This is a genomic window from Cellulomonas sp. NPDC057328 (assembly GCF_042667215.1).
In the GTDB taxonomy this organism is placed as follows: domain Bacteria; phylum Actinomycetota; class Actinomycetes; order Actinomycetales; family Cellulomonadaceae; genus Cellulomonas.
This window is the reverse complement of sequence record NZ_JBHUZW010000002.1, coordinates 57341-112327: the sequence shown is the minus strand read 5'-3', so window position 1 is coordinate 112327 and position 54987 is coordinate 57341. Positions and strand designations below refer to the sequence as shown.

General features: G+C 74.9%; 55 protein-coding genes and 1 riboswitch (2 of these 56 only partly in view). Of the genes, 23 read left to right on the top strand and 32 right to left on the bottom strand.

Going from position 1 to position 54987, the window contains the following annotated elements; translation table 11 throughout:
• On the bottom strand, positions 1-771 hold the beginning of the coding sequence (locus ACFUMH_RS01170; RefSeq protein ID WP_378199072.1) for an MATE family efflux transporter. The gene continues 786 nt to the left of window position 1, outside the view; the window shows 771 of its 1557 coding nt (coding positions 1-771); its start codon is at positions 769-771; its stop codon lies off the left edge, out of view.
• A 240-nt stretch (positions 772-1011) separates the two neighbouring features.
• On the opposite strand from ACFUMH_RS01170, the gene ACFUMH_RS01165 reads away from it, so the two are divergent.
• Together ACFUMH_RS01165 and ACFUMH_RS01160 are read left to right on the top strand one after the other, a co-directional pair.
• Positions 1012-1566: a GNAT family N-acetyltransferase gene (locus ACFUMH_RS01165; RefSeq protein WP_378199069.1), complete on the top strand. Its 555-nt coding sequence runs from the start codon at positions 1012-1014 to the stop codon at positions 1564-1566.
• On the top strand, positions 1563-2447 hold the full coding sequence (locus ACFUMH_RS01160; RefSeq protein ID WP_378199065.1) for a phosphotransferase: 885 nt from the start codon (positions 1563-1565) through the stop codon (positions 2445-2447). The genes ACFUMH_RS01165 and ACFUMH_RS01160 overlap by 4 nt, the downstream gene beginning before the upstream one ends.
• A gap of 320 nt (positions 2448-2767) precedes the next feature.
• Here ACFUMH_RS01160 and ACFUMH_RS01155 read toward each other — a convergent pair whose 3' ends face one another.
• From ACFUMH_RS01155 to ACFUMH_RS01140, 4 genes are all read right to left on the bottom strand, one after another.
• The gene (locus ACFUMH_RS01155) at positions 2768-3226 is read right to left on the bottom strand and encodes a hypothetical protein (RefSeq protein ID WP_378199062.1); all 459 of its coding nucleotides are present in this window, start codon (positions 3224-3226) and stop codon (positions 2768-2770) included.
• A 235-nt stretch (positions 3227-3461) separates the two neighbouring features.
• Positions 3462-3656 (bottom strand): hypothetical protein, encoded by a 195-nt coding sequence (locus tag ACFUMH_RS01150; protein WP_378199059.1) that lies wholly within the window; start codon positions 3654-3656, stop codon positions 3462-3464.
• Between the two features lie 224 nt (positions 3657-3880).
• Positions 3881-6448, bottom strand: a complete 2568-nt coding sequence (locus tag ACFUMH_RS01145; protein WP_378199056.1) for a cutinase family protein — start codon at positions 6446-6448, stop codon at positions 3881-3883.
• 105 nt (positions 6449-6553) lie between these two features.
• Positions 6554-7006 (bottom strand): hypothetical protein, encoded by a 453-nt coding sequence (locus ACFUMH_RS01140; protein ID WP_378199053.1) that lies wholly within the window; start codon positions 7004-7006, stop codon positions 6554-6556.
• A gap of 151 nt (positions 7007-7157) precedes the next feature.
• On the opposite strand from ACFUMH_RS01140, the gene ACFUMH_RS01135 reads away from it, so the two are divergent.
• Together ACFUMH_RS01135 and ACFUMH_RS01130 are read left to right on the top strand one after the other, a co-directional pair.
• Positions 7158-7670, top strand: a complete 513-nt coding sequence (locus ACFUMH_RS01135; protein WP_378199050.1) for a hypothetical protein — start codon at positions 7158-7160, stop codon at positions 7668-7670.
• Positions 7671-7778: 108 nt separating this feature from the next.
• The gene (locus ACFUMH_RS01130; protein ID WP_378199047.1) at positions 7779-9011 is read left to right on the top strand and encodes a Fic family protein; all 1233 of its coding nucleotides are present in this window, start codon (positions 7779-7781) and stop codon (positions 9009-9011) included.
• Positions 9012-9104: 93 nt separating this feature from the next.
• Here the strand turns inward: ACFUMH_RS01130 and ACFUMH_RS01125 are convergent, their stop codons facing one another.
• Together ACFUMH_RS01125 and ACFUMH_RS01120 are read right to left on the bottom strand one after the other, a co-directional pair.
• Positions 9105-9986 carry a hypothetical protein gene (locus ACFUMH_RS01125; protein ID WP_378199045.1) on the bottom strand — a complete coding sequence of 294 codons (882 nt, stop codon included), beginning with the start codon at positions 9984-9986 and terminating at the stop codon, positions 9105-9107.
• The gene (locus ACFUMH_RS01120; protein WP_378199042.1) at positions 9983-10585 is read right to left on the bottom strand and encodes a DUF6318 family protein; all 603 of its coding nucleotides are present in this window, start codon (positions 10583-10585) and stop codon (positions 9983-9985) included. Before ACFUMH_RS01120 ends, ACFUMH_RS01125 begins: the two co-directional genes overlap by 4 nt.
• A 125-nt stretch (positions 10586-10710) precedes the next feature.
• Here ACFUMH_RS01120 and ACFUMH_RS01115 point away from each other — a divergent pair, with 125 nt between their 5' ends.
• On the top strand, positions 10711-11505 hold the full coding sequence (locus ACFUMH_RS01115) for a nuclease-related domain-containing protein (RefSeq protein WP_378199039.1): 795 nt from the start codon (positions 10711-10713) through the stop codon (positions 11503-11505).
• A gap of 207 nt (positions 11506-11712) precedes the next feature.
• Here the strand turns inward: ACFUMH_RS01115 and ACFUMH_RS01110 are convergent, their stop codons facing one another.
• The 4 genes from ACFUMH_RS01110 to ACFUMH_RS01095 form a co-directional block, all read right to left on the bottom strand.
• On the bottom strand, positions 11713-12024 hold the full coding sequence (locus ACFUMH_RS01110) for a very short patch repair endonuclease (protein WP_378199081.1): 312 nt from the start codon (positions 12022-12024) through the stop codon (positions 11713-11715).
• A gap of 128 nt (positions 12025-12152) precedes the next feature.
• Positions 12153-12710, bottom strand: coding sequence for a hypothetical protein (locus ACFUMH_RS01105; RefSeq protein ID WP_378199036.1), 558 nt, complete (start codon positions 12708-12710; stop codon positions 12153-12155).
• 66 nt (positions 12711-12776) lie between these two features.
• The gene (locus ACFUMH_RS01100; RefSeq protein ID WP_378199033.1) at positions 12777-13745 is read right to left on the bottom strand and encodes an HNH endonuclease; all 969 of its coding nucleotides are present in this window, start codon (positions 13743-13745) and stop codon (positions 12777-12779) included.
• Positions 13746-13815: 70 nt separating this feature from the next.
• Positions 13816-15693: a DNA/RNA helicase domain-containing protein gene (locus tag ACFUMH_RS01095; protein WP_378199030.1), complete on the bottom strand. Its 1878-nt coding sequence runs from the start codon at positions 15691-15693 to the stop codon at positions 13816-13818.
• Between the two features lie 198 nt (positions 15694-15891).
• Here ACFUMH_RS01095 and ACFUMH_RS01090 point away from each other — a divergent pair, with 198 nt between their 5' ends.
• From ACFUMH_RS01090 to ACFUMH_RS01075, 4 genes are all read left to right on the top strand, one after another.
• Positions 15892-16164 carry a type II toxin-antitoxin system Phd/YefM family antitoxin gene (locus tag ACFUMH_RS01090; RefSeq protein ID WP_378199027.1) on the top strand — a complete coding sequence of 91 codons (273 nt, stop codon included), beginning with the start codon at positions 15892-15894 and terminating at the stop codon, positions 16162-16164.
• Positions 16161-16553, top strand: a complete 393-nt coding sequence (locus tag ACFUMH_RS01085) for a PIN domain-containing protein (RefSeq protein WP_378199024.1) — start codon at positions 16161-16163, stop codon at positions 16551-16553. The genes ACFUMH_RS01090 and ACFUMH_RS01085 overlap by 4 nt, the downstream gene beginning before the upstream one ends.
• A 70-nt stretch (positions 16554-16623) precedes the next feature.
• Positions 16624-17514 (top strand): DUF4241 domain-containing protein, encoded by an 891-nt coding sequence (locus tag ACFUMH_RS01080; protein WP_378199021.1) that lies wholly within the window; start codon positions 16624-16626, stop codon positions 17512-17514.
• A gap of 110 nt (positions 17515-17624) precedes the next feature.
• Positions 17625-17867 (top strand): hypothetical protein, encoded by a 243-nt coding sequence (locus ACFUMH_RS01075; RefSeq protein ID WP_378199018.1) that lies wholly within the window; start codon positions 17625-17627, stop codon positions 17865-17867.
• 196 nt (positions 17868-18063) lie between these two features.
• Here the strand turns inward: ACFUMH_RS01075 and ACFUMH_RS01070 are convergent, their stop codons facing one another.
• Both ACFUMH_RS01070 and ACFUMH_RS01065 read right to left on the bottom strand, forming a co-directional pair.
• Positions 18064-18456: a type II toxin-antitoxin system VapC family toxin gene (locus tag ACFUMH_RS01070; RefSeq protein WP_378199016.1), complete on the bottom strand. Its 393-nt coding sequence runs from the start codon at positions 18454-18456 to the stop codon at positions 18064-18066.
• Positions 18457-18459: 3 nt separating this feature from the next.
• On the bottom strand, positions 18460-18732 hold the full coding sequence (locus ACFUMH_RS01065) for a type II toxin-antitoxin system Phd/YefM family antitoxin (RefSeq protein WP_378199013.1): 273 nt from the start codon (positions 18730-18732) through the stop codon (positions 18460-18462).
• A 218-nt stretch (positions 18733-18950) separates the two neighbouring features.
• Here ACFUMH_RS01065 and ACFUMH_RS01060 point away from each other — a divergent pair, with 218 nt between their 5' ends.
• Positions 18951-19655, top strand: coding sequence for an excalibur calcium-binding domain-containing protein (locus ACFUMH_RS01060; protein WP_378199010.1), 705 nt, complete (start codon positions 18951-18953; stop codon positions 19653-19655).
• Positions 19656-19733: 78 nt separating this feature from the next.
• Here the strand turns inward: ACFUMH_RS01060 and ACFUMH_RS01055 are convergent, their stop codons facing one another.
• The 8 genes from ACFUMH_RS01055 to ACFUMH_RS01020 form a co-directional block, all read right to left on the bottom strand.
• Positions 19734-20390 carry a hypothetical protein gene (locus tag ACFUMH_RS01055; protein ID WP_378199007.1) on the bottom strand — a complete coding sequence of 219 codons (657 nt, stop codon included), beginning with the start codon at positions 20388-20390 and terminating at the stop codon, positions 19734-19736.
• 116 nt (positions 20391-20506) lie between these two features.
• The gene (locus tag ACFUMH_RS01050; RefSeq protein ID WP_378199004.1) at positions 20507-23152 is read right to left on the bottom strand and encodes a hypothetical protein; all 2646 of its coding nucleotides are present in this window, start codon (positions 23150-23152) and stop codon (positions 20507-20509) included.
• Positions 23153-23365: 213 nt separating this feature from the next.
• Complete coding sequence (locus tag ACFUMH_RS01045; protein WP_378199001.1) at positions 23366-24214, bottom strand: hypothetical protein; 849 nt, start codon at positions 24212-24214, stop codon at positions 23366-23368.
• A complete protein-coding gene (locus tag ACFUMH_RS01040) occupies positions 24211-24933 on the bottom strand; it encodes a hypothetical protein (RefSeq protein WP_378198998.1) in 723 nt (240 codons plus the stop codon). Before ACFUMH_RS01040 ends, ACFUMH_RS01045 begins: the two co-directional genes overlap by 4 nt.
• Complete coding sequence (locus ACFUMH_RS01035) at positions 24930-26318, bottom strand: hypothetical protein (protein WP_378198995.1); 1389 nt, start codon at positions 26316-26318, stop codon at positions 24930-24932. Before ACFUMH_RS01035 ends, ACFUMH_RS01040 begins: the two co-directional genes overlap by 4 nt.
• The gene (locus ACFUMH_RS01030; protein WP_378198992.1) at positions 26315-26611 is read right to left on the bottom strand and encodes a hypothetical protein; all 297 of its coding nucleotides are present in this window, start codon (positions 26609-26611) and stop codon (positions 26315-26317) included. The genes ACFUMH_RS01035 and ACFUMH_RS01030 overlap by 4 nt, the downstream gene beginning before the upstream one ends.
• Before the next feature lie 139 nt (positions 26612-26750).
• Positions 26751-27032 carry an isoamylase early set domain-containing protein gene (locus ACFUMH_RS01025; protein WP_378198989.1) on the bottom strand — a complete coding sequence of 94 codons (282 nt, stop codon included), beginning with the start codon at positions 27030-27032 and terminating at the stop codon, positions 26751-26753.
• 272 nt (positions 27033-27304) lie between these two features.
• Positions 27305-29263, bottom strand: coding sequence for a glycosyl hydrolase family 28-related protein (locus ACFUMH_RS01020; protein ID WP_378198986.1), 1959 nt, complete (start codon positions 29261-29263; stop codon positions 27305-27307).
• A gap of 175 nt (positions 29264-29438) precedes the next feature.
• Between ACFUMH_RS01020 and ACFUMH_RS01015 the strand changes: the two genes are divergently transcribed.
• Together ACFUMH_RS01015 and ACFUMH_RS01010 are read left to right on the top strand one after the other, a co-directional pair.
• Entirely contained in the window at positions 29439-30200 is a 762-nt protein-coding gene (locus ACFUMH_RS01015) for a deoxyribonuclease IV (RefSeq protein ID WP_378198983.1), read from the top strand.
• Between the two features lie 44 nt (positions 30201-30244).
• Complete coding sequence (locus ACFUMH_RS01010; RefSeq protein WP_378198980.1) at positions 30245-30727, top strand: hemerythrin domain-containing protein; 483 nt, start codon at positions 30245-30247, stop codon at positions 30725-30727.
• 91 nt (positions 30728-30818) lie between these two features.
• On the opposite strand, the gene ACFUMH_RS01005 is transcribed toward ACFUMH_RS01010, so the two are convergent.
• Positions 30819-31622: a hypothetical protein gene (locus ACFUMH_RS01005; RefSeq protein ID WP_378198977.1), complete on the bottom strand. Its 804-nt coding sequence runs from the start codon at positions 31620-31622 to the stop codon at positions 30819-30821.
• 19 nt (positions 31623-31641) lie between these two features.
• Positions 31642-31752: riboswitch (SAM riboswitch) on the bottom strand.
• 105 nt (positions 31753-31857) lie between these two features.
• On the opposite strand from ACFUMH_RS01005, the gene ACFUMH_RS01000 reads away from it, so the two are divergent.
• Positions 31858-32457, top strand: coding sequence for a DUF6318 family protein (locus tag ACFUMH_RS01000; protein WP_378198974.1), 600 nt, complete (start codon positions 31858-31860; stop codon positions 32455-32457).
• A gap of 466 nt (positions 32458-32923) precedes the next feature.
• On the top strand, positions 32924-33340 hold the full coding sequence (locus ACFUMH_RS00995; protein WP_378198971.1) for a hypothetical protein: 417 nt from the start codon (positions 32924-32926) through the stop codon (positions 33338-33340).
• Positions 33341-33554: 214 nt separating this feature from the next.
• Here the strand turns inward: ACFUMH_RS00995 and ACFUMH_RS00990 are convergent, their stop codons facing one another.
• The 3 genes from ACFUMH_RS00990 to ACFUMH_RS00980 all read right to left on the bottom strand — a co-directional run bounded on the left by ACFUMH_RS00990 (position 33555) and on the right by ACFUMH_RS00980 (position 38175).
• Entirely contained in the window at positions 33555-35930 is a 2376-nt protein-coding gene (locus tag ACFUMH_RS00990; RefSeq protein ID WP_378198968.1) for a UvrD-helicase domain-containing protein, read from the bottom strand.
• A 127-nt stretch (positions 35931-36057) separates the two neighbouring features.
• The gene (locus tag ACFUMH_RS00985; RefSeq protein WP_378198965.1) at positions 36058-37380 is read right to left on the bottom strand and encodes an MFS transporter; all 1323 of its coding nucleotides are present in this window, start codon (positions 37378-37380) and stop codon (positions 36058-36060) included.
• Positions 37381-37458: 78 nt separating this feature from the next.
• A complete protein-coding gene (locus ACFUMH_RS00980) occupies positions 37459-38175 on the bottom strand; it encodes an alpha/beta fold hydrolase (protein WP_378198962.1) in 717 nt (238 codons plus the stop codon).
• A 195-nt stretch (positions 38176-38370) separates the two neighbouring features.
• Between ACFUMH_RS00980 and ACFUMH_RS00975 the strand changes: the two genes are divergently transcribed.
• The gene (locus tag ACFUMH_RS00975) at positions 38371-39207 is read left to right on the top strand and encodes an NERD domain-containing protein (RefSeq protein ID WP_378198959.1); all 837 of its coding nucleotides are present in this window, start codon (positions 38371-38373) and stop codon (positions 39205-39207) included.
• 28 nt (positions 39208-39235) lie between these two features.
• On the opposite strand, the gene ACFUMH_RS00970 is transcribed toward ACFUMH_RS00975, so the two are convergent.
• Entirely contained in the window at positions 39236-39778 is a 543-nt protein-coding gene (locus ACFUMH_RS00970; RefSeq protein WP_378198956.1) for a hypothetical protein, read from the bottom strand.
• 71 nt (positions 39779-39849) lie between these two features.
• On the opposite strand from ACFUMH_RS00970, the gene ACFUMH_RS00965 reads away from it, so the two are divergent.
• From ACFUMH_RS00965 to ACFUMH_RS00950, 4 genes are all read left to right on the top strand, one after another.
• Complete coding sequence (locus ACFUMH_RS00965; protein WP_378198953.1) at positions 39850-40338, top strand: VOC family protein; 489 nt, start codon at positions 39850-39852, stop codon at positions 40336-40338.
• 138 nt (positions 40339-40476) lie between these two features.
• Complete coding sequence (locus ACFUMH_RS00960; protein ID WP_378198950.1) at positions 40477-41400, top strand: ABC transporter ATP-binding protein; 924 nt, start codon at positions 40477-40479, stop codon at positions 41398-41400.
• Positions 41397-42275 carry an ABC transporter permease gene (locus tag ACFUMH_RS00955; RefSeq protein WP_378198947.1) on the top strand — a complete coding sequence of 293 codons (879 nt, stop codon included), beginning with the start codon at positions 41397-41399 and terminating at the stop codon, positions 42273-42275. Before ACFUMH_RS00960 ends, ACFUMH_RS00955 begins: the two co-directional genes overlap by 4 nt.
• Positions 42276-42277: 2 nt before the next feature.
• Complete coding sequence (locus ACFUMH_RS00950) at positions 42278-42535, top strand: helix-turn-helix transcriptional regulator (RefSeq protein WP_378198944.1); 258 nt, start codon at positions 42278-42280, stop codon at positions 42533-42535.
• 172 nt (positions 42536-42707) lie between these two features.
• Here ACFUMH_RS00950 and ACFUMH_RS00945 read toward each other — a convergent pair whose 3' ends face one another.
• Complete coding sequence (locus tag ACFUMH_RS00945) at positions 42708-44240, bottom strand: M20/M25/M40 family metallo-hydrolase (RefSeq protein WP_378198941.1); 1533 nt, start codon at positions 44238-44240, stop codon at positions 42708-42710.
• Between the two features lie 221 nt (positions 44241-44461).
• Here ACFUMH_RS00945 and ACFUMH_RS00940 point away from each other — a divergent pair, with 221 nt between their 5' ends.
• The 3 genes from ACFUMH_RS00940 to ACFUMH_RS00930 all read left to right on the top strand — a co-directional run bounded on the left by ACFUMH_RS00940 (position 44462) and on the right by ACFUMH_RS00930 (position 46527).
• Positions 44462-45658: a cobalamin-independent methionine synthase II family protein gene (locus tag ACFUMH_RS00940; RefSeq protein ID WP_378198938.1), complete on the top strand. Its 1197-nt coding sequence runs from the start codon at positions 44462-44464 to the stop codon at positions 45656-45658.
• Positions 45659-45900: 242 nt separating this feature from the next.
• Positions 45901-46326: a class Ib ribonucleoside-diphosphate reductase assembly flavoprotein NrdI gene (gene nrdI / locus ACFUMH_RS00935; protein WP_378198935.1), complete on the top strand. Its 426-nt coding sequence runs from the start codon at positions 45901-45903 to the stop codon at positions 46324-46326.
• 69 nt (positions 46327-46395) lie between these two features.
• A complete protein-coding gene (locus ACFUMH_RS00930) occupies positions 46396-46527 on the top strand; it encodes a hypothetical protein (protein WP_378198932.1) in 132 nt (43 codons plus the stop codon).
• Between the two features lie 62 nt (positions 46528-46589).
• Here the strand turns inward: ACFUMH_RS00930 and ACFUMH_RS00925 are convergent, their stop codons facing one another.
• From ACFUMH_RS00925 to ACFUMH_RS00910, 4 genes are all read right to left on the bottom strand, one after another.
• The gene (locus ACFUMH_RS00925) at positions 46590-48275 is read right to left on the bottom strand and encodes an OmpA family protein (protein WP_378198929.1); all 1686 of its coding nucleotides are present in this window, start codon (positions 48273-48275) and stop codon (positions 46590-46592) included.
• Between the two features lie 133 nt (positions 48276-48408).
• Positions 48409-49686 carry an alpha/beta fold hydrolase gene (locus ACFUMH_RS00920; RefSeq protein WP_378199078.1) on the bottom strand — a complete coding sequence of 426 codons (1278 nt, stop codon included), beginning with the start codon at positions 49684-49686 and terminating at the stop codon, positions 48409-48411.
• A 218-nt stretch (positions 49687-49904) separates the two neighbouring features.
• Complete coding sequence (locus tag ACFUMH_RS00915) at positions 49905-50177, bottom strand: hypothetical protein (RefSeq protein WP_378198926.1); 273 nt, start codon at positions 50175-50177, stop codon at positions 49905-49907.
• A 368-nt stretch (positions 50178-50545) separates the two neighbouring features.
• Positions 50546-52984, bottom strand: coding sequence for a TIM-barrel domain-containing protein (locus ACFUMH_RS00910; RefSeq protein ID WP_378198922.1), 2439 nt, complete (start codon positions 52982-52984; stop codon positions 50546-50548).
• 100 nt (positions 52985-53084) lie between these two features.
• Here ACFUMH_RS00910 and ACFUMH_RS00905 point away from each other — a divergent pair, with 100 nt between their 5' ends.
• Positions 53085-53522, top strand: coding sequence for a nitroreductase family deazaflavin-dependent oxidoreductase (locus ACFUMH_RS00905; RefSeq protein ID WP_378198918.1), 438 nt, complete (start codon positions 53085-53087; stop codon positions 53520-53522).
• An 87-nt stretch (positions 53523-53609) separates the two neighbouring features.
• Here ACFUMH_RS00905 and ACFUMH_RS00900 read toward each other — a convergent pair whose 3' ends face one another.
• Positions 53610-54987 carry the 3' portion of an SPFH domain-containing protein gene (locus ACFUMH_RS00900; protein WP_378198915.1) on the bottom strand. The gene runs 92 nt beyond the window's last position, so the window shows 1378 of its 1470 coding nt (coding positions 93-1470); its start codon lies off the right edge, out of view; the stop codon is at positions 53610-53612.

Sequence of the window (54987 nt, the reverse complement as noted above, 5' to 3'; positions counted from 1 at the left end):
CACGGCGAGCGTGCCGATCGCGATGATCGACATCTGGAACCCCATCGGCACGCCGATGCGCAGGTGCCGCCACAGGTCGTCGCGCGTGACGTTCCAGTCCTCGCGGCGCACGTGCAGCACGGGCACGCGGCGGCGCACGTACTCGAGGCACAGCGCGACGGAGACGCCCTGGCTGATGACGGTCGCGAGCGCGGCGCCCCCGACGCCCATGCCGACGACCGGCACGAGCAGCAGCACGAGCGCGATGTTCAGCACGCAGCTGATCGTCAGGAAGACGAGCGGCGTGCGGGAGTCGCCGATCGCGCGGATCACGGCCGACAGGTAGTTGAAGAACATGAGCGTCGAGCCGCCGAGGAAGCAGACGACGGTGAAGGTCGTCGCCTCGTCGAGGAGCGGCTCGGGCGTCTGCATGAGCCGCAGCGCGGGCTCCGCGACGAACGGCGCGCCGGCGGTGAGGACGAGGCTGCCGATCGCGCTGAGGATCGTCCCGGACGTCACCGAGCGGCGCACCGCCGCGGCGTCGCCCGCGCCGAACGCCTGTGCCGTCGGGATGGCGAAGCCGCTGGTCATGCCCCACGTGAAGCCGAGCAGCAGGAACGTCAGCGCGCCGGTGGCGCCGACCGCCGCGAGGGCGTCGACGCCGAGCACGCGGCCCACGACCACGGCGTCGGCGACGTGGTAGAGCTGCTGGACGACGTTGCCGACGAGGAGCGGGACGGCGAACAGGAGGATGACGCGCCAGGGGCGGCCGGCGGTCAGGACCTTGGGCATGACGGGGAGCTCCGGAATCGGAGGGACGGGATGGGGGCGTGCGGTCGGTCGTTCTCGCCGGTCGCTCTCGCCAGTGAATCGTATCGATACGATCCCGGCGCGTCTGTAGCCCTTTTCGGGAACGGTGGGTGTCCGTCCGGTCACACCCGGGACGATCGGTGTGCGGCGAGCCGGGACGAGGGGGACGAGAACGGGCAAAGGCATGGGCCGTCCACTCCCGCGCGGCCTACGGTGCCGACCGTGACCGACCTCCTGCGGCCGTGGCGCGCCGCCGACCTGCCGGCGCTCCTCGATGCCGTCCGCGCCGGCGACGACCTTCCCCGCCAGCTCGACCTGCCGCCTGCCCCCGACGACGACGCCGTCGCCGCACGCCTGCGCTCGCACCTCCTCCGCTGGGAGCGGACGGCCTACGTGCTCGCCGTGACGGCGGACGACCGCCCGGTCGGCTCGGTCGCGCTCACGCAGGTCGAGCGCACGCACGGCACGGCGTGGGTGTCGTACTGGACGGCGCCGGCGGCGCGCGGCCGCGGCCTGACGACGGCGGCGGTGGCGACCGCGGCGCGCTGGGCGCTCGACGTCCTCGGGCTGGAGCGGCTCGAGCTCGGGCACCGCGTCAACAACCCCGCCTCGTGCCGGGTCGCGACGCGGGCCGGGTTCGTGGCGGAGGGCGTCGAGCGCGCGAAGCTCCGGTACGACGGCGTGCGGTACGACGTCGAGACGCACGCCCGGCTCGCGACCGACCCCGTCCCGGAGCTCCCGACGCTGCTCGTCGAGGCGCCGGCGGCGACACCGTGACCGGGCCGCCCGTCGACGAGGTGCCGATCAGCACCGACGTCGTCACCGCCCTCCTGGCCGAGCAGCACCCCGACCTCGCGGTGCTGCCGGTCGGGCGCCGGTACTCCGGCTACGACATGGCGATGTTCCGGCTCGGTGACGACCTGGCCGTGCGGCTGCCGCGGCGCGCCGCATCCGTGGCATCGATCGGGGCGGAGATCCGCTGGGTGCGCGCGCTCGGCGCGGGGTGGACGTTCCCGACGCAGCACGTGGTGCGCGTCGGCCGGCCGGGCGCGGCGTACCCGTGGCCGTGGGCCGTCGTCGAGTGGCTGCCCGGCGTGCCCGCGACGGAGCGCCCGTTCGACGCGGCGGCGGGCGCGGCGCTGGGGCGGGCGCTCGCGCAGGTGCACGTGCCGGCGCCGCCGGACGCGCCGCACAACTCCGAGCAGTCGGTCGCGCTCGCCGAGCGCGGGCCGAAGCTGCTGGCCGCGCTGGCCGAGGTGGAGGCCGCCGCGCCGGAGCGCGGGCTGCGGCTCGACCGCGCGCTCGCCGACCGGACGTGGGCGGACGCGCTCGCCGCGCCGGTCGACCTGCCGCGGTCGTGGATCCACGCCGACCTGCACCCGTTCAACCTGCTCAGCGACGAGGGGCGGCTCGGCGGCATCATCGACTGGGCCGACATCGCCGGCGGCGACCCCGCGACCGACCTCGGGTTCCTCTGGCTCTCGCTGCCGGTCGAGGGCGTGGCGCTGGCGTACGACGTCTACGGGGCGACGGCGGCCACGCGGGCCCGAGCGCGCGGGACGGCGCTCGCGCTGGCCGCCGCGTGGGCGACGTGGCACGGCGAGGACGCCGTGGGGTTCGGATGGCGGGCGCTGGGGGAGCTCGGCGTCGTGGGCTGACGGGCCACCCGGGGGTGCCCGACGCGTCGGCGGGGGCACCCGCGGACGGTCAGAGCCCGGCGCTCCCGGTGCGGCCCGCTGCCGGTCTGGGCGCCCTGCATGCCGTTGGCGGTGATCGGCGGGTGCGGCAGCCCGTCGCCGCCGTCGTACGGCTCGTTCTCGGGGGCGCTGTCGCGGACGGGGTCGGGCGCGGCGTCGGTGGGGGCGGCCTGCTCGGTCTGCGGCGTGGTGGTCGGGTCGGACAACGTCGGCCTCCTGACGTGGGGTCCGTCCTGTCTCCTGCGGGCGATGACGGGCGCAGGGGGAGACGCGAGCCGCCGTCAGCGCGCTGGGTCCGGGACGTCGGCGGGCGCCGGCGGGGTGGGGACGGCGAGACGTCCGTAGGTGCGCAGCGCGACCGCTGCGGGTGCGGCCGCGACGACGGCGCAGACGCCGAGGTTGTAGGCGACATCCTGCATGTCCGTCGACGTGAAGGGCAGCACGGCCATCGTCGCCGCGGCGAGCGCGCCGAACAGCGTCAGCGCGGCGGCGACAGGCCGACGCCGGGAGCCGAGCGCGCCACGGGCGACCCAGCGGCGGAGCGGCAGGTCGACGAGCCCCACCAGCAGTCCGGCGACCGCGCTCGGCGGGACGAGCACCAGCAGGGAGAACAGCAGGACGCCGAGCGCATCGGCGCCGCCGTACGGTCCACGCGCCACGGCGGCAGGCAGGAAGAAGACGGCCAGCCACGCGGCGGCGACGGCGGCGCCGGCGAGGGCCCAGCGTAGGACGGAGCGCACGTCCGGATGCTACGGCGCGGCCGCGTGCGGACCGCCTGTCCCACGCGCGCGACGCTGGCCGGACCCACGACCTGGGAAGACTGTCGATGCCACCGCCGTCCGCCTCAGCCGCTCCGCCGCCCTCTCCGACGTCGCGGAGTACGCGGACGCCACGACTGCTCCGGCCGACGCGCGCCGTGCGAGCCGGTGACGTGCCGCATGCGTCCGACGCGACGGCGCGGGCAGCCGCGGACGGTCAGAGTCCGGCGCCCCCGGTGCCGCCCGCGCTGCCGGTCTGGGCGCCCTGCATGCCGTTGGCGGTGATCGGCGGGTTCGGCAGCCCGTCGCCGCCGTCGTACGGCTCGTTCTCGGGGGCACTGTCGCGGACGGGGTCGGGCGCGGCGTCGGTGGGGGCCTGCTCGGTCGGCGGCGTGGTGGTCGGGTCGGACATCGTCGGCCTCCTGACGTGGGGTCCGTCCTGTCTACCAGCGGGTCGGTCGGGCCGCAGGCGGGCCAGGCGCAGCGACGGAGGTCGATGCGCCGCCGCAGGGATGGACGACGACGCGCGTTGTCCATCCCTATGAGGCTAAGGATGGACAACGCGCGCCCGCGACGCCGTCCCGCGCCGCACGCCGACGGCCGGGAGCCCACGCGGGACACCCGGCCGCCGGTCGGTCAGGCCCGGCGCACCGCCGCGCGCCGGACGCCCACGAGCAGGCCGCCCGCGGCGAGCGCGAGCAGGCCGACGGCGATCCACGGGCCGGGCGTCGCGCCGGTCGCGGCGAGCGCAGCGCCGTCGGCGCGCAGCACGGTGACCTGCGCGGACACGTCACCCGCCGACGTGCGCACCACCACGGTGTGGACCCCGGGCCGCGTCGAGCGCGGCACGGTGACGCGCGTCTGCAGCGTGCCGGCCGAGGTCGTCGTGCGGGCGGCGAGCAGCACCGGGTCGGAGTGCAGCTCGATGCGGGCCGGGGCCGCCGCCGGGAGGCCCGACGCGGTCACGTCGAGCTCGCCGCCGGCGCGCACGCGCGTGGCGGAGAGCGTCAGCGTGGGCGCCGGGGAGGCGGGCGTGGCCGGCGTCGACGGCGTGCCGGGGGCGGGCGGGGCGGGCGTCGTCGGCGCGGGGTCGGTCGGCGCGGGGGCCGTCGGGTCCGGCGTGGGGGCCGGGGTGCCCGGGTCGGTCGGCTCCGGGGTGGGGGTCGGCGTGGGCGTCGGCGTCGGGTCCGGCTCGACGGCCGCCGGCACGTACGCCGACCGGCCCTGGCCGAGCTGCCCGGCCGCGTCGAGCCCGTGCACGGTGACCTCGACGTCCTCGGCGCGCTCGACGCCCGTCAGCACGATCGACCGGTCGCCGGCCGGGCGGTAGGCGACGCCGATGCCGTTGACGGCGATGCCCCAGCGGTCCGCGCGGTCGTCGCCGGGCGTCCACGTGACCGTGACGTCGGAGACGCCGTCGACCGGGTCGGTCGCGGAGACCTCGACGGTCGCGGGTGCGGCGGGCCGGCCGTCGTCCGGCGCCGTCGCGGAGACGAGCACCGGCGCCGACATCGAGCCGACCGTGCCGTTGGCGGCCGTGGCGCGCACCTGCATGAGCCCGTCGAACTCGCCCGGGTAGGTGTGCGTGAGGACCGGCTCGGTGGTGGTGCGGTCGAACGTGCCGTCGCCGTCGACGTCCCACGCGTACTCGGTGATCTCCGAGCCGATGACGTACGACGCGGAGGCGTCGAACGTGATGGCCTCGCCGAGCGGCGCGGCGTACCGCAGGACGGGCAGCAGGACGACGGGCCGGTTCTTCAGCTCGGTGAGCGTGCTGGTCAGCGCGGCCTCGGTGTCGCCGCCGTCGACGACGACCTTGCCGGCCGTCTGCGACGCGAGCGCCTCGTACGACGCGGCGGCCCACTCCGGCACGACGGGGTACAGGTTCACGGGGTCGATCTCGAGCGAGCGGCGCACGACGTCGGCCGTCGTCCACCCGGTCGCGATGTCGGGGTCGTGGTACGTCTCGTCGGTCAGGATGATCGCCGCCTTGGTGGCGCCGTTGCGCCACTCGAGGGTGTTGAAGCCCTCCATGAGCGCGGCGAGCAGCGCCTCGGGACTGTCGCCGCCGCCGTCGGCGACGATCGGGTCGAGCGCCGCCTGGAACGCGGCGACGTCGCTGGTCAGGCCGATGCGGGTGACGGCGACGAACTCGTCGCCGGCGTCGCGGTACTCGACGAGCGCGATGCGCCCGCGGGCGGCCGCGATGGTGCCGGCCATGGACGCGGCGAAGCGCTTGGCGGCGTCGATCTGGCCGCTCATCGAGCCGGTGGAGTCGAGCACGAACATGACGTCCAGGCCGGTCGTGCCCGCGCCGATCAGGTGGATGCCGGCGTCGAACGTGGGCGCGCGGTCGGGCAGGCGCGTCTTGAGGCGCTCCGCGATCTCGCGCGCGGCGTCCTCGATGGCGCCGCCGTCGTCGCCGTAGACCATGTGGCCCGAGGTCGTCCACGGGGCCTTCGCCGAGCCGCAGACGAAGTCGTCGTCCTCGCACCACAGGCCGGACGAGCTGGTCCAGCCAGCGGGCAGGTACGGCTTGCGCGCGCCGAGGGAACCGTTGTCGGTGCGGCAGTCCGGGACGTCACGACGCCACTCGGAGTTCGAGCCGGTGCCGCGGCACGCCGCCGGCCAGATGCCCTCACCCTCGGGCAGGTACAGCTTCGGGTCGCCGAACAGCGCGTTGAAGACGATCCGCTCGCGGAACGGGTCGGTCAGGTACTGGTACGTCTGACCGATCACCTGCGCGCCCTGCGAGTACCCGCCGAGCACGAAGACGGTCTCGCTGCACCGCACCATGCGGTCGCCGAGGTAGGCGACGAGCTCGTGGGCGCCCTCCCACACGCTGTTGCCGTACTCGAACGCCAGGCCCGAGCCGGCGCTCGCGCCGATCGTGTTGCTGATCTGGTCCCACCCGCCCGTGCCGACGGCGACCGCCGGGTACCGGTGGCCGTCCTGCGCCTCGGTGCCGAGCTCGTAGACGTCGAACGTCGTCGGCGCGGCGATGCGGTCCGTGAGCTCGTCGCGGAACTTCGTGAACTCGCGCCCGTCCAGGCCCTGGCCCGAGCCGCGGGCCCACACAGCCTCGACGTCGGTGCAGGCGCGGTCGACCTCCGCCGCGGTCGCGGCGGGGACGGGGAGGGTGAGGGCGCCGACCGCGACGGCGGCTCCGGCGAGCAGGGCGCAGGCGCGCCGCAGACGAGACATGGGGTGAGGGCCTTCCGGTGGGGGTGGGGCGCCTCAAGGTATGGGTCCGGTCTGCGCCGAAGTGTCGGGTTTGGCGGCGTTCATCCGGACGCCGCCGATACGTCGCTAGTTCGGCCGAACGTCGAGCTGGACCGAGGCGCCGTCGGTGGTGGTGGAGGTGACGACGCGGAGCTCGACGGAGAAGCCGTCGACGGTGGCGGTGGCGCGGCAGACGGTGCGGGCGGTGGGGTGCTCGGGGGTGCAGGGGCCGTCGAGGGTGGCGTCCCAGCCGGCGGCTTCGGTGAGGGTCTGGAGGTCGTCGGCGGTGGGTTGGTCGGGCGTGCGCCAGGCGCGCTGGACCGAGGGGCACGGCTGGCCGCCGAGGCAGATCAGGGAGGGGGCGGTGACGACGTCGGTGACGAGGGTCCAGGTGGGGGGAGGGGTGAGGCGGTCCGCGACGGGGGTGGCCGGGGGGCCGGCGAGGCGGGGGAGGAGGAGGGCGGCGGCTGCGGCGAGAGCGACGACGGTGGCGATCGCGATGGTCCAGGCGCGGCGGCGGGCGGGCGTTCTCGCGGGCATGACGGGCCGTGCCTTCCGCTGGGGGGGTGGGGCGGATGCTAGCGAGGGTGCGGTGGCGGTGGCGGGGGTTCACCCGTGCGGTGGCGGGTGGGGGTGCGCGCCTGTGGAGGACGCGCCGCGGCCCGGCGACCGCGCACCTACAGTGCCGCGGGTGAGCGACTACCCGGCCTGGTCCTTCCGCGTGCCGCTGCGCCGCGACGTCGAGCCCGCCGCGCTCCGGGCGCTGGCGGCCGTCGCGCGTGACGTCCCGCCGGATCGCGAGGACCTCGACGCCCTGCACCCCGTCGTCGCGCACTACCTCGAGGACTGGACGCGCATGCTGCATTACGAGCCCAGGCCCTACGTCGGCTCGCCGGTGCGCCTGTCCGGGATCGGCACACACGAGCCGTCGCTCACGATCGAGTTCAGCCAGCACGACGACGAGCACGCCGACGTCGGGTACGTCCTGTGGCTGTGGGTGCTGACGCTGGCCGCGCGCCCGCAGCGCGAACCGTGGCTCATCGGGCACCACGTGGCCACGCGCCGGTACGAGCGCGAGTGGAAGGCCATCACCGTCGACCCCGCCGGCATCGATCTGCACGGGGACCCGATGAGCTGGGCGGAGCTGGACGCCGCGTGGGCGGAGCTGGTCGCCGACCCGTACTGGGCGACCTGGCGGCGGTGACGACCGCACCTTGTCGCAGTGGCGCCTCGCGCCCGCGCTGCTGCGTAGCGGCGTGCGACATGACGACTTATCCATCCCTATGGCGTGAGGGATGGATAGTGTGACGGTATGTCGATCCCTATCGGCCCCGGGACTGGGGCGGAGGCGCAGCCAGCGTGGCCTGCCCTGGCGTGGGAGGAACGCCCGTGGCGGTCGACCCTGCCCCCCGAGCTGCTGTCGCGGTCGGCTCGCGAGGAGCTCGCGCGTCCCTACCGCGCCGCGGTCACGCCGACGATCGCGGACATCGACGTGCGCCTGCCGCGCCAGACGGCCACGGCTGCGGAGGACGCGTCGGCCGTCATCCGCGACTTCGACGCCGAGGCCGCCGGCGACGTCGCTCCCTTCGCCGCGATCCTGCTGCGCTCGGAGTCGGCATCGAGCTCCCAGATCGAGAACCTGACGTCCGGCGCGAAGCAGATCGCGCTCGCGGAGCTCGGCGAGGAGTCGCGCCGGAATGCGACGCAGATCGTCGGGAACGTCCACGCCATGCAGGCGGCGCTCGCGCTGTCCGAGTCGATCGACGCCGACGCGCTCCTCGCCATGCACCGGGCGCTCCTGCAGGACACCGAGCCCGGGCTGGCCGGCCGGTGGCGGCAGGAGCAGGTGTGGATCGGGGGAGGCGGCTACTCGCCGCACCGGGCCACCTTCGTGGCGCCGCACCCGGACCGCGTCCCGGCAGCCATCGACGACCTCGTCGCCTTCACGCGCCGCGACGACGTGCCGCCGTTGATTCACGCGGGCCTCGCGCACGCGCAGTTCGAGACCATCCACCCGTTCCCCGACGGCAACGGCCGCACCGGCCGCGCCCTGATCCACGCGCTCCTGCGCCGCCGCCGGCTCACGCGCTCGCTGACGGTGCCCGTGTCCGCCGGCCTGCTGGTCGACACCGGCGCGTACTTCGACGCCCTCACCGCCTACCGGGCCGGCGACCCGGCGCCGATCGTCGACGCACTCGCTGCGGCGACGCACGACGCCGTCGTCAACGGGCGCGTGCTGCTCGCTGACCTGCGTGCGATCCGTGCGGAGTGGACGTCGGACCTCAAGGCGCGTGCGGACTCCTCGGCGTGGCCGCTGCTCGACCTCGTGCTGCGCCAGCCGGTCGTCCACACGGCGCTGGTGCAGCGGGAGCTCGGGATCTCGCACACGAACGCGATGCGGGCGATCGAGCGTCTGGTTGCGGCGGGCGCGTTGGGCGAGGTGGGGGGCCGGCGGCGGTCGGTGCTGTGGCAGTCGACGCAGGTGCTGAGCGCGCTGGACCGGTTCGCAGCGCGGGCGGGGCGGCGGGCGTTGGGAGAGGTGTGAGGCCCGGGTAGGTGCAGGTGCGGCGCCGGCTTCGCGCGAAGCGTTGCGGACACGTAGTGACCACAACCCTTCACGCGAGCGCGGGGGGACGGCTCAGCGGCAGTCGGCGGGGGTGGGCACGGCGGTGCAGAGCTCGGCGACGAGCTTGCTGCTGCGCTCGACGACCTCGAACGGGGTGCTGGTGGCGGTGGTCTGGGCGGTGCCGTCGACGTCCCGCCAGACCGGTGAGCCGGCGACCTGATAGCGCCCGGACCACTCCGTGGTCAGCGTGATGGTGCGGGTGCCGAGGGATCGGTAGACGTGGAACGTCTCGAACGCCGGGTACGGCGCGCCGGGGTCGGTGGTGACCAGCGGACGGCCGCCGTCGCCGAAGTCGTACGTGAACCGGATCGGCGTCGCCTCGACCGTCACCTGGTAGCCGAGCAGGTCCGTCGTCAGCGTCACCGGGGACGGGTCGGTGTAGACGATCGTCTCCTTGTTGACCAGCACCCAGTCGGCCGCGGGCTGCACGTTCAGCGCCGGTGCCGGGATAGGCAGCCGCCGGAAGTCCTCGGCAGTCAGGACAGGCAGTGCGTCGACGCCGCACCCGCCGTTGTCGATCTGTCGCCACTGGCCCCACGGCGACGCCGGCGTCTCGCGCTCTCGCACCCACATCGGCAGGAGGACGCTGTCCTCCCCGCAGTCCGCCATGCCCGCCGTGTCCGCGCCTGCGCCACAAGAGCCGTCGTCGTTCGCCATCACCCATGCAGCCGCTGCCTCCCGGCACGCGACGGCGCGGCGATAGTCGACCAGCTGTTCTTCCGGGGCGACCGCTGCGTTGCTATCGGCGAGCATCTGGGCGCGCCACGCAGTCATCTCGAAGTGCCCGTCATCGCCCGCGCTCCCACCGAAGCCCTGACCAGGTTTGGCCGGACCACTCCCGGTGACGAGCGCCATGGTGGTGAGGACGACTAACGCCACGGCCGCGTGGCTCATCCCTCCTCCACGGGGACGATGCCCACCGAGTCGATGCGCCACCCGTCCACCCAGGACATCGCGAAGTCGAAGTCGAAGACACCGACCGGGTTACTCGAAACCACCGCACCAGAAGAATCGACCTCGGATCCCTCCGCCTGTCGCACGCGGAGCTTCGCGGAATACCACTCGTCGCTGAGCTTGATACCCGAGGAGCTCAGGATCTCGATGGGCGCTCCCGTCGTTCGATTGCCTGCGTTCAGCATGCGCTCCACGTCGGCACGCGATTCCGAGCAGAACTCGCACTCGGGAGCGGACAAGGCGTCCCACTCGGAGAAGTCACCGGTCGCATAGATGTACGGGTAGAGGGAGATGAAGTAGGACGCCGCTGCTGCCGCGCCCTCGTCGCCGGGCGTCGTCATCGCCTCCGGTCGAGCCGGTGGGACGTTCAGGTCCGCCGTGGGCGTCGCTGTCGGAGTCGGACTCGGCGACGGCGTCGTCGTCGAAGGAGCACTCGTCGTCGTGGGCGTCGAGGGCGTGTCGTCCGAGCAACTTGCGACCAGGAGAGCTGCCAACGCCACTGCCGTCGTACCTGCTACACCGCGTCGTCTCCCCTGCATGCCCGGAAAGTACCGGTTCTGTGCTTCGGGTTGGCCAGCGCCGCCCACCCTGTGGATACCAACGTGCGCCGGGCGAGCTTCGGAAACCCCGCGATCGTGCCGAAGACAGTCGTCATGGAGCACCGATGACCGCCGCCGGCTACGGGGCCGAGGAGCAGGCCAGCCGGCGCGCCCGGAAGGTCGCGCGTCTGCGCGAGGAGGTGGCGCGCGGTGGTGCCGTCGACGCCGAGGTCCTCCGGCGTGCGCAGCAGCAGCAGCGCAACTGGTCGGTAGGCGCGGAGGGTGAGCGGCTGGTCGCCGCGAGCCTCGCCTACCTCGAGCGGTACGGCTGGACGACGCTGCACGACGTGCGGTGGCCCGGTCGCAAGCAGGCGAACATCGACCACATCGCGATCGGTCCGGGTGGGATCGTCGTCATCGACGCGAAGAACTGGTCGGGCCACGTCGCGGTGACCGACGGGGCATTACGCCAGAACGGGTACAGCCGCGCGTCCTCGGCCGACGGCGCTGCCCGCGCCGCTGCCGATGTCGCGGCGATCCTCGGGCCGGAGCACCGCACCGCGGTCCGCGCCGTGCTCTGCCTCGCGGCGCAGGACCAGGCGCCGACCCCGGTGCAGGGCGTCGATGTGCTCGGCCGGTGGCAGCTGCCGGAGCACCTCCTGACCCTGCCGCAGCGGCTCTCGGTATTCGACGTCGCGGACGTGGCCCGGCACCTGCACGAGGAGCTGGTCGTGGCGAAGGTCTCCGCGCCGAGGAACGCTCGGCGCCGGCGACAGAGCGCGCCTCGCTCGTCCGCGCCGCGATCACGACGGCGTGGCTCCGCCCTCCTGCCGTTCCTCGTGACGCTCGCGGGGGGATGGCTGATCATCCAGATCGTCCTGCGCACGCTCGAGGGTGTCGCCGCGGGCGTCGGGGGTTGAGGCGCCCGCCCTCCGAGCGTCGAGGTCCCGACAACGACGGTACGTCGGCCCGTCACCCTTCCAGGGCCCACCGTGCCGCCGACTGACGCGCACGCGACGCCGTCGCTGCCTAGGTCGAGCGCCGTGCGGTAGCCGGGCGGACCGGCGAGCATCGGAGCGGCACCCGCAGCCCGCGCGCGGAGCAGACGGAGGCCGCGTCCTCGTGCTCTAGAAGCGCATCACCGTCCACCCCCTTCGCTGAGCCGAGCGTTCCTGTCCCGCATCCCGCGCCTGATTGGTCTCGATCTTTCGACGCCACCACTCGGCACTGGCCTTGGGGGACGTGCCGTGCTGCGGGCACCCGCGCCAGAAGCACCCGTCGATGAACACGGCGAGGCGCCTGCGTGTGAAGGCGACCTCGATGGTCCGGCGACGCTGCCCCGGGATCGGCCACACGACCCGGTAGCGGCGGCCGCGGGCGTGGAGCAGGGATCTCACCGCGAGCTCCGGCGCGTTGTCACGCCGGCGTAGCCTGCTCATGCGGGCGGAGACGCCAGCCGAGGACGAATCCGGGTGCGGCCCCGGATCGAAGCCGGGACGTCCGCCGGCGGTCATCGTCGCCTCACCAGAGCCATGGTGCCGCGTCCTCGATGTCGGCGTGGTCTCGGTCAGCTCGCCGTCGGCTCGTCGCTCCCGTAGCCGAACACGTGCGCGCTCAGCACGTCGACCTCTCGGCGCGGGTCGCCGAAGAACGCGGCGAGCCGGTGTGCGACCCGAGCGAACGGCCTCTCCCGCGCCCGGCCTGCCTCGTTCCAGTTCGCGGCCGGGACGATGAGGAACAGGTGCTGCGCGTCCTGCGCGATGTGGACCTTCCAGAAGTCCTTGAGGTCGTGGTTGTTCGTCGTCGTGCCGCCGCGCTCCACCTCGGCGATGATCCCTCGGCCGTCCGCGAGCGCGTAGACGAAGTCGGGCCGGGCGCGCGTGACGAATCCGTCCTGCGGCGTGAGCATGACCTCTTCGTCGAAGCCGATCTCCCGCAGGAGCTCGCTGACTACAGCCTGGACGGCCGAGCTGGACGCCCGGTGGACATGCACGCGGTCGATCTCGCCCCGCCGCTCATCCAGGTGTTCCCGGAGCCTTACCGCCAGCTCGTCCACGACGGCCACCTCGTCGGCCTCCGAGCCCGTCAGCGCGCTGCGCACGAAGCGCGCGTGACGGTCGGGCATGCACCCGAGCTTCTGCGTAACCGGGCCGAGAAGCTAGCTCCGTTCGAGGGATCCCGGGGCGACCGGTCACGCGCGGAAGATGCGCTCCCGGTGCCAGTCGAGGTAGGCGGGCCGCGGAGTGTACCCACCGGGCAGCGCGCCGATGCGCTCGCGCAGCAGGGGAGCGTCGAACATGAGTCGCACTGCTGTGTTGGTGGAGGAGGTGATCCGCGTCGACGGGACGATCTCGAGGTCATCGCCCAGGGTGAGATCTCCGGCGTCGAACGCGGCGTCGTGCGTCGGGCACGCGGCCACCCCGTTCCCGGGATCGCGGCGCTCCCGGTCGTTGCTGGATCGCCACGGCTTGATGTGACTCGCCCGCAGGAGGGTCGGCGTCGACCTCCCCATCAACCCGAATCCGCAGAAGACGCACTCCCATCCGCAGTTGACGAGCACCGCCTTCGCGAACCGGTGCTGGTCGATGCGTACCCGAGCGACGACCTGGCGCTCCGAGGGGCGCTCCGAGCCGTCGTCGGCCTGCTCGTCGAGGGCCCGCCGCAGCGCCGCCTCGACGGCTGTCTCGCCGATCTCGTCCTGGCCGAGCAGCTCGAACTCGTCGGAGTGCTCGAGGCCAAGGAAGTCGGGAAGCACGTCGGGGTCCACACCGGCCTGTCGAGCGGCCGCGAGGATGAGCCGATACAGGTCGAAGAGCCGACCGTGGTCGTCGCGCAGCACCTCCCACAGGCGTTGGTCGCTCTTGCCACCGCGGCTACGACCGCCGTCCAGGTTCGCCATCTTGGACGTGATGCTGGTGGGACGACGTCGGAAGACGTCCGCGAGCTGGGGGATCGGCGTCTGGTGCTTCGCCGCCAAGCCGCTCCCGTAGCTGACGCTCCCGAGCTCCACCATCGCGGCGGCGCACAGAAGTGTCTCCAGGGGCACGTAGTCGACCTGGTTCTGACCTGGGCCGACCACCGCGCGCGCGAGGATCGATCGCCACTGCGCTCGGGCGTCGGCGAGCGTCAGGTCCAGGTACTGCGAGATGTCGTAGGGCATCGGCGAACCTCCCGAGACGGGATCGGCAGCCCGGGTGCTCCTCTCGACCGTCGTCACCCACTTGCGATGGTCAGGCGTTCACCAGGGACCTCAGGTACTCCCTCGTCTCGTCATCGACGGAGTAGAGGACCGTCCCCACCATCCCGCGCGTCAGCAGCACTTTGTAGACGTGCCGCACGAGCCGGTCGAACGTCGCGTCGTCCACCGTCTTCCGCGAGCGGAAGTCCGGGTCCCGGTTGTGCTCGCGCCGTGAGACCCACCTGTCGCCCCGCCACACCAGGTCTGGCCCGAGGATGACGCCGTTCCAGGAGTACTCGAAGCCCTGCGCCGTGTAGACGCACCCGACCTGTCCGAACCCGCCTTCGCCCGTGGCCCACAGGGCGGAGGGCGGCGCGCCGCCCACGGAGCGGTCGCCCCTCAGGTTCCAGGGTCGGCGCCATGCATCGACGATGACGTCCTCCACGAGCGTGCCGTCCGGCCGCGGGTCGCTCCACGGCCAGCAGTAGCCCGCGGTCATGCGCGCGTTGAACCCCTTGTCGATCTGCGCCTGCAGGTGCTCCTCCAGCTCCTCGGGCGAGTCGACGACGTCCACGCTGAAGCGGTCCTCATCGTGCCAGGGGACGGGGCCGTCACCACGAAGCCCGAGCAGTCGGAGAACCCAGTCCAGGTAGGCGTCGCTGCCGCCGGCGCGGAACTGGGCGTTCAGGTCGACGTGGCGCACCTCGAGCCCGCGCGCAGCGGCGTGCTCCTCGATCTCCGGGACGGAACCCATCTCGCCGGGACGCACCACCTGGAACTGGTCGAGCAGGAAGACCGGGACCCGAGCGGCGTCGAAGAGCTCCTCGATCTGGGGGCGAGCCGCCGCGCGGATCTCCTTGCGCGTGTACCGGTTGACCGAGGTGACACGCAGACGATGGGCCTCGTCGAGCACGAGGACGTCGAGGCCGTTCTTCTCCGCACCCATGAAGCTGTTGAAGTACGCGAAGAGGTTGCGCGTGCGGGGCGAGCCCTTGCCTGCGACCTGGCGGAGCGTCTGCGTGAAGGACCGCGACCCGGTCGCGTGCATGACGGTGCGGCCCTGGCGGGCGAGCTCACCGAGGAGGGACAGCGCGATGACGCTCTTGCCACTCCCGGGACCTCCGGCGATCACGACCGCCGTCTTGTGGTCGGCCTCCCGTGCTCGTCGCACCGCCGCGAGGACCAGCTCGTAGGCGACGCGCTGCTCGTCGAGGAGCACGAAGTGCTCTCGCTCCCGCACCTCCTGGGCCGCGACGGACAGGAGCTGCCTCGAGGGGGCGACCTGCGAGGACAGGAGGTCGTCCGCCGCCTCCGCTCCCGAGGCGCTCGACAGACGGGAGCGGAGCCAGTCGTGGAACGCGCCTCGGCGGTCGCCTGTGAAGACCGGAGACCGGGCGCCTGAGTCGGCGTGCCGGAGATCCATCACACCCACTTCAGATGCGTTGTGCAGATACGCGGCGCCCCGTACCGACTCGGCGTCCTCGGCCAGGACACGGACGAAGTCCCGCAGGTAGTCGACGTACGCGTCGACCTGCAGCGCGGGGTGGAGCACCGGCCGGTAGGGCGCGCCTGGGACGTCCACGAGAGTGGCGCTCTCCGGCCAGCGTCGTGCGCCCGACCACTGCTTGAGCTCGAGCACGACGTACGAAGGGCGGCCGGTGCGCGGATGAACGCCTGCAAGGACGACGTCCGCCCGCTTGCTCGTGAGCGGCAGGCGCGCCTCGAGAAGGACGTGCACGCCGTCGAGGCCGGCCTCCCGCAAATCGTTGGCGAGGACGGGCAGCGAGGAACGCCAGGAGCGCCGCTCACCCTCGCCCACGGCTCCCACGCCCTCGTGGTGCAGGAAGCGCGCGAGGTGCTCCTCGATGATCGACGGACCGGCGTCGGTCTCTGCGACGAGCTCGACGGCACTGCGGCGCAGCGCTTGCACGTGGACGTCCCCCAGGCAGCACGAATGAACGTGCGGGGGGACATGTCTCCTGCACTGCCGAGAAGTCCGTCGATCCGCTGACGTAAGAACCGTAGTGGTCGCTCGCGATCCGTGATTGAGCCGCGCGAGCGAGGCCGGGCCGAGCCCGGAGGACCGGGTGGTGTAGACGGACGTCTACACCACCCGTACCCTCGACCCATGTCCACCGTCGGCACGCGCGAGCTCAAGCAGAACCCCCAGGCCGTCGTCCGCCGCGTCCTCGAGTCCGGCGAGGCCGCCGAGGTGACGGTGCACGGCCACCCGACGGGTGTGCGCCTCGTCCCGGACGAGCCGTCCCGCCGTGCCTGGGTCCGGGGCGCCGACCTCGCCCCCATAGCCCCCATGGACCGCGGCCAGGCCGAGCGCTGGCGCGAGGACCTCACCGGCGTCGACGACGACGAGCTCCGTGACCCGTGGAGCCGTCCGGCGTGATCGTCCTCGACACGAACGTCCTCATCGACCTCGACCTGTACGCGCTGGACCCCGACGAGCTGTACGCGGCGAGCATCCTGTCGCGCGCCGAGCTGGAGTTCGGCGTCCGAGCCGCACGCACCGCCGCTGACACCGCCGCCCGCACGCGTCGGTTGAACGACCTCGACCGCTACTTCGACTGGCTCCCGCTCGACGTCGAGAGCACACGTTCCTACGGGCTCGTCGCCGCGACAGCACGTGCGACCGGGGCGAAGGTCCGCAGCAAGGACGCGCTGATCGCCGCGCAGGCGCACCGGCACGGCGCCGCGGTGATGACCGCAAACCTCGACGACTTTCGTCCGTTCGACCACCTGGTCGAGGTCGTAGCACCGCGTCGCCGCGAGGCCTGACCCGCGGCACCCGGGTGACCTCTCGCCGAGCCCGTTGACCGTGCGCACACCGAGCCGCTGCGATGGCTTCGTGACCCGCCGTCTCCTTCTCCCGGCGGCGCTCGCGGCCGTCGCCCTCACCTCCGGCTGCGCCGGAACCCCCGGCGGGGACGGCGCCACCTACGCCATCACGGCCACCGTGGACTACTCCGACCTCGAACCACAGACGGTCCCGGAGCCCGTCGACGCCGGCGCGCCCGTCGCGGACCAGTACCGCGACACGTCAGCCCCGCGCCCCACGTTCACGCCCTGCGGTCGACGTCCCGCCGACCCCGCCCGCACGAACCTCCGGCCGCGGACGCTCACGGCCGCCGATGCGGTCGTCGCTCTCGACCGTTACGGCACCATCCCCGTCGACGGCCCTCTCACCGTCGAGGCCGGCGGCTACCTCGTGCTCGTCGACGGCACCATCGACGCCGGCAACGGGTACGAGGCGGCCTACGGCCTGACGATCGAGCCGGACGTGGCCGTCGCGGCGGGCACGGTCACGGCGCCGGTCAGCCTCTCCGTGCTCGACAGTGAGGAGTCCGGCCGGCGGGTCGCGTTCGTCGAGGTGCGGGTCGCGGCGGCGGACCCCGTGACGTGGGAGGAGTCGCCGGACCTCGTCTTCGGCACGGACGGCGGCGACGGCGGGTTCCTCGCGACCGGCGCGCTGCCCGAAGGCGTCGAGGTCGACGGCTGGGACTACGTCGAGGCGTTCTTCCCCGAGGGTGACGAGTCGTCCAACGTTTGCGTGGAGCGCCGGACCACGCCCGACGGCCCGATGGACGGCATCCTGTTCAGCATCGGCTGGGGCGACGGCGGCTATCCCGTCTACCTCGGTCGCGCCGCGGACGGCAGCGTCGTCAGCGTCGTCTGCTGGTCCGGCATCACGCCGTGGGAGTGGAGCGGCCTGCCCGGCACACCGCCGGAAGACGCATGACACGCCCCGACGTACTCGGCGAGCCGGCTCCACACCGCGCGGACCGGTCCGCCGGTCCGACTCCACCCCGCTACGGGTCCCTGGCCGCCGCGTGCGTCCTCGCCCTCCTGGTGGCAGGCGTCGCCGGCTTCGTGGGACTCGTGGCCGGTGGCCCGTTCGGCGCCACGCAGCCCTCGCCGGCTGCCGCCTGGTCCGGCTGGGCCGTGGCCGGCGCGGCGCTCGGTGCACCGGTCGCAGGCCTGCCGGCGCTCGGTTTCCGCGTCCGGCCAGCGGCGGCCGTCCCCATCGCCGTCGGCATCGCCCTGGCAGTCGCGGTCGCCGGCTACCTTGTCACGATGCGGCACGTCGTCTGACGGCGCCCGCGCTCCCTGCGCGACCGCACACCGGTTCCCGGCGCTGAGGCGCCCGCAGCAGCGACCCGCCAGCGCGGCGCACCGGCTCCAGCACCAGGCGGTTGCCACGTGCGGTCACGACGGCCAGGGCCGCGGCCGCGGTCCCGCACCAGGCCGTTCGGCGTCGACGATGGCCCGTGCGCACCGCACCGTCGCCTCACGCTGGCGCGATCACCGTGATCCCGTACGCGGCCGCCGCCTCTGCGAGGCGGTCGTCGTACGTCACCATCCCCTCGAGGTCGTCGCCCAGGTCGAGCGCCGCCGCGAGGTGGATCGCGTCGAGCGACCGCAGCGTCGTCGGCTCGAGCCGCCCGGCGGCATCGCACACCCGCGTCGTCAGCTGCATCAGCACGAGGGCGTCGAGCACCGCGTGCGCCTGCACGGCTGCGTCCGGCGTCGCCCGGCGGACGGCACGCATGAGCTCGGTGCGCACGAGGTCGCACGCCACCGGCGTCGTGCCGTGCTCCCGCCACCACGTCCGCAGCGCGGTCGTCTCCGGCGCCTCCACGACGAGCTTCACGAGCGCGGAGGTGTCGAGGTAGTGCGCCACGGCTCAGCGCTCGTCGTCGCGGAGCTCGGCGAGCGCCGCGGAGATGCTCGGACGCCCTTCCGTGGCGGGACGGGGCTCCGGCAGGTCGGCCAGGTCGGCGCCGGCAGGGCGGGCCGCCCCGGACGCCAGCAGGCCCGCGAGCGGGGACGACGGAAGCGGCGCCAGCTGGGCGGCGGGGCGCCCGCGGTCCGTCACGGTCAGCGTCTCGCCCGCTGCCGCTCGGGCGACGGCGGCCGAGGCGTTCTGCTTCAGGTCACGGATGCCGATGGTCGCCATGTGCTACAAGGTAGCTCTTCGGTGCGGCCGTGGGTATGCCTCCACGACGTCCGTCGCCGCCCACGGCCCGACCCGCGGAGGGCGTCGGCCGCGCCCGGCGCCGACCCGTGCGTCGCGCCGTCGATCTCACCCGCGTCCTCACCCGCGGCGCCCCTGTCGCTGGACGCGCGTCCGGACCACAGTGGAGCCCCAGCCTCTCGACGACGAGGACGGCAACCATGGATCAGACCTTCAACCCACCGCCGGGATGGGCGCCCGCCCCGGCGGGATGGACGCCGCCCGAGGGATGGCGTCCCGACCCGGGCTGGCCCGAGCCGCCGCCGGGTTGGCAGCTGTGGACCGACGCCCCGGCGCCACGTCGTCGGTGGCCCGTACCCGCCGCAGCGCTCGTCGGTCTGCTGGTCGGCGTACTGGTCGGGGTCGGGGGCGGCGCCGGGAGCAGCAGCGTCGCGCTGCAGGAGGCGACGACCACGGCCGACGAGCTGCAGGCGGAGATCGACCGGATCGAGGACGACAACGTCGGCCTCCGCGACGAGCTGGCGGGTCTCGAGTCGGCACGCACGGGCCTCGACGCGGAGCTGGCGGCCGCCGAGGCTGAGGTCGCCCGCCTGACCGGCGAGGCCGCCGCGGTGGCGAGCCAGGCGCAGGACCTGACCACGCGGGAGGCGACGCTGGCCGCGCAGCAGGCGGCCCTCGACGCCGCGGTCGCAGCCGTCGCGGCGCGCGAGTCCGCCGTCACGCAGGCCGAGCAGCGACCCGCTCCACAGGTGGCCGTCGCGCCCCCGGCGAGCGGCGGCTCGTCGACGGGGGCGTACGAGAACTGCACGGCAGCCCGTGCGGCCGGCGCCGCCCCGGTGCGCCGCGGCGAGCCCGGGTACGGGCCGCACCTCGACCGTGACGACGACGGCATCGGCTGCGAGTAGAGGGTCCTCGGGCCGCACGCCACGTCGGTCCTGCGTCACCCGGCCTGCGTCGCATTCGCCGTCGCAGTCGGGGACGGGCTAGCGGCGTCGGCGCCGAAGACCTGCCTCTGCCCGTGCGGTCTCCGCAGCGGCGCCCGTGGCGCGCGCGGCCTCGAGCGTCCCGACGAGATCGCGCACGTCGTTCTCCCGCGCCCTCAGCGGCGACCCGTCCGCGCGTCGCGCCGGCTCGAGCACCAGGCGGTTGCCACGAGCGGTCACGACGACGAGGGCCGTGGTCGACCGTCCGGAGACGAGCTCGAACGCCTCCACAGCCGACCACCGCAGCGACAGGACGAGCGACGGAGCGCCGCCGCCTGCCCACAGCTCCACGCCTTCGGAGCTCACCGCCAGCGAGAGCGGCGTCCGCCGACGCGAGTACACAGGTGCGCGCAGCGCCTTCTCGCCCGCGAGCGCCTCGCGGAGCCCGACGGCTCCCAGCACCTCGATGACGTCGGCCTTGCGCCGCAGCGTCTGGACGGCGACGTGCCGGTGCCGGGTGGTCCGCAGCGACGTCGCGACCGCGACGGCGGAACCGACCGCGACGACCGTCGCGAGGATCAGCGTGACTCGCAGGACCGGCCCGCCTGAGACGGCTCCGGCGACCGCCGTCGCGAGCAGGGCGCCCGCGACGACGACGACCGCGGTCCGCCGGTACGACCGGCCGCGATCGGCACGAGGGGTCGAGGACGCAGACATCGCGACCAGTGTCCCGCGCCGGGACGACCACCTGCGAACTCCCGCGAGGGTGTCTGCGACCAACGACGCAGGCCAAGCCGACCTGTCAGTCGTTGTTCTCACAGGCGCCCGCCCCCTCACAAGTACCGCAACGGCACCCCCGGGTCGATCACCCTCCGGTCCCGCACCACCCCGTGCGGCACCCCGTTCCGCGCAGCGGCGTCCACCCGCACCGCCTCGCACGTCGCGTCCACCCGCGCCCAGAACGCCGGGTCCACCCAGTACCCGGTGTGGCTGAGCACGGGCGGCAGCGGCTGGTCGACGACGTGCTGGTCGGTCGGCGGGTCGAGGAGCTCGTGGTCGACGCCGCCGGGGACGACGGAGTCGGCGGTGCAGATCGGCCCGCCGACGTAGTCGGTCGCGTAGTAGACGTTGGTCCACTCGACCGGGCCGATCCCCGGCCGGCCCTGCGCGATCCCGTCGAGGAAGCCGTCCGTGAACAGCGCCGGGAACGCCCACCGGTACAGCTTGCCGAGCGGCGAGCCGACGGTGACGAGCCCGATCGTCGGCTCGTCCGGCCGCGACGACCGTCGGCCCACGACCGCCGCCGCGAGCACGCTGCCCTGCGAGTGCGCGGTCAGCACGACCCGGCCGCCGTTGTCGTGCAGCCGCCAGATGCGGCGCGTCAGCTCGGGCACGGCGCGCTCGGCGTACGACGGCGGCGCGAACGGGTGGAACGACCGCGGGAAGAACGTCCCGACGTCGAACACCGAGGCGAGCGTCTTGCGCCACCGCTCGCGTCGCCACATGAGCAGCAGCAGGCCGACGTACGCGGGCGGCAGCAGGACCGCGAGGGTGATGCCGAGCTCGGGCAGGACGATCGGCGTGCCGCGGCGCAGCAGCCACACGTGGACGAGGAACGCGACGGCGCCGAGCACGCCCGCGACCGTCACGCCGACCAGCAGCCACGCCACGTCGCGTGAGTGCGCCGCCGCGTACCGCATGCGCGCGACCTTCCGCACCCACCCGTTCGGGCGGCCTGGCCGCGGCACGGCCTGCGCCTCGAACGCCGGCCCGTCGAGCGCGGAGTGCCACCACCGGTCGTCGGGGCGCACCAGCGTCGCCGTCACCGGACGGCGGTGCGCGCGGTACGCGGCGCGCAGGTCGTTCTCGACGTCGGTGGTCCAGACCGACCGCACGCGCAGGTAGCGCAGCGCCATCACCAGCGCGAACAGCACGCCGGCCGCGACCAGGCCCAGCGACAGCACCGACGCGATCGTGCCGATCGCGGCGGGCAGGTGGATCGCCGTGGGCGTCGCCGTCGGGTCGTCCGGCGCGAAGCCCCACTCCGTCGGCGCGAGCGCCCGCGCCACCCACACGATCACCGACAGCAGCACGGCGTTCGCCAGGATGAGCGAGACCGCGCTCAGGACGAACGGCGCCGCCCACGGGAACAGCTCGAGCCGCCGCGCCGGGATGCCGGCCCGCGCCGCGGCGCGCTCCTTGCGCCGCCGCGTGACCCACGCGCCGACCTGCTGCCCGGCCAGCGGCACGAGCAGCCCGAGCGCGACGCCCCACGCCAGGTTCACGGCCGTCCGCGCGCCCGGTGCCATGCCCGCGGGGCCGGGTCCCGCGGGCAGCGCCAGGGCAGCCGCTGCGGCGAGGACCAGACCGGCCGTCGTCCCGGCGAGCAGGGCCGCCGACGCGCGCAGCGCCGCACGGTCCCGCGCGAGCAGCCCGAGGACGGTGAGCACCGACGCCGCCGCGACGGCCACCGCGACGCGGCCCAGCGTGCCCGGGACCGTGCCCGCCCCGAGCTCCGCGACGACGCCGCCCAGGTACAGCGTCACGACCGCCAGGCACGCCGCGAGGTGCACCTGCGAGAGGAACTGGTGCCACACCCGGCCCGACCAGAAGTGCGGGTCGCGGAGCCCGCCCTCGCGCGCCGCGGCGCACGTGCCGGACGGCGTCCGGTCGGTGCTGCGGACGTCCGGTCGCGCTCCGGCGTCGCCCGGCGCGCCCGCCGAGGTGCCCGTCGCCGTGCTGCCCGCCGGGTCCGCCGACGCACCGGCCGCCGCCGTCGCCGACGCACCGCCCACCGTGCCCGTCGACGTACCGCCCGCCGACAGCCCACGCGCCGCACGGGCGCCGTTCGCCGTCGGCGGCTCGACGCTCTCGTACGCCCGCCGCGTGCGCCCCGCCAGCAGGAAGATCCCGACCGCGAGCAGCGTCGACACGGCCGTCCCGAGCACCACGCGCCGGCCGGGCTCGTCCGGCCCCGCCCAGCGCGTGAGCCCCGTCCACCAGCCCTCGCCACCGCACCCGGCGATCGCGCCGCACTGGTAGGCGACGACGTCGACGAACAGCAGTACCGACATCGCCGTCGCGGCCAGCGTCAGCGACAGCGCCGACAGCCGCGCGAACCACCGGAACAGCCACATGGTCGGCTTCTGCGCGACCTCGTCCTCGCCGGCGGTGATCCACCGCCGCGCAGTCCAGCCGGCCATGTTCGAGAACATCGCCGGCACGAGGAACATCCACAGCGCCCGCACCGGGCTGTGCGAGGTCATCCCGCCCCACGAGTACGCCTCGCGGTGCCGCCCGGCCGCGTCGGTCGTCCGGTAGAAGCCGGCGATGCGGTCCCCGGCGACGCGCGTCGGCGCCAGGTCGCCGAGCAGCGACTCCGGGCCCGTGCCGCCGACGCCGTGCACGCGGATCTCCGTGAGGCCGTCGAGCGGCGTGCCGTCCGGCACGAGCCCCGCGGACCGGTGACGACCTGCCATGGCTCCCCCTCGGGGCAGGGCCGCACCGTCGCGACCGCTCGGTGAGTAGGACGCGGACGCCGCCCGCGAGATACGTCACCCGGGCGGCGTGCCGGCGGGGGCCCGGCCCCGCGCCGGCACGTCGGCGGCTCCGCGCATCAGCCGCGAGCATCGGCTCCGCGCGAGCACCACGCGAAGGCGGCTCTGCTCGTGACGCTGCGCGCGCGGCCTCCGTCACGCAGGCGTGGCCACGCGCATGCCCTCCAGCCGCCCGACCAGCCGCCGCACCTCCGCGCCCGACGCGGTGCGGATCGAGCCCGTCGACGTCCGCGCCGGCAGCAGCACCAGCTCGTTGCCCGCGTGCGTCAGCACGACGGCGGCCGGCTTCGGGCCGTCGCCGGCGATCGTGCCGGTGCCGTCGACGACGCCCTCGACGTCGGCCCAACGCACCGTGTGCAGCAGCCGGGCGTCGTCGCGGCCCGACCACAGCTCCAGCCCCGCCCGCGTGAGGGCGAGGGTCAGCGCCGTGCCCTGCGTCCGGCGCACCGGGGCGTCCGCGACCCCCTCGGCGCGCAGTGCGTCGCGCAGGCCGACCGCGCCCCACACCTCGAGGACCTCCGCGCCGGGCCGCTGCGCCCGCACCGCGGCGTGCCGCCGTGCCGTGGCGGTGACCATCCGGCGGACCCAGACGCCCACGCCGGCACCGACGAGCGCGACCATCATCAGCGCGACCGCCCCGCCGGCGTCGCCGTCGGTCAGCGCCCGCGAGCCGAATAGGAGCACGCCCACCACGCCGGCCGCGATCGAGAACCACCGGCGGCGACGCTGCCCCCGCTCGGCGGCGGCGACGGGCGCCGCGCCGGGTGCGGGCGCGTCGGGTCGACCGGCGACGGGCGCGGCGGCCCCGGGCCGTGCCGGCCCGGTCCACGTGGTGCCGAGCGTGCCGGCGTCACGGGCGGTGGCCTCAGCGGCGGGGGCTGCGGCGCCGGGCCGCGCGGGCCCGGCCCACGTGGTGCCGACCGCGCCGGCGTCACGGGCGGCGGCCTTACCGGCGGCGGTGTCACGGGCGGAGGTGTCGGTCATGCGGGTGCTCCTTCGGTGTCGTCGTGCAGGTCGTCGTACGCGTCGTCGTCAAGGTCGTCGTCGTGCGGAGAGGTCGGCTCGTCGAGCCGGTGGAGAGTCGCGGCGACGGCGTCGAACAGCTCGAGCCAGCCGTCGCGCAGGTCGGGCAGCGGCGTGGAGAACGCGAGACGCACGAGGCCGCGGTCGTCGCCGGGGTCGGACCAGTAGTCGCAGAGGAGGACGGGCACCCCGCCGGCGCCGGGCACGTCGCCGACGCGCTCGCGGACGGAGCGCAGCACCAGGCCGGACGGCCCGTCGGCGGCGTCCACGTGCCCGCCGGACCGCGACGCGTGCGCGGTGAGCGACGCCTGCAGGGCGTCGACCTCTGCGTCCGTCGCGAACGACCCGGGGGCGCGGAAGGCGGTGAGCGTCGCGGGCACCGGCACGTCGGCGACGCGCGTCAGCATGAAACCCATCAGCCACCCGCCGGCCGCGGCCGCGCGCCGCGCGGACGCCGACACGCTGACCCGCAGCTCGCGTCGCAGCGCGGCGAGGTTGTCGTCCCGGCCGAGGCGCTCCTCGACCATCGCGGCGACGGTGCGGCGCGTGGCATCGGCGTCGGTGAGCCGCAGCACCCACCAGTCGGCAGGGACGACGAGCCCGAGGCCGGCGTCCGTCGGGGTCGGCGGACGCGTCGTCGACGTCGCGGCCCCCGAGGAGGCCGGGCCCTGCCCGCTCATCGGCGCACCGCCTCGATACCGCCCGAGACGGTGAGGCCCACGTCGCCCACGTGCCGCGCCACGGTGAACCCGACCCGCACCTTGTAGCCGCCGCCGTTCTGCGCCAGGTACGCCACGTCTCGTGCGGCGTCCTCGTTGCCGACCGCCCGCAGCGCGCCCGCCCAGCGGTTCTGCTTCCATGCCGCCTTGATCGCGTTGCCGCCCTCGAGGACGGGGTTCCGCAGCGCCCCCGTACCGGTGGCGTGGGCGCCCGCGGCCGCCGGGCCGCGCGTCGCCGCCGCCACCGCGCTGGCGCCGTCGCGCACGTCCGACGCCAGGTCGCGCACCATGGCCCGCGGATTCAGCGCCGACCCCAACCCCGCGCCGCCCGCCGGCCGGACCGACGGCCGCACGCGCTGCGCCGCCGTCGCCGCCGCACGCCCGGTCGACGATGCGGCGTTGTGCGCCGCCGATCCCACGGTCGTCGCGGTCGCGGCACGCGCGCCCTGCGCCGCCCGGTTCACGTTCGTCGCCGTGCGCAGGCCCTGCCCGAGCACCCGCCCGGCCCCGAAGCTGACCAGTCCGGCGGCACCGAGGACGACGTCCTTCACCGAACCGTTCCCCTGCGCCAGCAGGATCACGTCCCGCGCCAGCACGGCCGCCCCGGCAACGGTCGCCACCGCGGCCACCGCGGCGTTCACCCCCGGCACCCAGCACAGCGCGAGCGCCGCGACGCTCAGCCCCGTCGCGAACTCGTCCATCCCGTTCCACACGGCGAGCCCGGACTCCTCCACGCCGCCGCGCACGTCCTGCCAGAACGTGTCGTGCAGGTCGTCGGCGCGCACGGCGGCGGCGATGATCGCCCGGGCGGTCTCCGCGGCCTCGTCGCGGACCGCACGCGCCTGGGCGAGCAGGTCGCGGGCGTCGTCGAGCTGCCGGTCGGCGCGGGCCATCGCGGCCCGCGACTGGTCGACCTGCGCCGCCATGAGCGCGGCGACCTCCGGCTCGTCCTGCGACTCCTCCTCGCGCACCCGGAAGTACCGGAGGTCGTCGGCCGCCGTGCCCGACGCCGCCATCGCGGCCGTCGCCTGGTCGTGGGCCTGCAGCGACAGCGCCTGCGCGCGCTCCAGCCCGTCGGCGTACGCGACGAGCGCGCGTCCCGCGGCGGCGTACCGGGCGTGCGCGCGCTCGATCGTGTCGGCGAGCGCGCCGGCCCGTGTCGCGACCTCGTCGACGGCCTGGGACGTCACGGTGATGCCGCCCGCGATCGCCCGCAGCTCGTCGGCGGCGGTGGCGATCTGCGCCGCGACGCGCTCGTGCTCGTGGCCGGCCGCGCGCACCGCGGCGGGGTCGCCGGGCACCGGGTCGGCGTGGTGCAGCGGGTACCAGGTGAACGGGCGGCTCACGCGGTACCCCGCAGCTGGGCCGCGAAGACCATGTCGAGCTCGGCGAACGTCGTCCCGACCCGCGTGCACGCCTCGGCGAGCGCGCCGACGTCCGCGACGACGCCCACCCGGATGTCGTCCCACCCGATCGCGAACTCGCCGAGCACGTCCGCGAGCCCGTCGTGCCCGACGTCCGCCCGCAGGTCGCGCGCCGTGACGTTCGCGGCGGAGAACGTCTGCGCGAGGTCGGCGAGACGCGCCCCGGCGGCCTGGAGCAGGTCGGTGTCGACGACCAGCTTCCCGGCGCTCGACACGGCATGGGAAGACACAGCGCAGCCCCCTGACGTCAGCGGTCCTGCGCCCGCCTCTCGAGCGCAGGGCCGCGACGCTACCGGGACGAAAGGGGCAGATCGCCGTCGTCCACAGGCCCGGTTCGCCGGGCCTGGCCGGTCGTCAGACCGTGACGACCGACCCGTCCACGGTCACGCGGTCCGCGTCGATGTCGTCGAACCACTTGCCGCCGTCCCCGAGGTACCGGAACGTCAGGGTGGTCCCCAGCGGCACGGTCACGGACGCGCTCGACATGCCGTTCGACCGCTTGCGGAGCACGTGGGTGCCGGGCACCCAGTCGTTGAACGTGCCGACCACGCTCACCGGCCCGTCGAGGCTCGGCGTCGGCAGGGCGAAGGTCAGGGTGCAGGTGCCGGACTTGGCGGCGCGGGACTTCTTCAGCACGGTGCCATCCACTCTGTTGCTACGGGCGCGGGTGTCGCGGGGTTCGCAGACGAAGGGTGGCGTGGCCGTGTTTCGGGGGAGGGCGAGCGCGGTGACCCGCGTGTGACGAGTCGGTGGCGCGCCGTCTGCCCCTCCGGCGCACGCCCTCGTCCTCGAGCGACGGCGTCACCCTAGAGGACGACGGCGGAGGGCCGCAGGTGGCGTCCACCAACGGCCCTCCGTGTCGCGACGGGGTGGTCGGCGGCCGGTCACGTCGGCCACCGACCCGCCCGTCACGGGTACTGCGTGATGAACGACGGCGTGCCGGTGTTCGAGTTGTCCACCTGCCCGCCGACGCCGTTCACGACGTGCCGGATCGTCCCGGCGCTGAGGTTGACGGTCATGACGTGCGTGAGCCGCACGCCCGGCCGCTGGGGCACCTCGAACCCGTTCTCCGTGATGATCGACGGGTTGTTCTGGTTGAACACGTAGACGCCGCCGCCCCACAGCTGGTGCTCGCGCACCTTGTCGCCGACCTTGTAGCCGGCCCAGCCGAGCGTGCCGTCGGGCTCCGTCCAGTCCGCCTGCGTGGGCGGGTCGTACGGGAGCTCGTTCTGGTAGAGCACGACGCGTCCGCGCTCGCCCTCCCACACGGTGTTGTGCCGCTGGAAGTGCTCGACGAACAGGCCGGTCGCCGTGACGTCGTCGCCCGTGACGACCACGCCCGTGCGGCCGATGTTCGTGCGCCACCGCTCGGTGTCGCCGTTGACGCCCTCCGTGAAGCCCTCGACGCCGTGGTCGGCGCGCCACACCCACGTGTGGTCGACGAGGACGTCGTCGGCGTCGATCCGCAGCGCCACGTCCGTGGAGCCGCGGTGCGGGCCGCCGACGCGGAAGTAGACGTCGCTCAGCGTGATCGGGTCGAGGCCGCGGCCCTTGTCGTGGCCGCGCCCGCGGTGGTCCGCCTCCTGCCCGGACGGCCCGTGACCGCCGCCGCGCGGCGCCTTGCCCACCTGCAGCAGCACCGGCGACTCCTGCGGGCCCGCGTCGATCGTCACGCCCGCGATGATCGCGCCCCGGACGTCCGCGACGCGCAGCGGCACCGCCCCGTCGACCGACGTCAGCGTCGCGTGGCCCATGCCGAGCACGACCGTGCCGGCACGCTTGACCTCGATGCTGCGCGCGACGTCGTACACGCCAGGCGTGAGCAGCAGGTGCTTGCCGCGCGCGAGCTGGCTGTTGATCGTCTGGACCTTGTCGCCCGGCTTGGCGACGTGGAAGTCGCGCAGCGGGACCGACCGGCCCGGCGTCATGCCGTCGGCCCACGTGATGCCGCGGGTGCCCTCGCGCGCCTCCGGCACGCGGACGTGCCAGCGGCCGCGCTCGTCGACGTAGAGGTACGGCTTCTCGCGGCTCAGCGGGTTCTGGTCGAGCGTCGTGTAGGGCGGGTCGGGGAACGTCGCGTCGTCCGGCGCGCCCTCGACGCCCGCGAACACCTGGTTCCACACGGCGTTCGACCAGCTGCGGACCTCGCTGTTGCGCGTCAGCCACTGCTGCTGCGACCCGTTCGTCACGTCCCCGAACCGGGAGTCCGCGATGAAGCCGCCGCTGGCGAACTGCGGGCCGGCCGTGCAGTAGTCCATGAGCGAGAAGCCGGGGTCGCCCTCGTCGGCGAGGACGTTGACCCGGCGCAGCGAGACGGCCTGCGAGACCGCCCAGAAGTTGGCGGTGCGGCGGCAGTCGTCCTGCCCCGTGCCGTTGATGTCGATCGTGAGGTTCGACAGCGTGCGCCAGAAGTTGACCAGCGCGATGCAGTTGGGGTTCTCGGGGTCGGGGGACAGGCAGCGGTTGTACGTCTCGATCTTGCCGTGGACCGTGACGTCGGTCGGGGAGGCGCCGAGGCCGGCGACCTCGGTGTAGTAGCCGACCTTCATCTGCAGCGGCTGCTCGGTGGTGCCGTACTCGCCGGGCAGAAAGAGCAGGCTGTACCGGGCCGTGCCCATCTCGGCGTCGACCTGCTGCGCGTGGATCTGGTCCACGCGGGCCTGGATGTCGGCGACGGGCATCGACGGGTCGAAGACGACGACGTTCGGGCCGAGGTCGGGGGCGGTCGGCGCGGCGGGGCCGCGGGGCGGGCCGGCGGTGGCCGCGGGGGCGAGGGTGGTGGCGGCGGCCGTGAGGGCCGCGACCGCGAGCAGGGTGGCGCGACGACGTCGTCGTGACCTCGTCGCGGGCGTGCGGGGGTGGTCCATGCGTGTGCCTCTCCGTCGAGTTCCGGCATCGGACGCTTCGGAGCAAACCACACTTACCGACGTGTAAGTAAGGGTCTCGCGCGGCGACGATCGCGCCGCGTCGCGATAACACGTCCGGTGGGTGATGTCAGCGGGACGGGCTAGCGTGGCGCGGACTCGAGGGAAGGGGACCGACGTGGTGCTGATCGGCGCGCACGTGCGTGGCGACGACCCGGTGGCGGCCGCGACGGAGGTCGACGCGCAGGCCGTGCAGATCTTCCTGGCCGACCCGCAGGGCTGGAAGAAGCCCGTGCGGCGGCCGGACGCCGACGCGCTCATCGACTCGGGCCTCGGGATCTACGCGCACGCGCCGTACCTGGTCAACGTCGCGTCGACGAACAACCGGATCCGCATCCCGAGCCGCAACATGATCGCCCAGCACGCCGCCGCGGCCGCCGACCTGGGCGCCCGCGGGCTGATCGTGCACGGCGGCCACGTCGGCGAGGGCGACGACATCGCCGTCGGCATCGACAACTGGCGCAAGACGTTCGCGCGCGCCGAGTACCCCCTGCGCGTGCTCGTCGAGAACACCGCCGGCGGCGAGAACGCCTGCGCGCGCACCCTCGACCGCTGGGCGATGCTGTGGGACGCGATCGGCGAGTACGAGGTCGGCGTCTGCCTCGACACCTGCCACGCGTGGGCCGCCGGCGAGGACCTCGAGACGATCGTCGAGCGCCTCACCGCGATCACCGGCCGCATCGACCTCGTGCACGCCAACAGCTCCCGCGACGAGCACGGGTCGAGCCGCGACCGGCACGCCAACTTCGCCACCGGGACGATCCCCGCGGAGCTCATCGCGCACGTCGTGCGGGAGGCCGGGTGCGACGTGGTCGTCGAGACGCCGGGGGAGCGGCAGGCCGAGGACGTGGCGTTCCTCAAGGCGGCGCTCGCGGGCTGAGGGGCTTCCGGGGCCCGCTGCCGAGGGCCTAGCGTCGGGGGCACATGCCTACCGACCCTTCCGCACGCATCGTCGCGTGGGACCGTCAGCTCCGCGACGTCCACGCCCGCCTCCGTGACAGCCTGCAGATCGCGCGCGACGCGATCGACGACGCGGCCGCCGAGCCGACGTCCCCCCGGCTCGCCGCCGACCTCCGCCTCTTCTGCACCGGCTTCTGCGCGGCCCTCGACGGGCACCACCGCGGCGAGGACGCGGTGATGTTCCCCGAGCTCGTCGCGCGCGACCCGTCGCTCGCCGAGGTCGTGTCGCAGCTGACGCGGGACCACAGCGTCCTGTCGCAGCTGCTCGGCTCGCTGCAGCGCGCCGTGGACGCGGGGGCGGGCGGCGACGACCTGCACCGTCACCTCGACGGCATCGAGGCGATCATGGAGACGCACTTCCGGTACGAGGAGAAGCGCCTGCTGGAGCCGCTGTCACGGCTGGGGACGGACCAGTCGCCGCGGGAGGTGCTCGGGCCGTTGGGATGAGGCGGGGCCTCGGGGGGTGTGCAGCGTTCGTCGCGCCTGGCGTGACGAACGCTGCACGGTGTGCCGCGTGACGGACGCTGCACGGGTCCCGTCAGAGCGGCGGGAGGACGACCTCGTAGCCCGCGCGCTGCAGCGCCTCGACGTGGTCGGTGCCGCCCTCGTACGAGCCGGGCAGGTCGCCCGCGCGCATCCGCGCGTCCGGGTCGGCCCCGAAGATCTGCGTCCAGCCGCCGCCCTCGCCGTGCTGCGCGAGCACGACGACGTGCTCGACCGGGCCGCCGCGCGTCCGCATCGGCGGGTCGAGCCGGTACAGCGACGCGGTGTGCGGCCGCACCGCCACGAGCGTCGGGTCGAGCGGCAGCGTCCGCTCGAGGAACGCGTACCGGGCACCCGTCGGCCGGACCACGCCCTCCACGCACGGCGTCGCGGCGCCGTCCGTGGCGACGCTCCGGTACCGCGCGCCCACGCGCACGACGCCGCCGTCGTGCAGGCGGACCGTCGGGTCGGCGCTGCGCGCGTGCTCCTCGAACGGCGCCGTGTCGTGCACCCACCAGTGCGCCGGGGCGCCGTCGTGGCGGGTTGCGAGGACGACGCCGGCGCGACCGGTGAGGGAGGTGGGGCTCGTGCTGCCGGTGCTGCCGGTGCTGCCGGCGTCGTCGGCGTCGGCGGTGCTCGTGGTGCTGTCGGTGGTGATCACGCTGCTGTCGGTGCTGTCGGCGCGGTTCGGACCGTCGCCGGCGGCGTCGCGCTCGACGCCCGTGACGCGGTACGTCTCACCCGCCGCCGAGACCGCGACGCGCACACGCGATGACGCCGGCACGTGCCCCCGCTCCTCGGCGACGCAGCCGAGACGTGGCGTGCCCAGCGGTGCGTCGATGTCGAACGGTGCAGCCATGTGTCCTCCTGGGAGGCTCGAGCGTCTTCCCGCACCGGGCGGCGCGGGCGGATCTTCCTCCGGGGGCACCGTGCGCTCCGCGCGGTTGCCAGTCGGCCGGCCGGAGGGCTTGAGGCCGAGCTTCGTGATCGGTGGCGACTGTAGCGGGACGCACCGACACCGCTCCGACGCGCCCTCCATCCACAGGGTGGGCGCCGTTGGCGTCGACAAAGGCGGGAACCGGTACTTTCCGGGCATGCGATGGCGTGGGCGGGGGGCGGCGGTGGCCGCGACGGTGCTCGTGGGGCTCATGACGGCGGGGTGCACGGGGGACGCGACGCCGACGGGGCCGACGGGCACGCACTCGCCGTCGGCATCGGCGGACGCACCGAGCGCCACCCCAACCGCGAGCCCGGCGCCGGACGTGAGCGTCCCGCCGGCGCGGCCGGACGCGATGGCGACACCGAGCGCGGACGGCGCGGCAGCGGCGGCGTCGTACTTCCTGCAGCTCTACCCGTACGCGTACGCCAGTGGTGATCTGAGCGAGTGGGACTCGATGTCCGACCCCGCCTGCGGCTTCTGCACGAATGTCCGCTCGAACGTCACGCGGTTGCAGGAGACGGGGCACCGCGACGACGAGTCGACGGTGACCGTCGTGAGCCAGAGCGCCGCAGAGATCGTTGCAGGAGAGTCGTACTCAGCTCTCGTCGTCGTCGACCAGACGCCCAGTCGTGAGCTCGCGCCGGACGGAACGGTCGTATCGTCGGACGAGGGCGGTCGCTTCGAGATGACGTTCGCGCTCTCCTGGAAGGACGGCTGGCGGGTCGCTGAGGTGGATGTCGCTCGTGTCTCGTAGAACGCTTGCCGCCACAGCGTGGGTCTGCGCAGTGGCTGCCCTCATGTGGTCGGCGCCCGCCGCCTACGGCGCAGAGCTCGAGTCCAACGCGTCGATCGACTCGAGTCGGACCGCCGCAATCGTCAACGTCCGTGAAGGCGAACGCGCTCGACGTCTGCACGAGGTGGCGACCGGGCCTGAGGCCGAGCTGCGTCAGTACCGGCGCGAGCTGATGTGCCGGGACGCGGCAGGGCAGTGGGTGATGCTCGCGGACATCGCCTGCCCCAGCGGGGAGGATGTCGCTGGTCAACGCGACTGCGGTACGGACACCGTTCTGCTTCCGCTTTGGATGCGACAGCGAGCGTCTGCAGCAGACCCGTTCGGTCCTTGGGTGCTGGTCGATCAGGGGGGCTGTGGTGCAGACGCCCTGCCGACGCTCTCCGCAGACGACTTCCGACGCCTGCCCATCCCCGCCCCGGTGCTCAACGTGCAACCTGCCGCTGACTGGGTGCTGGTCAACAAGGAGACGATCGTCTACACCGATCCAACCCCGGTGACGCTGACGACCGACCTGCTCGGCTACCAGGTGACCGTCGAGGCGACGCCGATCCGGTTCACGTACGACTTCGGCGACGGCGGCCGTCCGCTGGTCACCACCGACCCCGGCGCCCCGTACCCGGCGTTCGAGACGTTCCACGTCTACCGCGCCCTCGGCACCCGCACGATCACGTTGACCACCGAGTGGTCCGGGCGCTACCAGGTCGCCGGCTCACCGGTCTGGCGGGACGTCGACGGCACCGCCCAGACCACCGCCACCAGCACCCCGTTCGAGGTCGTCGAGCGCACCAGCAAGCTCGTCGCCGAGCTCTGCACCGCCGTCCCCACCCCCGACGACTGCCGCTGACCCGCCGGATCGCGCCCCGGCGTGAAGCGTTGTGGTCACCCCGCGTCCACAACTCTTCACGCCCGGCGAAGTGAGCACGGGCCCGCACGCCGTGACGCCGGCTCGTGCCCGGGCCTGCAGCGTCGTGGTCACCCGGTGTTCGTGATCCTCCACGCGCAGTCGCTGCCCGCGGCGCGCCCGCCAGGCCGACGCCAGAGTCAGGCTGATGCCACCGTCAGACCGACGCCACCCACAGGCCGTCGCGGGCGCGGGTCATGGCGACGTACATCTCCCGGAGGCGGTACTCGCGCCGCTCGCGCTCCACCTCGTCGAGCTGCTCGGGCTTCTGCGTGAACCACGACGCCCGCACGTCGACGACCAGCACGTGCTTGAACTCCAGGCCCTTCGCGCGCTTGATCGTGCCGACCTTGACCGCGTCGACGGGCACGCCGTCGTAGCGCTCGAGGTTCACGACGGGGATGCCGGCGGCCTTCAGCGCCTCGGTGGCCTCGTCGACGCCGCGGCGCGACAGGGACAGCACGCCGACGTCGCCGTACCCGGTGCCGACCTGCCGCACGGCCTCCTGGACGCGCGCGACCATGCGGCGGGACCGGTCGGCGGGGTTCGAGCACCGGACGTAGACGGGCTTCGGGCCGCGACGGGGCACCTGCGTCGGGCGGTCGCCGCGGGCGGTGACGCCCTCGATGTCGGCGAACTCGTCGTCGGCGACCAGCATCGACGCGAACTGCAGGATCTCCGCCGTGTTGCGGTAGTTGACGTCGAGGACGGTGCCGCGGCCGGCCACGGACACGCCCGCCTCGGCGAGCGTGAAGCCGCCGGGGTAGATCGTCTGCTGGCCGTCGCCGACGAGCGTGAGCCCGTCGGGCGCGTCGCCGACGAGGGCGTGCAGCATGCGGATCATCACGCACGAGAGGTCCTGCGCCTCGTCGACGACGACGGCGGTGTACGGCTCGGCGGGCGGCTGCCGGCGCAGCTCGGCCTCGGCGAGCGCGATCTGGTCGGCGAAGTCGTGCACCCCCCGCACGCGCAGCTCGGCGTCGTACGCCTGGTACAGGTCCCACACGACGCGTCGCTGCTGCGGCCCGAGCCGGTGCCGGCGGCCGAGCCGCGGCAGGTCCGCGTACTGCTCCCACCGGGTCAGGCCGCGGCCCTTGATGACGTGGATGACCTCGTCGTGCCAGTAGTCCTGCTCGTGGCGGTCGGTGTCGATGATGCTGCCGCCCGCGACGCGTCCCCAGGCCGTCGTCCAGGCCGAGGCGATCTGCTTGCCGTCGATCCGGCACGGCACGCCGCGCTCGTCGAGGATCCGCTTGGCGGTCTCGTGCACGCCCGCGAACTCGACGCGGTCGACGACGTCCGGCGCGAGCCGCGTCAGCGACTGGCGCAGCACGTCCGGCAGCGTGCGGATGTAGGTCGTGACGAGCACCCGGCCGGCGCGCGTGCGCGCCAGGTACGCGGCGCGGTGCAGCCCGACGACCGTCTTGCCGGTGCCCGCGGCGCCGCGGATGCGCGACGGGCCGTTGAACGAACGCCGCACGATGCGCGCCTGCGCGGGGTGCAGGAACGCCATCCACTCCTCGACGGGCGCGGCCATGAGTCCCTCGAGGAGGGCGGCCTGGACCGTCGCCTCGTCGAGCAGGGGCTCGACGGTGAACGTCGACGGGTCGTCGGGGACGGGCGGGCCGGCCGGGACGGAGGCAACCGGTGTGACGTCGGCCGGTGGGGAGTCGGCCGGCGCGGCCTCGGGTGCCGTGCGCGGCGCCGGGACGACCGCGGCCGGAGCCGGCACGTCGAGGAAGCGCCCGTCGGGACCGAGCGGTGCGTCGAGCGCCGTGAGGGGTGCATCCAGCGCGGTCCGGGGCACGTCGAGAGCCGTGAGCGGCGCGTCGAGCGCGGTGAGAGGTGCGTCGAGGGCGGTGAGCGGCGCGTCCAGGGCCGTGAGCGGTGCGTCGAGCGGCGTCGCGGGAAGCACCGGCTCGGGCAGCGTCGTGCTGACCGGCGCCGGCGCGCCGACCTGCCGGAACCAGGCGAGCGCGCGCGTCAGCACGGCGTCGACCTGCACCGGCGTCAGGCGGTGCCCGTGCCGGGCGATCAGCTGCAGCGCGTCCCGCTCGCCGACGACGCGCACGGGCCCGACGCGCTCGTCGACGCCCGCGCGCCCGGCCAGCACCGCGACGGCGTGCACCTCGCCGGGGGCGAGGCCGACCTCGGCGAGCTCGCCCTCGGTGCGGTACGCGAGGTCCGCGAGGGCCATGAGGTCGTCCGTGACGTCGGCGTCGCCGCGGTGGATGCGGTCGCCGACGATCGACACGTCGGCCCACGCCTTGGTGTCGACGACGAACACGCCGCCCGGCCCGATGACGACCATGTCCACCTGCGCGCGGCGGCTGCCCGGCCACTGCCGGTCCGCGAGGAGGTGGTAGCCGGCGGCCGCCAGCGGTGCCAGTGCGCGCGCCGTGCGCTGCTCGGTGGCCGACGCGAGGCCGTAGCTCGCGGCCGTGCGGCGTGCGTCGGCGGCTGCCTTCTCGTGCGCGGTGGCCAGCAGCAGCTGACGCTGCGCCTCGCTCGCCGCGGAGTCCCCTGCGGGCATGTGGACGTCCCTCCCTGCTCGCCCTCCTATCGGCCGGCGGGGGGCCGACCATGAGGGCGACGGGCGGGGACCACCCGATCACCGCCGCGCCGGCACGGTCCCGGTGCGCGCACCGGGCGGGGGGCCGTCAGTCCGCGTCGCTCGACGTCGGCGGCGTGTCCGCGGCCGACGACGCCGGGGTGCTGGGCGGTGCGACGGACCCCGCCGCCGCACCGGCCTCGCCGGCCGGGCCGGTCGCGGGGGCGCCGCCGAACCGCGGCGACAGCGCGACCGCCGGCAGGAGCAGGAGCGCCGGGATGAGGAACGCCGGGCCGAGGCCCGGGCCCTCCGACAGCAGGCCGAGCGCGACGGCGCCGAGCAGCGCGCCGACGTAGTTGAACAGGTTGATCCGCTGGATGACCTCGTCGAGACGCTCGGGCGCGAGCTCGCCGGCCACCGAGAACGCCTGCGGCACGAGCGCGCCGACGCCGATGCCGGTGAGCGCGAAGCCGACGACCGCCGCGCCCGTCGACGGCACCAGCGCGACGAGCCCGAGGCCCGCGACGGCGAGCAGCACCGTGACGCCGACGACCTTGCCGCGGCCGAAGCGCCGCACGAGCGGGTCGCCCGCCAGGCGCGAGACGAGCACGGCGCCCTGGTAGGCGGCGTAGCCGAGCGGCGCGACGGTGGCGGGGGCGTCGAGGCCGTCCGCCAGGTACACGGCGCTCCAGCTGCTCACGGCCGAGTCGGCGACGAACGCGACGGCGACCATCGAGCCGAACAGCCAGATGCCGGCGCGCGGCAAGGGCGTGCGCGCCGTGGTGCCCGTGCCGTCCGCACCCGCCGTGGCCGCGCGTGCCGCCACGGCGGCCGCCGCGGCCTCGTCCGCGACGGCCCGCGGGATGAGCGAGCCGCGGATGCCGAGCGCGATCGCCGCCGCCACGGCGGCCGCCGTCAGCAGCGCGACGACGGCGCCGGTGGTGGTCCCGAGGTTGGCCAGCACCGCCTGCGCCAGCGCCGCGAGGATCGCCGCGGCCGTGAGGCACGCGAACAGCGTCGACATGATCGAGCGCCCCGCGAACCGCTGCAGCAGGACGCCCTGCATGTTGATCGACGCGTCGACCATGCCGAGCCCGACTGCGAAGATCGCGAACGCGCCGACGAGCGGCGGCACCGAGGTCGCCGTCGTGACGAGCGCGAGCCCGACGGCCTGCGTCAGGAGGCCGGCGACGAGCGCCGTGCGGCTGGACCGGCGCGTGGCGACCTTCTCCGCCGTCACGGAGCCCGCGGCCGCCAGCAGGCAGCCGAGCAGCAGGACGAACGAGATCGCCATGTCGTCGATGCCCGTGCGGGCCTTCAGCCCCGGCAGCGACGTCACGACCGTGGCGTACCCGAACCCCTGCGCGGCGTACGCCGCGCCCACGGCGGCACGCGTCCGCCATGGCGCGGACGTCGTCGTGGTGACCGACATGTGGTGCTCCCCCTGCTCGTCGCCGCTGCGTGCGGCGCCCAGGGGAGGGTACGGGCTGGCGCGCGCGAGCGGGAGGGGTCAGGCCGCCGTGCGGTCCACCTCCGCCAGCAGCACCGCGCCCAGGTCGTCCGGGCGCGAGAGCTGCGGCCAGTGCCCGGTCGGCAGGTCGACGTAGGTGACGTCCTCGACGGTGGCGAGCTCGGCGAGCCACGGCAGGCCGCCCTCGAGCAGGCGCCGCACCTCGGTGGCGGGGAACTCGCACGTCACGACCGTGACCGGCACGCGGTAGCGCGCCGGCGAGCCGGAGAGCTGCTGCGGGTCCGTCGCGACGCGCGCGGGCACGGGCCGGGCGACGGCGCGGAACCGCTCGCGCAGCGCGTCGTCGAGGCCGACGAGGTCCCGCTCCTCGAAGAACTCCCACGGCGGCAGCGGGATCGAGTCGCCCTCGACCGGCAGCTCGTCGTTGATGACGCTGTCCTGCCCGGTCGGCCAGCTGTCGACGTAGACGGCCCGCGCCACGCGGTCCGGCCGCGCGTCCACCGCGGCGTGCACGACCGCGCCGCCGCCCGAGTGGCCGACCAGCACGACGGGCGCGTCGACCGCGTCGACGAGCGCGACGACGGCGTCGACCCAGTCACGCAGCCCGAGCGACGCGTGCCGGGCGACCTCCGAGCCGTCCTCGAGGCCCGGCGGCGTCACGGGGTGCACGCGGTGCCCCGCGGCGACGAGGGGCGGCGTGACCGCGTCCCACGACGACGCGTCGAGCCAGAAACCGGGAACCAGGATGACGTCCATGGGGCGGACGTTACGGGCGGGCACCGACACGCAGGGCGGGGTCTGCACAGCCCCGCTGCCGAGCCGACCACAGCCCCGTCCGGCCGTGCCGTCCTCCACCGAGCGGGACCGGTACCCGGTATGCGGTTGCAGCGAGGCGTGACGATGGGCACCCTCACGAGGGACAGCCCTTCGTCCGATGAAGAGGTCATGGGCATGACGACCACGGGTGGCGCCGAGCGCGGGACGCACGGACGCGCGACGACCGGAGCCTCGACGTGCGCGGAGGCGCACCGGCCGACCGCCGTCGTGCCGCCGCCCACGCGGCGGCACCACGTCGAGCAGCAGCCGTGGCTCGCGCAGGTGCCCGCCGAGCGGCTCGTCGCCGCCACGCTGCGCGGCATGGAGCCGGAGGGGTGGACGTCGGTGCACGACGTGCACTGGCCTGGCCGGCCGCTCGCCAACATCGACCACCTCGTGGTCGGCCCGGGCGGCGTCGTCGTGGTGCACACCGAGTCGTGGGCCGGCGACCTCGTGGTGACCGACGGCGAGGTGCGCGTCGGCGAGCAGGTGCGCACGCACCAGGTCGCGCGCGCGTCCGAGGCGGCGGCCGCCGTCACGGCGCTGCTCGCGCCGCGGCACCGCACCGCCGTCCGCGCGGCGCTGTGCCTGGGCGACCGGTCCGACGCGGCCGTGAGCGCAGCCGGTGCGACCGTCGTCGGCCGCACCGCCCTGCCCGGCCACCTGCGCGGCCTGCCGCCGCGGCTCACGCCCGCCGAGGTGACGGGGCTCGTGCAGCTCCTCGGCGTGCGGCTCGGCGGCACCCAGAGCCCGCAGATGCTCACGACGGCGGCGCTGCAGCCCGCCACGCGCGCGGCGCGCCGGCGGGCGGTCCGCGCGCGTGCCGACGTCGCGACGCCGACCGTCATGCACCCGGAGGCCGGGCGGCGTCCCGCGTCCCGGGCGCGCGGCCTGCTGCTGCGCGCGCTCGTCGTCGTGACGACCGCCGGCGCGGGCGCGCTCGCGTTCACCGCACCCATCCCGGGGTTCTGACACCCCGGTCGGGCACACCCGCGAGCCCTCAGCGCGGCTCGGCACCCCCGCGTCCCCGCCCCGGTCGCCGCAGCGGACCCGCCGGCAGCGACAGCCGGCGCCCGTGCACCTGCGGCATCGTCCGCCCCGGCACGGCGTCGCCCGCCGGGCCGCCGTCGGCGCCCGGGCCGATCAGCGCGTCGAACACCTCCGCGGCGAGCGCGTCCGCCTCGGCGGACACCCGCACGAGCATGTCGCGCCGCACGGTCCCGCTGCGCACGAGCGCCAGGTCGAGCGCCTGGCGCAGGTGGTCGGCGCGGCCGTCCCACGCCTCGGCCTGCACGGGGTCGTCCGGGTGGCGGTCGGCCGCGAGCCGCGTCACCAGCTCGATCGTCGCCGCGACCTTGCCCTCGGGGGAGCGTCGCTTCTGCGCGGCGACCACCGCGTCGCTCCACGTCTCGACCCGGCGCCGCACGGGCCCGGCGACCTCCGGGTGCGCCTTGAGGTAGGCGGTGACCTGCCCCGACGCGGCCACCACCATCGGTCCGTACCGCCGCACCATCGCCCACAGCTGCTTGCCGTCGGTGGCCACGTGCACCTCCCGGGTCGTCCGTCGTGGTCCGTCGTCCTGCGAGATCCGTGCACCACCCTGCCGCGCCCCCGATGACTTCGCGCGTCGTCGGACGTCTGCCCGGGTACGCGCGCACGCCGGGTGCGCGCCGACCTCCGGAGGACCCCATGGCCGTCGTGCTCAACCCCTACCTCGGATTCCGCGGCCAGGCGCGGGAGGCCCTCGAGTTCTACGCGTCCGTGCTCGGCGGCACGCCGACCATCTCGACGTACGGCGAGAGCGGGATGGAGGGCGACGGCGTCATGCACGGGCAGCTCGACGTCCCGGGCGGCCTGACGCTCATGGCGTCGGACGCCCCGCCGGACATGGAGGTGCCCTCGGAGTCGTCGGTGGCGATCTCGTTGAGCGGCGGCGCCGAGGACGGCGACACGCTGCGGCGCTGGTACGAGGGCCTGTCGGCCGGCGGGTCGAACGTGCTGCCGCTCGACCAGGCGCCGTGGGGCGACTGGTTCGGCATGTTCACGGACCGGTTCGGCACCAACTGGATGGTGAACATCGCCGGCGCCCCGCAGGAGGGCTGAGCGCGGGCGGCGAGCGGCGCGGCTGGTTCGTCGACCCGTTCGGGCACCGCTGGGCGGTCGAGCAGCGGGTGGCCGCGCGCGGACCCAGCGCACCGGAAGGGGTAGCGGACCTACAACGGCATGTAGTAGACCTACTACATGCCGCCCGTCACCGACCCCGCGATCCACGTCGACGGCCTGCGCATGGCATACGGCCGGCGCACGGTCCTCGACGACGTCTCGTTCGACGTCGACGGTGGCGTCGTGGCCCTGCTCGGGCCCAACGGCGCCGGCAAGACCACGACCGTCGAGATCCTCGAGGGGTTCCGCCACCGGGACGCGGGCACGGTCCGCGTCCTCGGCGCGGACCCGCAGCGCGCCGACGAGACGTGGCGCGCCCGCGTCGGCGTCGTGCTGCAGTCCTGGCGCGACCACAAGCGGTGGCGCGTGCGCGAGCTGCTCGACCAGCTCGCCGCCGCCTACGCGCCGTACGCCGCCGCACGCGGGCGGGGTGCGCACCCCACCGACCGGCTGCTCGCCCGCGTCGGGCTGACCGACGCGGCGGCGCAGCGCGTCGGGACGCTGTCCGGCGGGCAGCGCCGCCGCCTCGACGTCGCCGTCGGGCTGGTCGGCCGCCCGGACCTGCTCGTCCTCGACGAGCCGACCGCCGGCCTCGACCCCGCGGCCCGGCGCGAGTTCCACGAGCTCCTGCACGAGGTCGTCGACGACGACGGCACGCTCGTCCTGCTCACGACGCACGACCTCACGGAGGCCGAGGTCGTCGCCGACCGCATCCTGCTGCTCGCCGGCGGGCGCATCGTCGCCGACGGCAGCCCCGACGCCCTCGCGCGCGCCGTCGCCGGGCCCAGCGAGGTGCGCTGGTCGGCCGGCGGGGCGCGGCACGTGCACAGCACCGACGACCCGGTGGGCTTCAGCCGCGCGCTGCTCACCGGCCCCGAGCCGGTCGACGACCTCGAGGTGCACCACGCGCGCCTCGAGGACGCCTACCTCGAGATCGTCCGCCGCCACGAGGCGGAGGACGCGCCCGCCGCCGCCGCGACCGCCACGGGAGCCGTCCGATGAGCACGCCGACCGTCACCGCCGGCCCCCGCGCGTGGGCCGTCCGCCTGGGCCTGCGCCGCGGCGTCACCGAGTTCGGGCACATGCTCCGCACCGCCGAGGAGGTCGGCTGGAACGTCGTCATCGGCGTCGCGGTGCTCGTCTACCTGTGGACGCAGCGCGACACGCCCGTCCCGGGGGCCGACGGCCTCACGCTGCCGGAGCTCGCGCTCCCGGGGATCCTCGCGGCCACCATCATGTTCGGCATGACCATGGGACCGGCGTTCGCGCTCGCCACCGAGGTCGAGGACGGCACCGTGCTGCGCCTGCGCGCGGTGCCGCGCGGCACGACCACGTACTCGGTCGGCATGCTGACGGCGCAGGTGCTGGGCACGCTGCCGATGCTGGCGGTGCTGCTCGTGCCGTGGCCGTTCCTGCTCGGCGACCCGATGCACCAGGGGGCCGGCGGCTGGGCGGCCCTGGTCGGGTGGCTGCTGCTCGGGACGCTCGCGATGCTGCCGGTCGGCGTCGTGGCCGGTGCGCTGTGCGGCCGGCCCGCGCGGGTCGTGCCGTTCGTCGTCGCGCCGATCGTCGTGCTCGCGTTCGTGTCCGGCGTGTTCGGGCCGCCGACCGGGCTGCCCGGGTGGGCGCAGGGCGCCGTGCAGGCGTTCCCGCTGTACTGGCTGGCGCACGGCCTGCGGTCGACGACGCTGCCGGCGGGCGCCGAGGCCCTCGAGCTCGGCGGCGCGTGGCACCCGGGCCTCGCCGTGGCGGTGCTCGCCGCGTGGGCGGTCGTCGGCGCACTCGTCGCGCCACTGCTGCTGCGCCGCGTGACGTCCCGCCAGACCGCCGGTGCGATGGCGGCCCGCCTCCAGGCGCACCTGCAGCGGGCGGCCTGAGCATGGCGCAGCCGGGCGGGGAGGCCGTCCACAACCGCATCGCCGTGCTGCGCGCCGAGCGGGGCGTCAGCCGGCGGGAGCTGGCCGACGCGCTCGGCGTCCACTACCAGACCGTCGGGTACCTCGAGCGCGGCGAGTACGCGCCGTCGCTGCACCTCGCGCTGCGGCTCGCCGCGTTCTTCGACGTGCCGGTCGAGGTGCTGTTCTCCCTGACGCCGTTCCCGCGGATCGGCGCGCCGGCGACCGCGTCCGAGGGCTGAGCCGCCGCGGTCCCGCGACGGGACGGGACGGGACGCGACCCGGCCCGGGCCGCCGTGGTGGCGGACCCGGGCCGGGCCTCCTCGTGCGAGCCGCGGTGCGGCCCCCTGCGTGCGACGTGCTCCGCCCGGTGCGTCCCCCGGACGGCGTGCGCCGCCGCGAGTCAGGCGGACGTCACGCCGCGTCGTCCAGCGAGCGGACGTCGTCGTGCCGGCCCTTGCCCGGCCACCACGGCTTCCACGGCTTGCCCTGGTCGCCGGGGCCCGAGACGCCGTTGATCGCGGAGGTGTCCCGTGCGAGCGAGGCCGTGGCGAAGGCGATGGCCTTCGTCATGATCCGCAGCGCCTCGGGGTTCACGTTCGTGATGTCGTCGGCGGGGGAGTGGTAGTTCGGGTCGTGCGGGATGCCCGCCGTGCCGCCGAACAGCGCGACCTCCTCCTCCGTCTTGATGTCGTCGGCCCCCGTGAACAGGCCGGACGCGGGCACGCCGTTCTCGATGAACGCCTGGTAGTCGGACCGGCCGCTGAACTCGGTGTCGACCCACGGCTGCCCGATCGCGTCGAACCAGCCGGTGAGCACGTCCTCGGTCTCGGGCGACCCGGCGGGCACCTCGACGGGCGCCGGGTACGTCGACTGGTCCGCGTCGTAGACGCCGATGACGTAGTTGGGCGAGCCGACCATGTCGAAGTTGAGGTACGTCGCGAGGCGGTCGAGCTCGCCCTCCTGCGTGGCCAGCTCCTCCACGTAGGCGGTGGAGCCGATCAGGCCGAGCTCCTCGGCGCCCCACCACGCGAAGCGCACGGTGTTGTTCAGGCGCTTCTCGCGGCCGAGCTGCACCGCGACCTCGAGGATCGCCGCCGACCCGGTGCCGTTGTCGTTGATGCCCGCGCCCTCCTCGACGCCGTCGAGGTGCGCGCCCAGCATGACGACGTTGTCGTCGCGGCCCGCGCGCGTCTCCGCGAGCACGTTGAAGCTCTCGACCTCCTCGGGGTGCACGCGCGCGTCGAGCGTCACCTCGACCGGGCCGGCCGCCGCGGCGGCGACGAGCGCCTGGCCGTCGGCCAGCGAGACGCCCACCACGGGCACCGTGACGAGCCCCTCCTGGCCGAGCGTCCCGGCGAAGATGCCCTCGACGTTGTTGTGCACGACGACCGCGACGGCGCCGAGCGCCTCGGCGGCCGTGGCCTTCGCGGAGAACGGGCAGTCACCGCCACGGCTGACGACGGCGACGGCGCCGGCCGGGTCGGCGTCCCCCCACGCCTCGACGGTGCAGCCGAACGGGTCGTCGGGGACGGCGACCGGGGAGGTCAGCCCGCCCTCGGGGGTGCTGACCGAGAACTCCATCTGGTCGACGTCGTACGTCGCGCCGCCCGTGACCGTGAGGGTGGCCGCGTCGACGACCTCGCGGTCGAACGTGAACGGGTCGCGCCACGTGCGGTAGCCGGCCCGGCGCAGCGTCCGCTCGACGTACTGCGCACTCTCCTCGTAGCCCGGGGTGAGGGCGGCGCGGTTGCCGTCGTTGCGGTCCGCGATGCGCTGGAACGCGTCCAGGTGCCGCATGACGGCGCGCGAGCTGACCTGCTGCGCGAAGCGCTCGGGGCTGCCGCCCCTGCCGTGCGCCGCCGCGGGTGGTGCCAGGAGTGCCGTCACCCCGAGCGTCAGCGCGACCGCGCCGGCGAGGGTGGTGGTGGGACGTCGAGCAGACACGAGGTGCCCCCTTCTCCACGGTGAGAGGCGTCGGCCGGGCGGCCGGGCGCCGATGGTCACGTCGCCCGCCCAACGTAGGCGCCGGGTGCCGGAGAAGTCACGACATCGGATGACTTTCCTGTTACTTCTGTGTGACGCGTGTGCGGCGGCGCGACGGGGACACGTGCCGCCGGGCGGACCGGGGACGGACGGGTCCCGCGGCCGACGTAGCATCGCGAGACGTGACCACCCCCATCGCCACGACGCACGCCGGCTCGCTGCCGCGCACCCCCGAGCTCATCGCCGCCAACGCCGCCCGCGCCGCCGGCGAGCGGCGCGACGACTGGGACGAGTTCCTCCGCGACCAGGTCGTCGCGCTCGTGCAGCGCCAGGTCGACCTCGGCATCACGGTGCCCGGCGACGGCGAGTACGGGAAGTCGATGAGCAGCACGCTCGACTTCGGCGCGTGGTGGTCGTACTCGTTCCAGCGCACCGGCGGGCTCGAGCTCGACACGTCGATGGCGTGGGCGGCGGAGAAGCGGCTGTCCGCGCCCGGCGACCTGCGGACCACCGGGTTCCTGCACCGGCGCGACCAGCAGCGCTTCACCGAGGCGTACCGCGACCCCTCGTCCGGCGTCATGTCCGGCGAGGCGCCGACGACGTTCGTCAAGGCAACCGGACCGCTGACGTACACGGGGCAGGAGGCGATCGCGGCGGACGTCGCGCACCTGCGTGCCGCGCTCGACGCGACCGGCGCGTCCACCGGCTTCATCACGTCCATCGCACCGGGGTCCGCCGCGCGGCTCGCGAACGAGCACTACGCGACCGACCGCGAGTACCTGTTCGCGTGGGCCGACGTGCTGCGGGAGGAGTACCGCGCGATCCTCGACGCCGGCCTCGTGCTGCAGGTCGACGACCCGTCGATCGCGGAGAACTGGGACCAGATCGAGCCCGAGCCGTCCGTCGACGACTACCTCGCCTTCACCGCGCTGCGCGTCGAGGCGCTCAACCACGCGCTGCGCGACCTGCCGAAGGACCGCATCCGCTTCCACCTGTGCTGGGGCTCCTGGCACGGCCCGCACACGACCGACCTGCCGATGGCCGACATCGTGGGGACGATGCTCGAGGTGCACGCCGGCGCGTTCTCGTTCGAGGCCGCCAACGTGCGGCACGAGCACGAGTACCGCGTCTGGGACGACGTCACGCTGCCCGCCGGCGCCGTGATCCTGCCCGGCGTGGTGTCGCACGTGACCAACGTCGTCGAGCACCCCGAGCTCGTGGCGGAGCGGATCGAGCGGTTCGCGACGCGCGTCGGGCCGGAGAACGTCGTCGCGTCGACCGACTGCGGCCTGGGCGGGCGCGTCCACCCGCAGATCGCGTGGGCGAAGCTCGAGTCGCTGACGGAGGGCGCCCGGATCGCGTCGGCCCGCCTGACCTGACGCCGGCCACCCGCGCCGCCGTCCCGCCGCCCTCCGCCGCGCCCGCCCGCCGGCCCGCCCGCCCGCCCCAGCCTCCCGTCGACTGCGGTACATGCGCAACGAGTGCGGGTGTGGCAACACCCGCACTCGTGACGCATCTACCGCAGTCGGGGCGGGTGTGGCGGGGGGGCGGGGGCGGGCGCGGGGGCGCGGTGGGACCGAGGTCCGGGGCCGGCGGCCCGGCGGCGGGGTGGGATGGGCGTGTGCGTGCGACGCCCGTGTACTACTACTCGTCCGCGAGCGGGCTCGTCCGCGCGTTCGCGGAGCGCCTTGACCGGCCGGTGCTCAACCTCGCGGTGCGTGAGCACCGGCGCAGCGAGGTCGACGGGCCGTGGGTGCTGCTGACGCCGTCGTACACGACCGGCAACGAGGCCAACGACACGATCCCCGAGGGCGTGCGGCGCTTCCTGCGGTCGGCGCACAACCGGCGGCTGCTCGTCGGCGTGATGGGGTCGGGCAACCGGAACTTCGGGCGGTACTACCAGCACGCGGCGCGCGAGGTCGCGGCCCGGTCGGGGCGGCCGGTGCTGTTCGAGTTCGAGCTGGCGGGCACGCCGTGGGACGTCGCGGAGGCCCGCCGCCTGCTCGCCGCCCTGGACGCGGCGCTCGCGACCCGGCACGCGTCCTGACGCCGTCCGGCGCGCAGCGGGTGCGCGCCCGGCTGCCCGCGCGCAGGGTGGAGGCATGACGGGGACGACGTGAGGGGCGGGCACCACGAGCCGTGGGGCGACGAGCGGCGGACGCGTCAGCTCGCGCGCGTGCTGACGTGGCTGGGGGTCGTCGTCGTGCTGGGGGCCGTGTTCGGGATCGTGTACGTGCTGGCCGCCTGACCGGGCGGCGCGCCGACGCCGGGCGCCGTCTCGGAACGCGACCGTGTCGGTCCGCGACCGTGTCAGTCCGCGACCGGCGACGGCGTGACCGACTCCGGCGCGACCGGCACGTCGAGGAGCCGGAAGTCGTCCCCGGACGAGATGCCCGTGCCGACCTGGAAGACGACCGCGTCGGCGTCCAGCCGCGGGTAGACGAACGAGTAGGTGCGCGTCTGGCCGCCGTCGATCCAGGCGCCGGCGTCGAGGTCGGAGGCGGTGAACCACTCGCCGTCCGGCCACGTCTCGTCCGCGCCGACCATGTAGTCGAGCGGGAAGAGCCGCGACGCGCCCTGCAGCACCGTGCCGCGGGCGGTGATGTCGTGGGGCGTGACGGTGTCGCCGCCGCGGTGCGAGGAGAAGCCGCGCAGGAAGCTCACGGCCCAGCCGAGCCCGTCCTCCTCGTCGGCGGCGTGCACGGTGAGGTCCACGACGACGTGCCCGTGCACGCGGCGCGCGGACGCGTCGACCTCCCACGCGCGCGCCCAGTTCTCGACCCGCAGCGGTGTGCCGGCCGTGCCGACGTGCGCGTCGAACGGCGGCAGCTCGCCGGCGGTCGTGACGTCGGTGCGGGTGACGACCGTCGACGTCAGCGACACGGTGACGCGGCGGTTGAGCGCGCGGTCCTCCTCGGTGACGTTCTCGGCGACGGGCTCCTGCTCGCCGCGCCCCTCCACGCGCATGGGGTACGCCGACGCGTCGACGTGCGCGGCCAGCGCGTCCGCCACGGCCTGCGCGCGCCGCTGCGAGAGGTCGAGGTTGTAGCCGTCGTCCGCCTGGTCGTCGGTGTGGCCGACGACCTGGACGGTGCCGGGCTCCCGCTCGGCGAGGCGCTGCGCGACGAGCGCGACGGCGTCCGCGGCCTCCGGCGTGAGGTCGGCCGAGTCGAACGCGAACAGCACGTCCGAGCCGAGCGTCACCTCGACCCGCTCGGTCGACTCGGTGGTCCGCACGGCGCCGTGCAGCTCCGCGCTCGTCGACTCGAGGGGGAACGTGGGGGCCGCGACGACGGCGTCGAGGTCGAGGACCTCGGGCGGCTCCACGTCGTCCGCGGGGGCGGACGCCGACGGGCTCGCGGACGCCGCCGCGGACGCGCTGGCGGCCGCCGAGGCGGCGGCCGCGACGTCGTCCGGGTGCGCACCCGACGGCACGTCGCCGTCGACGATCGGCACGTCCGCGAACAGCGGCGCGCCGGGCACCAGCAGCGACAGCGCGTCGACGTCGGCCGGCGGCGCCGCGAACGGCATCTGCAGGCGGGTGCCGCGCTCGCTGCGCACCCAGTCCCACTCGTCCGGCGCCACCACCGGCTCGCCCTCGGCGTCCGCGCCGACGTGGTGCGCGACGTCGTTCACCAGGTCGAACAGGCGCACGTTCACGGGGTGCGAGCCGTCGGCGACGAACGAGGTCACGCCGAACCCGGAGATGGTCACGTAGCCCTCGTCCCCGACGCCGTCGACGGGGGCGAAGTCGAGGGTCAGGACCACGTGCTCGTCCGCGCGCACCAGCGGGTGCACCCGCACCTCCAGGTCGACGCCGCCCACCGGGATGACGGCCGTGGCGACGACGTCGTCCGGCTGCGGGCCCGGGTCGGCGCTCGCGGACGCCGACGGCGTCGGGTCGGCGCCGCCCGTGCAGGCCGCGAGCGCGGCGACGGGCAGGACGCCGGCGAGCACGGCGCCGACGACGGCACGGAGGGGGCGGTGCAGGCGCACGGACGGGCTCCAAGGGGGGTGGGGAAGGGCGCCCCATGGTGCCCGATTCGCCCACGCTCCCGCGTCCCGCGTCCCGCGTCCGGCGTCCGGCGTCCGGGTGGGGTGCCGGGTGCGGCGTGCGCCCGGCCGCGGGTCAGCGGCTCGTGACCGTCCAGCGGCCGGCCGTCAGGTCCTGCAGCCGCGGCAGGATCGTGTCGCCCGCGACCCGCAGGCCGTCGTGCAGGAACTCGTTGGTGATCCACACCTGGCTGCTGCCGAGTCCGTCGGCGGTGCGCAGCGCGAGCTCCAGGTCGACGTACGGGTCGTCGACGTACTGCACCGCCGCGACCGGGACCTCGTTCGCGGCGAGCCGGTCGACGTCGTACAGCTCGGGCCACTCGGTGCGCGCCGCGAGCTCCTCCGCCGCGCCGCGGAACGGGCGCAGCGCCGGGACCTGGTCGTACATCCAGGGGAAGACCGCCTCGCCGGTGAGCAGCAGCGGCCGCGTGTCGGCCGCGAACTCGGGGTGCCGGGCGTGCTCGGCGGCGGCCGCCCAGCCGGGCTCGCGCGGGCCCGAGTGGTAGATGACCTCCTGCAGCACCGCGTACAGCGGGTTGGCGTCGAACCCGGTGCGGGCGGCGACGTCGGCGAGCAGGTGGTGCGCCGGCTCGCCGCGGCGGTCGAGGGCCGTCTCCAGCAGCCAGTGGAGGGCGTCGACGCCGGTGCTCATGCCCAGCGGCATGCCGAGCGTCTGCAGCCGCTCCACCGTCAGCTCCTCGCCGGTCGGCAGGACGACGCCCCCCGCGGCGACCCGGTCGGCGAGCGCGTCGAGCGCCGGGCCGTCGTCGGGGAACGCGCGCCGGAAGGCCCGGTTGCGCGCCTCCTGCCGCGGGTACGTCGCCCGGTAGACGTCCTCGGCCGTGGCGCCGACGGGCGGCAGGCCGCCCGTGACCCAGCACGCGTCCAGCGCCTCCGGGTGCCGCGACAGGTACGTCAGCGTGAGGAAGCCGCCGTACGACTGCCCGAGCGTCGTCCACCGCCGGCCGCCGTACACGGTGCGCCGCAGGGCCTCCGCGTCCTCGACGATCGCGTCGGCGCGGAAGCACGCGAGGTAGGCCGCGGCCGTGGCGGCGTCGTCGAACGCGGCGACGTCGACGCCGTCCACGCGCCCCGACCGGCCGGTGCCGCGCTGGTCGAGCAGCACCACGCGGTGCGTGCGCAGCAGCGTCGACCACCAGCCGCCGCCCGGCAGCGGGCGCGGCGACAGGCCGCCCGGGCCGCCCTGCAGGAACAGCACGAGCGGCAGGTCGTCGGCGTCCTTCGCGGGGTCGACGATCTCGCGCGCGAACACCTCGAGGGTGCCGAACCGGTGCGGGTCCGCCCGGTCCACCGGCACCTCGACGCGGTGCTCGCGCACCCGGAACCCGGTCATCGCGTACTCGTCCACCGCGCCACCCTACGAGCGGTGCGGGCGGACGGGACCGCCGTGCGAGCGCAGCGGACGTCGGGCGAGCGCACCGCCCGCCGGGCGGACGCACCAGACGTCGGGCGGACGCGCCGCGTACGAGCGGTGCGGTCGTCCGACGAGCGGCGCGGCCGGCGCTGGGACGGTGTGGTGCAGGGACGGTGCTGTGTAGGGACGGTGCGGTGTCAGGACGAGACGGCGAGGTAGCCGTCGCCGTCGGCGACCACGCGCCACCGGCGGACGTCCTTGCCGAGGCCGTCGTGGCTCTTCTCCTGCACGACGGCGTCGTGCTCGCCGGCGGTGCCCTGACCGCAGACGACGTGCTCGCCGGTGCGGCCGCGCACCCGGAGGGTGACGGTGCCGGTGAAGTCGGCGAGGGCCGCGGGCGCGCGCCCGTCGATCTCGACGACCTCGTAGGGAACTGCGGACACGACGGGGTCGACGGTGGGGTGCGTCATGGTGCTCCGATCGGCGGCCGTGCTTCTCACGGCGGGCGGGTGACGGGCGTGCGGGACGCCGGCGTCCGAGCCGGAGCACGACGGCGTCCGGTGCGGACGACGTCGTCGGTCATGCGACATGCAGTCTGTGACGTGGAGCACACCGACGGTAGCGCGTCGACGCGGCACCGGCCAGAGGACCACGTCCGTCCCCCCGACCCCCTCCGCCCGGCCCGCCGGCCGGCGCCGCACCCCCGCGGACCACCGACGTCGAGTGCGGTACGTCGCACCGAGTGCGGATGTTGCACCAGCCGCGCTCGGTGGCAGGTGCCGCGCTCGGTGAGGGAGGCGGCGGCGGCCGGCGGGCGGCCGGGCGGTGGGGTGGTGGGTCAGGGGACGCGGGCGAGGACGATCTCCTCGAGGGCCGCGCGCAGCGCCGGCGGGAGCGGGAGCGCCGCCAGGTGGGAGAGGCGGACGTGCAGCGGGCGGTCGGACGTGAGCACCTCGAGCGCGCGGCTCTTGAGCTCGTAGCCGGCCTGCGCGGCGTCGAGGACCCGGTGCAGGCGCCCGGGGACGTCGTTCGGCCGCAGCGCGGGCGCGGCGCCGAGCCCGACGCGCAGCACCGCGTCGACCGGCACGTCGGCGACGGTGACGCGCAGGTGGCCCTCGGCGGTGCGCGCGACGACCGGGTCGACGGCGCGCGCGTCCACCGCACCGTCCGCCGCGCCCCCGTCCGCCGCGCCGCCGTTCGCCGTCGTCGCCACGGGCGCCACGTCGTCGGCCACCGACAGGAACGTCGCGGTCCACGTCCGCGCGGCCGGCAGGAACCCGGTCGCGCCGGTCGCCGGCCCGACCGTCAGCGTGCCCGTCGACTGGTCCCAGGTCAGGGGTGTGCGCGCGACGTGCGCGTCGTCGAGGCCGTCGCCCGTGCCGTCGTCCTCGACGAGCGTGAACGCGCCGTCCGCGCCGACGACGACGAGCACCTCGAGGGCCGTCGGCTCCACCGGGTCGTCGCCCGGCACGTCGGCGGCGTCGAGCGGCACGAGCGCCCCCGCCGGCGCGAGCACCGGCACGGTCGTCAGGTCGCGGTGCAGCACGAGCTGCCGGCCGCCGTCGTAGACGAGGCCCGTCAGGACGTCGACCCACACGCCGTCCGGCAGCCACGCGGGCACCGCCGCCGTCGCGGACGCGCGGTCCCGCGGCGACGTCACGGGCGCGACCAGCAGCGACGACCCGAAGAGGAGCTCGCCGGGCGCGTCGTACGCCTCGGGCTGCCGCGGCCACCGGTGGTACAGCGGCGTCACGAGGGGCACGCCCTCGCGGGCCGCGCGGTGGTTCATGGTGTGCAGGTACGGCACGAGCCGGTGGCGCAGCCGCAGGTACTCGGTCTGCACGGCCGCGTGCTCGGGCGCGAACGCCCACGGCTCCTTCGTCATGAACGGGTTGTTCGACGAGTGCAGGCGCAGCACCGGCGAGAAGACGCCCAGCTGCACCCACCGGGTCGCGAGCTCGTCGTCCTTGGCGCCGAACATGTGCCCGCCGACGTCGTGGCTCCACCAGCCGTAGCCGATGTTCGCGGCCGTCGCGGTGAACTCCGGCTGGAACGCGAGCGACGCCCACGACACCACCGTGTCCCCCGAGAACCCGACGGGGTACCGGTGGGAGCCCGGGCCGGCGTACCGCGAGAACGTGAGCGGCCGCCGCCCGTCGCGCCCGCTGTCGAGGAAGTGGACGTGGTTGAGCATCCACAGCGGGTCGATGCCGGCGATGCGCGAGTGCGCGCCCTGCTGCCAGTCGATCCACCAGAAGTCGACGCCCTCGGCCTCGAGCCCGTGGTGCAGCACCTCGAGGTACGCGGTGAGGAACGCCTCATCGGTGACGTCGAACGCGACGGGGTCGCGCGTCGACGCGTCGAGGCCGAGGGCCGCGCACATCGCTGCGTACGCCTCCTCGTGCGGGCCGACGCCGTCCGCCGGGTGCACGTTGAGCGTCACGCGCAGGCCGCGGGCGCGGACCTCGGCGAGGAACGCCGCCGGGTCGGGGAACAGCTCCCGGTCCCACGTGTAGCCGGTCCACCCGCTGCTGATCGACGGGTCGACGTCCGTCACGTGCCAGTCCATGTCGAGCACCGCCACCGAGAACGGCAGGCCGGCTGCGCGGAACCGCGCCAGCAGGTCGAGGTACTCGTCGGCGGTGTAGCGGTGGTAGCGGCTCCACCAGTTGCCGAGCGCCCACCGCGGCAGCACCGGCTGCGGCCCCGACAGGGCGTACAGGGCCCGGACGGCCGCGGCGTGGTCGTGCCCGTAGGTGAAGACGTACAGGTCGGTGCGGCCGGGCTCGCGGGGCGCGACCCAGCCGTCGTCGGTGAGCAGGAGGGACGACGAGTCGTCGATGACCGCGTACCCGTTGCGGCCGGCCACGCCGGGCTCGAGGGGCACGGGTCCGTCCGCCTCGTCGAGCGTGCGGGCCGTCCCGCCGAGGTTGCGGCCGTCGTCGTCCTGCCCGTACCGCCACACGGAGTGCCAGCTCGTGACCGCGCCGAGCACCGCGACGGACAGCCCGCTGGTCGTGAACGGCCCCTTGTCGTAGGTGAGGCGCAGGCGGCGCGTGACGACCTCGAGGTGCGTGCCCCGGTCGACCACGCGGAACTCCGGCACGGGCTGCCGGCGGTGCAGCGCGAACGTCGACGCGCGGTCCTCGAACACGCCGTCCGGGGAGTGCTCGAGCCGCAGCAGGCCGTCGGTGAGGACGGTGATCCGGTAGCGGTCGCCCTGCACGACCGCGGCGGGGTCGGCGACCGGGTGGGCGGGCAGCGTCGGCAGCGGCATGCGTCCATCCTTGGCGCGCGGCCGCGCACCCGCACACCGGGCGCGGGCGGCCGGTGCGGGAGCGGGAATGGCGCGCCCGTGCTCGCGCGTTGGCACCGGCATGCCTCTCACCGGTGAGTACGCCCCGAGCCCCAGCACCTTCGCCCGCGACCAGGCCGAGCGCTACGAGGCGTCCGGCGGCACCGAGGCCGCGACGCTGGAGGGACGCCCCATCATCGTCCTGACGACCGTGGGCGCGACGAGCGGCAAGCTGCGCAAGACGCCGCTGATGCGCGTCGAGCACGACGGCGAGTACGCGGTCGTCGCGTCCAAGGGCGGCGCCCCCGAGCACCCCACGTGGTTCCACAACATCGTGGCGCACCCGCGCGTCGAGCTGCAGGACGGCGCCGTGCGCAAGGACTACGAGGCGCGGCTCGTCACGGGCGACGAGCGGGCCGCCTGGTGGGAGCGCGCGGTCGCGACGTGGCCCGCCTACGAGGACTACACGCGCCGGACGGACCGCGAGATCCCCGTCTTCGTGCTCACGCCCGTCGACTGACCCGGCCCGGCCCACCGCCGGTCGCACCCGGACGCACGACGCGCCCGGTCCCGCGGAGGGCCGGGCGCGTCGCGCTGTCAGGGGACGTCAGGCGTGCCCGTCGACCTGCCCGGCCGCGGGACGCGCGACCGCGCGCCCGGCGATGCTCGACACGAGGTCGTTGAGGTCGAGCCCGGTGAGGGACTTGATGACCTCCTGGCCCTCGCCGAGGACCTGGCCGACCGTGCGCGTGACGGCCGACGCGCCGTCGGTCGAGACGACCGTGAGCTGGTCGATGCCGCTGATCGGCTCGGCCGCGGCGCGGACGATCTCCGGCAGCAGCGCGATGACCTGCTGCGCCAGGACGGCCTCGCCCTGCTCGCGCAGGGCCTCGGCCTGGGCGCGGGTGGCCTCGGCGGCGGCCAGACCCTCGGCCCGGGCGGCCGCGGCGCGTGCCAGACCGAGCGCCTCGAGCGCCTTGGCCTCGGCGAGCTGGCGGTCGCGCTCGGCGTTACCGGCGCGGACGGTCGCCTCGGCGGCGGCCTCGGCGTCCTGCACGGTGGCCGTCTTGTTGGCCTCGGCGATGCGCATGCGGCGGAAGGCCTCGGCCTCGGTGCCGGCGTTGGCGGCGTCGCGCTCGGCGTTGGCGCGCTGGACGGCGGCGTACGCGGCGGCCTCGGCCGGCTTGCGGACGTCGATGTCGAGCTGCTCCTCGGTGACCTTCGCCTTCTCGGCGAGGGCCTCGCGCTCCTGGGTGGCGACGAGGCGGTCCTGCTCGGCCCGGGCGAGCTGGCCGGCGGCGTTCGCCTCGGCGTTCGCGCGGTCCGTCTCCGCCTTGATGCCGGCCTGCTTGAGCGCGAGGTCGCGCTGGCGCTCGGCGATCGACTCCATCGCCTGGATCTTCGCGAACTCGGAGACCTGCTGGGCCTCGGCCTCCTTGACCTCGGCGACCTGCCGCGCGCGGGCGGCCTCGGCGCGGCCGAGGTTGGCGAGGTAGTCGGAGCCGGGCGTCGAGATGTCGGAGATGTTGAGCAGGTCGACCTGCAGACCCTGCTCGGCGAGGTCGGACTTCGTCGAGCTGACGACCGCGTCCTGCAGGGACTTCCGGTCGCTGATGATCTGCTCGATCGTCATGTCGCCGATGATCGCGCGCAGCGAGCCCTCGAGGGACTCCTTGATGACGTCGTTCAGCGTCGCCTGCTGCGAGAGGAAGCGCTGCGCGGCGCGCCGCACGCCCTCCTCGTCCCCGCGGACCTTGAAGTTGATGGACGCCTTGATGGCGAGCTTGATGCGGTTGCGGTCGACGCCCTCGACGGTGATGCCGATCTGGCGCTGCTCGAGCGAGATCGGGAAGCCCTGCTGCAGGACGGGCCACACGAACACGCGGCCGCCGACGACGACGCGCTGCCCGGCGTCCGCCGCGGCGGCCTTGCCGGCGCCGCGCCCGACGATGACGAGCGCCTCGTTCGGGGGGACGCGGCGGATG

Excerpts from the sequence above, each read along its gene's own strand:
- ACFUMH_RS00980 (WP_378198962.1), bottom strand. The coding sequence starts at position 38,175 with ATGGACGTCATCCTGGTTCCCGGTTTCTGGCTCGACGCGTCGTCGTGG.
- ACFUMH_RS01020 (WP_378198986.1), bottom strand. The coding sequence starts at position 29,263 with ATGGACCACCCCCGCACGCCCGCGACGAGGTCACGACGACGTCGTCGC.
- ACFUMH_RS00910 (WP_378198922.1), bottom strand. The coding sequence starts at position 52,984 with ATGCCGCTGCCGACGCTGCCCGCCCACCCGGTCGCCGACCCCGCCGCG.
- ACFUMH_RS01105 (WP_378199036.1), bottom strand. The coding sequence starts at position 12,710 with ATGCCCGACCGTCACGCGCGCTTCGTGCGCAGCGCGCTGACGGGCTCG.
- ACFUMH_RS00905 (WP_378198918.1), top strand. The coding sequence starts at position 53,085 with ATGCCTCTCACCGGTGAGTACGCCCCGAGCCCCAGCACCTTCGCCCGC.
- ACFUMH_RS00950 (WP_378198944.1), top strand. The coding sequence starts at position 42,278 with ATGGCGCAGCCGGGCGGGGAGGCCGTCCACAACCGCATCGCCGTGCTG.
- ACFUMH_RS01120 (WP_378199042.1), bottom strand. The coding sequence starts at position 10,585 with ATGCAGGGGAGACGACGCGGTGTAGCAGGTACGACGGCAGTGGCGTTG.
- ACFUMH_RS01110 (WP_378199081.1), bottom strand. The coding sequence starts at position 12,024 with ATGAGCAGGCTACGCCGGCGTGACAACGCGCCGGAGCTCGCGGTGAGA.
- ACFUMH_RS01005 (WP_378198977.1), bottom strand. The coding sequence starts at position 31,622 with ATGGCTGCACCGTTCGACATCGACGCACCGCTGGGCACGCCACGTCTC.
- ACFUMH_RS00920 (WP_378199078.1), bottom strand. The coding sequence starts at position 49,686 with ATGACCGGGTTCCGGGTGCGCGAGCACCGCGTCGAGGTGCCGGTGGAC.
- ACFUMH_RS00955 (WP_378198947.1), top strand. The coding sequence starts at position 41,397 with ATGAGCACGCCGACCGTCACCGCCGGCCCCCGCGCGTGGGCCGTCCGC.
- ACFUMH_RS00985 (WP_378198965.1), bottom strand. The coding sequence starts at position 37,380 with ATGTCGGTCACCACGACGACGTCCGCGCCATGGCGGACGCGTGCCGCC.
- ACFUMH_RS01090 (WP_378199027.1), top strand. The coding sequence starts at position 15,892 with ATGTCCACCGTCGGCACGCGCGAGCTCAAGCAGAACCCCCAGGCCGTC.
- ACFUMH_RS00975 (WP_378198959.1), top strand. The coding sequence starts at position 38,371 with ATGACGACCACGGGTGGCGCCGAGCGCGGGACGCACGGACGCGCGACG.
- ACFUMH_RS01125 (WP_378199045.1), bottom strand. The coding sequence starts at position 9,986 with ATGAGCCACGCGGCCGTGGCGTTAGTCGTCCTCACCACCATGGCGCTC.
- ACFUMH_RS01145 (WP_378199056.1), bottom strand. The coding sequence starts at position 6,448 with ATGTCTCGTCTGCGGCGCGCCTGCGCCCTGCTCGCCGGAGCCGCCGTC.
- ACFUMH_RS00965 (WP_378198953.1), top strand. The coding sequence starts at position 39,850 with ATGACTTCGCGCGTCGTCGGACGTCTGCCCGGGTACGCGCGCACGCCG.
- ACFUMH_RS00960 (WP_378198950.1), top strand. The coding sequence starts at position 40,477 with ATGCCGCCCGTCACCGACCCCGCGATCCACGTCGACGGCCTGCGCATG.
- ACFUMH_RS01150 (WP_378199059.1), bottom strand. The coding sequence starts at position 3,656 with ATGTCCGACCCGACCACCACGCCGCCGACCGAGCAGGCCCCCACCGAC.
- ACFUMH_RS01050 (WP_378199004.1), bottom strand. The coding sequence starts at position 23,152 with ATGGCAGGTCGTCACCGGTCCGCGGGGCTCGTGCCGGACGGCACGCCG.
- ACFUMH_RS01055 (WP_378199007.1), bottom strand. The coding sequence starts at position 20,390 with ATGTCTGCGTCCTCGACCCCTCGTGCCGATCGCGGCCGGTCGTACCGG.
- ACFUMH_RS00915 (WP_378198926.1), bottom strand. The coding sequence starts at position 50,177 with ATGACGCACCCCACCGTCGACCCCGTCGTGTCCGCAGTTCCCTACGAG.
- ACFUMH_RS01010 (WP_378198980.1), top strand. The coding sequence starts at position 30,245 with ATGCCTACCGACCCTTCCGCACGCATCGTCGCGTGGGACCGTCAGCTC.
- ACFUMH_RS01065 (WP_378199013.1), bottom strand. The coding sequence starts at position 18,732 with ATGGCGACCATCGGCATCCGTGACCTGAAGCAGAACGCCTCGGCCGCC.
- ACFUMH_RS00990 (WP_378198968.1), bottom strand. The coding sequence starts at position 35,930 with ATGCCCGCAGGGGACTCCGCGGCGAGCGAGGCGCAGCGTCAGCTGCTG.
- ACFUMH_RS01045 (WP_378199001.1), bottom strand. The coding sequence starts at position 24,214 with ATGACCGACACCTCCGCCCGTGACACCGCCGCCGGTAAGGCCGCCGCC.
- ACFUMH_RS01000 (WP_378198974.1), top strand. The coding sequence starts at position 31,858 with ATGCGATGGCGTGGGCGGGGGGCGGCGGTGGCCGCGACGGTGCTCGTG.
- ACFUMH_RS01115 (WP_378199039.1), top strand. The coding sequence starts at position 10,711 with ATGACCGCCGCCGGCTACGGGGCCGAGGAGCAGGCCAGCCGGCGCGCC.
- ACFUMH_RS01100 (WP_378199033.1), bottom strand. The coding sequence starts at position 13,745 with ATGCCCTACGACATCTCGCAGTACCTGGACCTGACGCTCGCCGACGCC.
- ACFUMH_RS01060 (WP_378199010.1), top strand. The coding sequence starts at position 18,951 with ATGGATCAGACCTTCAACCCACCGCCGGGATGGGCGCCCGCCCCGGCG.
- ACFUMH_RS01130 (WP_378199047.1), top strand. The coding sequence starts at position 7,779 with ATGTCGATCCCTATCGGCCCCGGGACTGGGGCGGAGGCGCAGCCAGCG.
- ACFUMH_RS01140 (WP_378199053.1), bottom strand. The coding sequence starts at position 7,006 with ATGCCCGCGAGAACGCCCGCCCGCCGCCGCGCCTGGACCATCGCGATC.
- ACFUMH_RS01040 (WP_378198998.1), bottom strand. The coding sequence starts at position 24,933 with ATGAGCGGGCAGGGCCCGGCCTCCTCGGGGGCCGCGACGTCGACGACG.